Below are 57671 nucleotides of genomic sequence, written 5' to 3'. Positions count from 1 at the left end.
TGGTCATGGCTCGACAATGCGCAGGCGGATTTTGCCGCGTGTGTTCGCGGCACTTATCCGGGGCAGTCCGGGGCCAGTCTGGGGTGTGCAGCATTGAGCGGGCATGTTGCCGGTTATCTGCTGGAGCATCCGCAGGCGAGCAATGCCGAAGTTATCGACTGGCTGAAACAGCACGCTCGTTATCGCGGTCCTGAACGGCGTTTCGGCCCATGACTTCGATCCTGATTCTCGGTGCCGGACCGGCCGGTGCGGCGGTGGCGTTGGGGCTGCGACGATTGGGTTACGCCGTGACGCTGGTCAGCGAATGGCGGCGGTTTGCGGCGCTCGAAGGCGTGTCGCAACGGGTACTGGAGGCGTTGCGCGGTGCCGGGTTGAATCATGCGCTGGCGGACGCCACATTGCCGTCCCAACGACAGGTTTCATGGAACGGCCAGCAGCATGCACAGAATATCGAGTTTCTGCTGGATCGCCCGGCCTTTGATCGCGGTTTACGAGAAGACTTGCGACTGACCGGGGTCGAGGTGATTGAAGGGCGAGTCCTGAATTTTCATTCCTCGGCTGAAGGACATCGGGTTGAACTCGATGGCGGCCAGACGCTAACGGCGGATTTTCTGGTGGAAGCCCGTGGGCGACAGGCGCCAGCGTCCGGTAAAGGTCTGCGTGGGCCAGAGACGGTCAGCCTGCTCAATCGCTGGCAAGGCGCGCCGGGTGTGACTGCCAGTGCCGTGGAAAGCCTCGAGGACGGTTGGGCGTGGATGGCTCGAAGGGACGATGGCCAGTGTTATTGGCAATGGACGGTGGATGTGGCCAGCGCCCAATTACCGGGCAAGGCACAGCTGCTCGATTACTGCCGCGCGCGGCGCCAGGCCTCGAATTTTGCTCAAGCCTTCTTTGCCGGCGGGCAGGAATTGGAGTTGCAACTGCACGCTCGCAGCAGCACGCCGATTCTTGCGCCACAGGTCTGCGGTGATAACTGGATTCGCGTAGGCGATGCGGCGATGGCAGTGGACCCGCTCTCGGGCAACGGGATTTTTCAGTCGTTGTCCTCGGCGTTGCAGGCGCCGGTGGTGATCAACACGCTGTTGCGCAAACCTGAGCGGGCGGCGTTGGCGCAACGTTTTCACCGGCAGCGTGTGGAGCAGTTGTTCCTGCGTTTTGCGCGGATCGGTCGGGACTTTTATGCCGATGAACAGCGCTGGCTCGATCAGCCGTTCTGGCAGGCGCGGCGACAGTGGCCTGACGCTGAAGTGGCCCATGCGGCGACGGATTTTGCCGCGCTGCGCATCGAACGGATGCCGGTGCTGCGTGACGGGGTTGTCGATGAAGCCGAGGTGGTGATCACGGCGGATCAGCCGCTGGGGATCTGGCATGTGCAAGGTGTCGAGCTGGCGCCGCTGGTGCGACGGTTACGCGATGAGTCGGCGGATCAGGTGTTGGCGGGGTTGGGGCTTGAGCAGGGGCGAGCCATTCGTGGGTGGCTGTTGGCTCAGGGTTTCAAACCCTGAGCCATGAGCGCAGTCATTACAACTTGATCAACACCGACTTCAACTCGGTGTAATGCTCGATCGCCGCATACCCCATCTCGCGCCCGACCCCGGACATTTTGTAGCCGCCAAACGGCAGCGCCGGGTCCAGCGCGCTGTGGCAGTTGACCCACACCGATCCCGATTTGATCCGCGGAATCATCCGGTGCACCGCCGCCAGATCGTTCGACCAGATGCTCGCGCCCAATCCGTAAGGGCTGTCATTGGCCATGCGCAGCGCATCGGCCTCGTCATCGAACGGAATCGCCACCAGCACCGGCCCGAAGATCTCTTCCTGCACCAGCGAATGCTGCTGGTCGACATCGACAATCACCGTCGGTTTGACGAAAAACCCGGGCCCGAACCGCTCGCCGCCGCAGGCGATGGTCGCGCCGCTTTCCCGACCCATTTCGATGTAGTTGTAGACTCGCTCCTGCTGGCGCGCGGAAATCAGCGGGCCCATATCGATGCTTGGATCGAGGCCGTTGCCGAGTTTCATCGCGTTGGCGATGTCGCTGATATCGGCCACCACATTGTCGAAATGCTTGCGCTGCACGTACAGCCTGGATCCTGCGCAGCAGACCTGGCCCTGGTTGAAGAAAATCGCACTGGCCGCACCCGCCGCAGCGGTTTTCAGGTCGGCGTCCGCCATGACGATGGTCGGTGATTTGCCGCCCAGTTCCAGGGTGACCCGGGTCATCGAATCCATGGCGATCTTGCCGATCTGCTTGCCGACGGCGGTGGAGCCGGTGAAGGTCAGCTTGTCGACCAACGGGTTGTGAGTGAGGGCAGAACCGGCCGTGATGCCGGTGCCAGTGACCACGTTGAACACGCCTTCCGGATAACCCGCCTCCAGCACCAGTTCCGCCAGTTTCAGCGCGGTCAGCGGGGTTTCGTCAGCGGGTTTGAGCACCACGGTGCAACCGGTGGCCAGCGCCGGGCCGAGTTTCCAGCAGGCCAGCAGCAACGGGAAGTTCCAGGCGACGATGGCGCCGACCACGCCGACTGCTTCGCGGCGAATGAAACTGTGGAACTGATCGCCGGGCATCAGCGGCAACGAAACGTCGACGCTGGAACCTTCGATCTTGGTCGCCCAGCCAGCCATGTAGCGCAGGAAGTCGATGGCCAGTTGCACGTCCATCACCTGCGCCACCGCCGCGCTCTTGCCGTTGTTCAGGCATTCCAGTTGCGCCAGCAGTTCGGCGTCGCGCTGCATCAGGTCGGCAAGTTTCCACAACAGGTTCTGCCGTTCGCGCGGGCGGGTGCGGCTCCAGGCTGAATCATCGAAGGCTTGCCGGGCGGCGAGCACCGCGCGGTCGACATCTTCCGGGGTGGCGCGAGGCACCACGCACAGCACTTCACCGGTGGCCGGGTTGTGCAGCGGCATGGTCTGGCCGTCGGCGGCTTCGACCCAGTCGCCGCCGATCAGCATGCGTGGCGGGCGCTGGATGAAGGCCGAAGTGGCAGGGAGCAGATAGGGCAGGGGCATGGCGAAACCTCTTGTTGTTCGATGGGACCGAGAGGGGCTTTCGCAATGGTTGTGCCAAATGCTTGAAGGTGGCGTACAGCCCCGTTGCATGGGCTGGCGGAGGAAGAATTTAAGTGGTAACCGGCGTGAATTTGTCTCAAAACGCGACACCCATTGAGAAGCAAGATACGCGTCCTACAAAGCCAATGCCGCTGTGACGGGGCCTGGGCGAAATCGGGCCGTTTCAGGTGTAGGAAAAGCCGCGCGTCTGACAGTTTTTACTGACTGGTGGAGGCATGAAGTCCGAGCTAAGTTGCTTCGTGTATAGGGTTTTCCTGCCATGGATTTGGCGGGTCAGTGTCTTCACAGGGATGTCGATGAACAACTTAACCATTCGATGGCTAACCAATTTCATGATAGGCGTGGGGACTGGATTTCTGGTGACGGGGTTTGCGGCGCTGTTGATCGGCGATCTGACCGATGTGGATACGATTCGGGCAGGTGCCTTGATGGCTACCAGCAGTATTTTCTTGATCGCCACCTCTTTCGCAGTTGCCATGCTCGAGGATAAATCATGACGGCTTTAATTCTGTGTCTTTGGTCATTGGCCTTTAGTTTGCTGATCACGTATGCGTGTTACCGGGAGCGTCGAATTCAAGCTGCCCGGCGCGATTCCGGTTCATTGGCAGCGAAGGCCCACGCGCAAGGTGAATGCTCGATGGTTTGCGAGTTTTGTGGGCGTTACAAGGTTCACCCGGACAACTCTGTTCGCTAGGCGCGGGTCAACAACCAACACAAGAGCCCCGTCATTGGCGGGGCTTGTTTTCGTGTGGGTTCGGCAGGCGTCACTCTCCTGGAGGTTTTTCATGGGGGATGCTGTCAGCTCCGGGTCATCTGTCGCGCGATGCAATGTCGCTGACGCCGCAACAACTATGCTTGTCTCAGACTGCAACAGTTGTCGCGAAATTGGACGCCGGCACGCACCGCCGGCACCGCAACTTCGCCTTGATCTTCACGTAACTGCTTGATTGAAAAGCTTATCGGCAAGCTGGCACGCTCCGTGTATTGCTCACAGCAGACGTTTCGCTTGCCTCCGTTCGTGCAGCGCCACGAACGGCAGAAACCATAAAACGATAAGCCACAACAATAAGAAAGCACCGTGCGAGGTTCGACGTTGATGAAGAGAAAACTCCGATCAGGCATGAGCGCCAGCCTGCTGGCCGTGGCCGCTTGCGTGGCCCTGCATTCGCCGTACAGCCTGGCGGCCCGCGATGCCCAGACCATCCTCAAGGAAACCTGTCAGGGCTGTCATACCCCTGAAGCCGGCGAGCAGTTGAGCCGCATCAGCCACCAGCGCAAGACCCCGGAAGGCTGGTTGATGAGCATCGCCCGGATGCAGACCATGCACGGTTTGCAGATCAGCGATGACGACCGTCGCACGCTGGTTAAATACCTCGCCGACACCCAGGGCCTGGCGCCCAGCGAAACCGATGGCGTGCGTTACGCGCTGGAACGGCGACTGAACACGGTCGAGCAGTTCGACGAGAAAACCGCGCAGATGTGCGGCCGCTGCCACTCCGGTGCGCGGGTCGCTCTGCAACGGCGTCCGGCTCAGGAATGGGAACGTCTGGTGAATTTCCACCTCGGCCAATGGCCGTCGCTGGAATATCAGGCGCTGGCCCGGGATCGCGACTGGTTCGATATCGCCCGCAAGGAAATGGTCCCGCTGTTGGCCAAGCGTTATCCGCTCGATAACCCGGCGTGGCAGTCCTGGATCAAAAACGCACCGAAAGCCGAAGCTTTGGTCGGCGACTGGAGCTTCAGTGGTCACCTGCCGGGCAAGGGTGAATTGGCCGGCATCATGAGCGTCACCGCCGATGGCAGTGACACCTTCAAGGTTGCCGTCAAAGGTCAGTACGCCGACGGCAGCCCGTTCAACGGCGATGGCAGCGCAATCCTTTACAGCGGCTACGAATGGCGCGGCAACGTGACCGTTGATGGCGTGACCATGCGCCAGGTGTTCGCCGCACAGGGCAACGCCATGCAGGGCCGGATGTTCGAGGCCGAGCACGATGAGCGCGGCCTGGACTTTGTCGCTGCCAAACAGGGTTCGCAGCGCTTGCTGGCGGTGCAGCCGGGTTATGTGAAGGCCGGCAGCGAAACCGAAGTGACCCTGATCGGCAGCGGTCTGAGCGGCAAGCCGAATTTCGGCAAAGGCGTGGACGTGGTCGAAGTGGTCGAGCAGAGCGCCGACCGGATCAAGGTCAGAGTCAAAGCCGCAGCCAATGCCCAGCCGGGCCTGCGCGCGGTCAGCGTCGGCAGCCTGAAAGGCCCGAGCCTGTCGGTGTACAGCAAGATTGCCTCGGTCAAAGTGGTGCCGGAATTCTCGGTGGCACGGATCGGCGAGGGCGGCGGTTCGACGCCGAAAGTCCAGGGCCGCTTCGACGCCGAAGCCTGGGGCAAGGGTGCCGACGGCAAGCCGTATCGCATCGGCGTGTTCCCGGCGCAATGGAAAGTCGAAGCCTTCGACGAACGCGCCAAAGAGGACGAGGACGTCAAGTTCGCCGGCACCATGCAGGCCGACGCGGGCGTGTTCACCCCGGGTGATGCCGGACCGAATCCGGCGCGCAAGATGTCCACCAACAATGCCGGCAACCTCAAGGTGATTGCCGCCGTCGACGACGCAGGGAAATCCCTGACCGGCGAAGGCCACCTGATCGTCACCGTGCAACGCTGGAACAATCCTCCCATTCCCTGATGTTGAAACGTGAGTTGAGCTGAGCGACAGCGATTCAGACACTTTTCGGAATGACCGCAAGTCCCGCCAGGCGGGGCTTGCACAGGAGGTTTGCAATGGGCGCTATCTTGAATCTGGTCGAACGTAATCTGCACGAAGTGCACGTCGACGCCGACCGCATGCTGTTCCATATCCCCAGCAGTTCGCTGTTTGCCAGCGATGAACTGACCGGCACCATCATCGATGCGTTGCGCGGACCCGGCTGCTCCTCGGAAGACCTGATCCAGCGCCTCGGCGCACGGTTCAACGGCGAGGAAATCAACGAGACCCTGCGCGAGCTGATCTCGCTGGAACTGGTCAGCGACGGCTCGCCGTTGACGCCGGACATCGCCGTAAAACGCGTCGAGCGCACGGCGATCAACACCGTGGTGCTCAACGTCAACACCGGCTGCAATCTGAGCTGCACCTACTGCTACAAGGAAGACCTCGACAAGCCGTCTGCCGGCAAGAAGATGGACGTCGAAACCGCCATCGCCTCGGTGGAAATGCTGCTGCGTGAATCCCCGGACGAAGAGCGATTCACCGTGGTGTTTTTCGGCGGCGAGCCCCTGAGCAATCGCAAGCTGATCGAGTACATGGTCGATTACTGCGAGAAGCGGTTTGCCGAGGCCGGCAAGTTCGTCGAATTCGTGATGACCACCAACGCCACGTTGCTCACCGAAGAAACGGTCGACTACCTGAATGCCCACCGTTTCGGCTTGTCAGTGAGCATCGACGGGCCGAAAACCGTGCACGACCGCAACCGCATCACCGTCGGCGGGCAGGGCACCTACGACGTGGTGCGGCGCAAGGCTGAAATGCTGCTTTCGCGTTACAACAGTCGTCCGGTCGGTGCGCGGGTGACCCTGACCACCGGCGTCACCGACGTTGAAACCATCTGGGATCACCTGTTTAACGAGTTGGGGTTTGCCGAAGTCGGATTTGCTCCGGTGACGTCCGGTGATATCAGCAGCTTCAACCTGACCACTGACGAGTTGATCGAAGTGTTCGCCAGCATGAAACGCCTCGGCCTGCGTTATCTGGAGGCTGCGCTGGAACACCGCAATATCGGTTTCTCCAACCTGCATCAGTTGATCACCGACATCCACGAAGGTCACAAAAAGGCTCTGCCGTGCGGTGCTGGATTGAAGATGCTGGCGGTCGATCACAAGGGCGAACTGAATCTGTGCCATCGCTTCACCGGCTCGTCGCTGCCGACCTTTGGCAACGTCCACAGTGGCGTTAAACAGGTCGAGTTGAACGACTTCCTGTCCCAGCGCCTGGACCGCACCAACACCGGTTGCCATGACTGTCAGATCCGCAACCTGTGCTCCGGCGGTTGCTACCACGAGAGCTACGCCCGCTACGGCGACCCGGCCCACCCGACTTATCACTACTGCGAACTGATGCGTGACTGGGTCGACTTCGGCATCGAGGTCTACACCCGGATCATGGCCAACAACCCTGCGTTCATCAGCAGCTACATCACTCCGCGCAAGGCTCACTGATATGAAACATCTCAAGGCAATCAATAACAAAGCGTTGAAGCTGGATCAGGCCGCGGATGAAAACCGCATCGAAGAAGTGGTGGCGATGAGCTCCGTCGCCGGCTGTGCCTCGACCACCGACCCGGGTTGGGAAATCGATGCGTTCGGCGGGGTGTCGTCCCTGTGCCAGCCGATGGAAGCTGACCTCTACGGCTGCTCCGATCCGTGCTGGTGGCCGGCCCAGGTGCCGGACATGATGAGCACCTACCCGGACTGGAACAAGGATGCCCAGGCGTCCAACGACAACTGGCGCAACCTCGGCACTGTCTTTCCGAAAGACAAGTGATCCCTAAGAAGAAGGATTCCAGCATGCACAACATCAAAGCCTGCGGCCTTGCCGCACTCGCGGTTCTGAGCGCCTGTGCGCTCCCGGTTCTGGCCGATGAAAACACCGCGCTGCAAGACGGTCACGAGTACATGTTGACCACCAACTACCCGAACAACCTGCACGTCATCGATCTGGCGACCGACAGCCTGTACAAGACCTGCAAGATGCCTGATGCCTTTGGCCCCGGCACCGTGCAACTTTCGCCGGATCGCAAGACCGCGTACGTGCTGAACAACCATTACGCCGATGTTTACGGGGTCGAACTGGACAGTTGCAAGCAGGTGTTCCACGCCAGCATCACCCAGCAGCCGGGGGAAAAGGCGCGGTCGATGTTTGCCTTCACCGTCAGTCATGACGGCAAGGAGCTGTACACCGTCGCCAACCCGACCCAGATGCTCAATGACCGCTATGAGGTCAAACAGCCGCGGCTGGACGTCTACGCCACTGACGCCGGAATGAACGCCAAACCGGTGCGCAGCTTCCCGGCGCCACGGCAGTTGACGATCATGCAGAGCGGCGATGACGGCACGCTCTACGTCGCCGGCGCCGATGTGTACAAGGTCGATGTAAAGAGCGGCAAGTTCGACGTTCTGATCCCCAGTCGTCACTGGAAACGCCCGAACTACAGCGCGCCGGACGTGCTTTACGTGTGGAATCAACAGACTTACCGCCACGACTTCTCGCTTCTGTACACGGCAGCGAAGTTCAAGGACAAGAAGCAAGATCCGGCCACCGCTGAATACCTGTACGGCTTATTCAGCGTCGATCTGAAAACCGGCAAGACCGAAACCACCGATTTCGGGCCACTGACCGAAATCTACTTCAGTGGCATGCGCTCGCCGAAGGATCCGAATCTGATGTTCGGCGTGCTCAATCGACTGGCCAAGTACGACATCAAGCAGAAAAAGCTGATTCAGGCGGCGACACTGGATCATTCCTACTACTGCATTTCGTTCAACAAGGACGGGAGCAAGATTTACTTGGCCGGGACCTTCAACGACGTGGCGATCTTTGATGCCGAGACCATGAAACAGACCGGCAGCATCAAATTGCCGGGTGGGGATATGGCGATTACCACGGCGCAGATTTTTGTTCGGTAATTAGCGGCGTCAGGGATGACGCCTTCGCGAGCAAGCCCGCTCCCACATTGGAAATGCGGTTCAAATGTGGGAGCGAGCTTGCTCGCGAAGAGGTTCTGAAAGAATCGAAAAATCAGGCCCCGGGCACCGGGCAGCTCATGTCACCTTCCTCACATTTCAAATACTGTTTGAGCGCTTCGGTTCGCGTCTTCGTCACCGAGGCGATGCAATTGTTGTAGATCAATGGATAAACACTCCCGCCTGCCACGCCGGATGCCGAAAACTTGCACTCGGCATCGCGAAAGCCGATCCACGCCCGTTGCGCGCTCACCAGCAGTTTTTTGCCATCAGGGTTATCCTTCAACCGGGCGGTAATCTGCTGATAAACCGTGTTCAATTCCTTGTCCGCCGCTTTGTTTTCCTGCGCGGCGCACTGATTCATCGTCGCCTGATCGCTGGCATTGGCGCAGTCCACGGCAGCGTGAGCAACAGAAGTGAAAAGAAAGGGTGTCAGGGCCAGAAGCAGGCGTGGGGACATGAGTCATCTCGCTTTGATGAGTGAACGTGCCGGGCAGTTTAGCGACTTCGTGGCGCTAACAAGGTGCACGGTGTCTGGAGGCGTTGAGCAACCGTTCCGCTATCGCGGCAATTTCCTCTCCGTCATGCAGTTTTTCCAGCCATTCGAACGGGATTCCCTGCACGCCGTAATGGGCGCCGGCCAATTGGCCGACGATGGCAGCCGTGGTGTCCGCGTCATCGCCCAGATTCGCCGCTTGCAGGACGGCGGCGGCAAAACTGTCGGTGTGCTGGAAGCACCATAACGCTGCTTCCAGGGATTCGACGCAGTAACCACTGCCGCGAATGTCGCGCTGGGTCTTGTGCAGGTACTCGCCCCGGGCAATCGCCGCCACTTTGGGCTGACTGAAGGCTGTTGGCGGCAGGGTGCGCAGTTGCGCTTTCGATGCGCCTTCCAGGGCCTTGCCGAGCAATTCGGCAAACAGCTGGCAGCATTCGATGGCCTCGGGCGCTGCGTGCGTGGTGCGTGAACTATCGGCGGCGAATCGCCTGATTTTCCGGGCATCGGGGAAATAAAACAGAACCACGGGCGCCAGTCGCATCAACGAGCCATTGCCCGCGCTGTAGGGATCGCTGGAGCCGGCAAACGGCTCCCCGGTGTGTTGATAGCGATCCAGTGCCTGGCTCACGGTCATGCCGATATCGAAACATTCGCCGGTCGAACTCAGATAACCCCATTGCCACCAGTTCAGATAGCGGCCCATCTGGTCCGCGGCATCGAAGCCGTTTTTGTTCAGCAGACTTTCCGCCAGGCACAGCGCCATCGAGGTGTCGTCGGTCCATTGACCGGGCTTCAGGTGAAACGGCCCGCCACCGACCATGTCGGTCAGGGGCTGGAAGCTGCCGCGCGGCTGGAATTCGACGGTGGTTCCCACGGCATCGCCGCAGGCCAGTCCGAGCAGGGCGCCACGGTAACGTTCGGGGAGGGAGGGCTGCATGATGACGTCCTTGTGTCGTTCAATTCGCTGCGAACGTTATCAGTTTCGCAGCGCTGATCCGTGCGCATTCTGACGAACCGGCGCCCTGAAATACTGCCGGATATTTCAATCAGACCCGACCGTTGCACTGGATTGATACAACTTCGGATTGGACATGTGGTCATACAAGCCTACTGTTCAAAACAGGAGGTGACGTATGAAACCAGTACCCAACAGCTTTGAACGTAAAATCATGCTCAGGTCGCCGCGCTCCCATGTCTGGCGCGCCCTGGTCGATGCCGAGGCGTTCGGCCAGTGGTTCGGCGTTGCGCTGGAGGGCCGGCGGTTTATCGCGGGCGAGTGGACGCAGGGGCAGGTGACGTACCCCGGTTATGAACATGTGCTCTGGAACGTGCTGGTGGAGCGGGTCGAGCCGCAGCAGCTGTTCTCTTTCCGCTGGCATCCGTACGCGGTGAACCCGAAAATCGACTACTCCCAGGAACCGACCACCCTGGTCAAATTCGAACTGCAGGACTACGAGAACGGCACGTTGCTGAAGGTCTCCGAGTCAGGTTTCGCGCACATTCCCGACGTGCGCCAGAAAGAGGCCTACTACATGGACAGTCGAGGCTGGGAGGAACAGTTGAGTCGACTTGAACACTTCCTCACGGAGAGCGACCGGGCCCGCGAGCGTGAAGGTGGCTGATCTCGACCTGTTCACACCGTGGCTGGAACGCTGGGCGCTGGCGCCGGACGGCAAGCCGATCATCACCCCGGGCAGCCGCCTGTTGCCGGTGCGTCAGGACGAAATTCCGGCGATGCTGAAAGTCGCGGTGGACGACGAAGAAAAATACGGCAATCTGTTGATGACCTGGTGGGATGGCGACGGTGCCGCTCGGGTGCTCGCCCATCACGACGAAGGCCTGTTGCTGGAGCGGGCGATGGGCCAGCGTTCGTTGATGCACATGGCGCTCAACGGCGAGGATGACGAGGCCACCCGGATCATGTGCCGAGCCTTGGCCCGTCTGCACGCACCGCGACCGACGCCGCCACCGCCGTTGGTGGAACTGGCGCCGTGGTTCGTTTCATTACGAGTGGCCGCAGCCCGATACGGTGGCCCCTACGCCCATTGCCTGCAAACCGCCCAGACCTTGCTCTCCGAACCGGAGGACGTGGTGGTGCTGCACGGCGACATGCACCATGACAACGTCCTCGATTTCGGCCCACGGGGCTGGCTGGCCATCGACCCCAAGCGGGTGCGGGGCGAGCGCGGCTACGACTACGCCAACCTGATCTGCAACCCGGATTTGCCCACGGCCACCGACCCTGAGCGCTTTCGGCGACAAGTTGATGTGATCTGCGAAGCAGCGGGAGTCGAGCGAAAACGCCTGCTGCAATGGGTACTGGCGTTCGCCGGACTGTCTGCCGCATGGTTTCTGGAAGATGACGAGCAAACCGCGGCAAAAGGACAGCTGAAAGTCGCGCAACTGGCGGCTTCTGCGCTCGATGCCTGACAAGTCTAAGGGTTTTCGGAAGACCCGCTATAGCGAATGTCTTACACGCGATGGTAGCTATTTCGACTATTGCCGATTGGATCCACTGCGTAATCTAGCCTCATCAACTGAAGCACAGGGAGTGTTTCAGGATCACGGATGATCGACCATTAGCAAGGATCGCTGCCGACAGGGAGTCGATAATGGTCTTGGGAAAAACCCGCTTCGGCGGGTTTTTTTTCGCCCGCAGAAAAGTGCCGTGCCTAAACAGAAACACCGCCAATTGGCGGTGTTTCTGTATCTGCAGGTTTAAGAGGCGATCAACTGGCGCAACACGTAGTGCAGGATCCCACCGGACTTGAAGTACTCGACTTCGTTCAAGGTATCGATGCGGCACAGCACTTCGATTTTCTCCTGACGCCCGTTTTCACGGGTGATGACCAGGGTCAGGTTCATCCGTGGCGTCAGCTCGACACCGCTCAGGCCCTGAATATCCAGGGTTTCCTTGCCGGTGAGGTTCAGGCTCTTGCGGTTCTGATCCAGCTTGAACTGCAACGGCAGCACGCCCATGCCCACCAGGTTGGAACGGTGAATCCGCTCGAAGCTTTCGGCGATCACCGCTTTCACCCCCAGCAGATTGGTGCCCTTGGCCGCCCAGTCGCGGCTGGAACCGGTGCCGTATTCTTGCCCGGCAATCACCACCAGCGGGGTTCCAGAGGCCTGATAACGCATGGCCGCGTCGTAGATCGCCAGTTTCTCGCCGGTCGGAATGTAGATCGTATTGCCACCTTCTTCCCCGCCGAGCATTTCATTGCGGATACGGATGTTGGCAAACGTGCCGCGCATCATCACTTCGTGGTTGCCCCGGCGTGAACCGTAGGAATTGAAGTCCCGTGGCTCGACGCCTTGCTCGCGCAGGTAACGCCCCGCCGGGCTGTCGGCCTTGATGTTGCCGGCAGGGGAGATGTGGTCGGTGGTCACCGAATCGCCCAATAGCGCCAGCACTCGGGCACCTTTCACATCGGCGATCACCGGCAACGGCCCGGCAATATCATCGAAGAACGGCGGATGCTGGATGTAGGTCGAATCCGCCTGCCAGACATACGTCGCAGCTTGCGGTACTTCGATGGCTTGCCACTGTTCGTCGCCGGCAAACACTTCGGCGTACTCCTTGTGGAACATCGCCGTGTTGACCTGATTCACCGCGTCGGCGATTTCCTTGCTGCTCGGCCAGATGTCACGCAGGTACACCGGATTGCCCTGCTGGTCGATACCCAGCGGCTCGCTGCTGATGTCGGTGCGCACAGTGCCGGCCAGGGCGTAAGCGACCACCAGCGGCGGCGAGGCCAGCCAGTTGGTTTTTACCAGCGGATGCACCCGACCTTCGAAGTTGCGGTTGCCGGACAGCACCGAAGCCACGGTCAGGTCGGCTTTCTGAATGGCTTTTTCGATCGGTTCAGGCAGCGGCCCGGAGTTGCCGATGCAAGTGGTGCAGCCGTATCCGACCAGTGAAAAACCGAGCTGATCGAGGTATTGCGTCAGTCCGGCGGCTTTGAAGTAATCAGTGACCACTTTTGAACCCGGTGCCAGCGAACTTTTCACCCACGGTTTGCGGGTCAGGCCTTTTTCCACGGCTTTTTTCGCCAGCAGGCCGGCGGCCATCATCACGCTTGGGTTGGAAGTGTTGGTGCAGGAGGTGATCGCGGCGATTACCACGGCACCGTTTTTCAGGCGATAGGTGTGGCCGTCGTACTCGTAATCGGTTTCGCCGACCAGATCGGCATTGCCCACAGCGACACCGCCGCCGCCTTCGCTTTCGAGGCGTCCTTCTTCCTTGCTGGTGGGTTTGAATTGCAAGTCGAGGAAGTCGCTGAACGCCTGACCGACATTCGGCAGAGATACCCGGTCCTGCGGGCGTTTCGGCCCGGCGAGGCTGGCTTCGACGCTGCCCATGTCCAGCGCCAGGCTGTCGGTGAACACCGGCTCCTGACCGGGCAGGCGCCACAGACCCTGAGCCTTGGTGTAGGCCTCGACCAGTTTCACCACTTCAGTCGGACGGCCGGACAGGCGCAGGTAGTCGAGGGTTACGTCATCGACCGGGAAGAAACCGCAGGTCGCGCCATATTCCGGGGCCATGTTGGCGATGGTCGCGCGGTCGGCCAGCGGCAGGTCGGCGAGGCCGTCACCGTAGAACTCGACGAATTTGCCGACCACGCCTTTCTTGCGCAGCATTTGGGTTACGGTCAGCACCAGGTCGGTGGCGGTGATGCCTTCCTTGAGCTTGCCGGTGAGTTTGAAGCCGATCACTTCCGGAATCAGCATCGACACCGGTTGCCCGAGCATCGCCGCTTCCGCCTCGATCCCGCCGACGCCCCAGCCGAGTACGCCGAGGCCGTTGATCATGGTGGTGTGGGAGTCGGTGCCGACCAGCGTATCGGGGAAGGCATAGGTGCGGCCGTCTTCGTCCTTGGTCCATACGGTGCGGCCGAGGTATTCGAGGTTGACCTGGTGGCAGATCCCGGTACCCGGTGGCACCACGCTGAAGTTATCGAAGGCGCTCTGGCCCCAGCGCAGGAAAGCGTAGCGTTCGCCGTTGCGCTGCATTTCGATGTCCACGTTCTGTTCGAAGGCGCTGGCGCTGGCGAATTTGTCGACCATCACTGAGTGGTCGATTACCAGATCTACCGGTGACAGCGGGTTGATTCGTTGCGGATCACCGCCAGCCTTGGCCATGGCGGCGCGCATCGCGGCCAGATCGACCACGGCCGGTACGCCGGTAAAGTCCTGCATCAGCACGCGGGCAGGGCGGTACTGGATTTCCCGGTCGGAGCGGCGCTCCTTGAGCCACGCGGCAATCGCCTTGAGGTCGGCGCCGGTGACGGTTTTTTCATCCTCCCAGCGCAGCAGGTTTTCCAGCAGGACTTTCAGCGACATCGGCAGCTTGTCGAGATCGCCCAGAGTCTTGGCGGCATCCGGCAGGCTGAAATAGTGGTAAGTCTTGTCATCGACTTTCAGGGTTTTAAGGGTGTTCAGGCTATCGAGGGACGGCATTACGATCACTCCTTTGAATCCGCACGGCTACGGATAGAGGGGACGAATAGAGCTTTAAACCTAGCCCTGTTTTAGGTAGCTGGCTAATAACTGGACTCTATGGACAGAACCAAGGTTCCGACATGGGCTATCATGCGCCGGTTTTCGTGACAGGCTTTGCTTCAACGCAGGGTCTGGGCATCGCGCAGGGGATGAATGATCGCCCTCTGCCCAGGAGTAAGAATGAACACCCTATTCATGCATTGCCGGCCAGGCTTCGAAGGCGAAGTCTGCTCGGAGATTTCCGACCTCGCCGCTCAACTGAACGTGGCCGGCTACGCCAAGGCCAAACCGGCCACCGCTTGCGCCGAGTTTGTCTGCACCGAAGAAGACGGTGCCGAGCGCCTGATGCGCGGTCAGCGTTTCGCCGAGCTGATCTTCCCGCGCCAGTGGGCGCGCGGGTTTTTCATCGATCTGCCGGAAAACGACCGCATCAGCGTGATCCTCGCGCACATGGCTGAGTTCCCGGTCTGTGGCAGCCTGTGGCTGGAAGTCGTCGACACCAACGACGGCAAGGAACTGTCGAACTTCTGCAAGAAGTTCGAAGGCCCGCTGCGCAAGGCGCTGACCGGCGCCGGCAAACTGGTGGACGATGCCAGCAAGCCGCGCCTGCTGCTGACCTTCAAAAGCGGTCGTGAGGTGTTCCTCGGTCTGGCCGACGCCGGCAACTCGGCGATGTGGCCGATGGGCATTCCGCGCCTGAAGTTCCCGCGCGAGGCGCCGAGCCGTTCGACCCTGAAACTGGAAGAGGCCTGGCACCACTTCATCCCCCGCGATCAGTGGGAAGATCGCCTGCACAGCGACATGACCGGCGTTGACCTCGGCGCGGCGCCGGGCGGCTGGACCTGGCAACTGGTCAATCGCGGCATGCTGGTGACCGCTATCGACAACGGCCCGATGGCCGAAAGCCTGATGGACACCGGCCTGGTGCAGCACTTGATGGCTGACGGTTTCACCTTCAAACCGAAACAGCCGGTGGACTGGATGGTCTGCGACATCGTCGAGAAACCGGCGCGCAACGCCGCGATGCTCGAAGAGTGGATCGGCGAGGGGCATTGCCGGGAAGCGGTGGTCAACCTCAAATTGCCGATGAAGCAGCGTTACGCCGAAGTGAAGCGCTTGCTCGAACGTATCGCCGACGGTTTCAAGGCCCGTGGGATCAAGGTCGACATCGGCTGCAAGCAGCTGTATCACGACCGCGAGGAAGTGACCTGCCATTTGCGCCGCCATGATGTGAAGAAAGCCAAAGCCCGCTGAGCGCGCGACAGGTGACCGAACACCCGGCCTTGGGCGACAATGCCGGCCAGTTTCAGGAGTGAATCATGAGTGAAATGATCAATACGCCGGTCGACGGCACCCTCGACGCTACGGGCCTCAACTGCCCGGAGCCGGTGATGATGCTGCACCAGCACATCCGTGACCTGGTGCCCGGTGGCCTGCTCAAGGTGATCGCCACCGACCCGTCGACCCGCCGCGACATCCCCAAGTTCTGCGTGTTTCTTGACCATGAACTGGTGGGGCAGCACGAAGAGGCCGGGACCTTTCTGTACTGGATCCGCAAGAAGTCCGGTTGATCTGAAAGCAAAAAAAGACCTGCATGTGCAGGTCTTTTTTTTATGCCCGGTCAGCCCATCGAGCGGCTGATGCGAATGCGTTTGCGTGCACTGCGCGTCAGGCGGATCGACAGCATCAGCGCCGCACAGCTCAGGCCGACGATAAGGCCTTCCCACAAGCCGCTCGGGCCGCGAGGCTCGCCGAGCCAGTCGGTCAGGCCGAGGGCGTAACCCACCGGCAAGCCGATGCCCCAGTAGGCGAACAAGGTCAGGATCATCGTCACGCGAGTGTCCTGGTAACCGCGCAGGGCGCCGGCGGCGGTGACCTGGATCGCGTCGGAGAACTGGAACAGCGCCGAGTACACGATCAGCATCGCTGCGATGTGAATCACCATCGGATCCGACGTGTAGATCGCCGCAATGTGTTCGCGCATCAGCAGCATCATGCTCGCCGACAGGCAGGCGTAGGCCAGCGCAGTACCCATGCCGACACCCGCGGCGAAACGTGCTTCGCGGGGTTCTTCACGGCCCAGGGCCTGGCCGACCCGTACGGTCACGGCCATGCCCAGTGAATACGGAATCATGAACACCAGCGAGCTGACGTTCAGCGCGATCTGGTGTCCGGCCACCACGGTGGCGCCGAGGCTGCCGATCAGCAGCGCGATCACCGCGAAAATGCTCGACTCGGCAAACACCGCGACGCCGATCGGCAGACCGATGGCCAGCAAGCGCTTGATTACCGCCCATTGCGGCCAGTCGAAACGGCTGAACAGTTCGCTCGACTTGTAGGCCGGCGCCCAGCGCTCGTAACCGGCCAGACCCAGCGCCATCACCCACATCACGATGGCCGTGGCCCAGCCGCAACCGACACCGCCCATCGCAGGCACGCCAAAGTGGCCATAAATGAACACGTAGTTGAGCGGAATGTTCAGCGCCAGGCCGCACAGGCCCAGCACCATCGCCGGGCGGGTACGACCGAGGCCGTCACTGGTGCAGCGCAGCACATGGTAGAAGGCCACGGCCGGCAGACCGCTGGCGATGCCGTGCAGGTACTGCATGCACGGGCCGATCAATTCAGGATCGACTTTCATCAAATGCAGGATCGGCTCGGCGCTGAAGAGCATGGTGGTCGCCATCAGTCCGACTACCAGTGCCAACCACAAGGCCTGGCGCACGATCGGGCCGATCTCGCTGTGAGTACCCGCGCCGAAGCGCTGAGCGACTTTCGGTGTGGTGGCCAGCAGGGTGCCGGTCATCAGCAGGAACACCGGCACCCAGATCGAGTTGCCCAGCGCCACGGCCGCCAGATCCTTGGGGCCGACGCGCCCGGCCATCACCGCATCGACGAAGCCCATGGCGGTGGTTGCCAGCTGCGCGATCATGATCGGCAGGGCCAGGCCGAGCAGATTCTTCAGCTCCAGGCGAACCCGGGCAGGGCGGTCGAGGGAAACGGCGGCAGGGCGGTCAGTCACGGAATTCACAGGCAAAGCGTCCACAAGGGTTGATGCGCAAGGCCGGGCATTCTACGCCGCTGACGTTATGGTCAGGAAAAATCCTCTGTTGCGTATTTGTAATCGCCGCGCGCCCATCAAGAAGTCAAAGCCTGCTGGCTCATCGCAGTCCCAGCGCCTACACTGCCGATCCGCCCAAGGAGCCCCGCCATGCTGATTGTTGCCGACGAAAATATCCCGCTGCTCGATGCCTTTTTTGCCGGTTTCGGCGAGATCCGCCGGGTACCGGGCCGTTCCATCGACCGGGCCACGGTCGAACAGGCCGATGTGTTGCTGGTGCGCTCGGTGACAAACGTCAACCGCGCACTGCTCGAAGGCAGCAAGGTGCGTTTTGTCGGCACCTGCACCATCGGCACCGATCATCTGGACCTCGATTACTTCAACGAGGCCGGCATCACCTGGTCCAGTGCGCCCGGCTGCAACGCCCGGGGCGTGGTCGATTATGTGCTCGGCAGCCTGATGACCCTGGCCGAAATCGAAGGCGTCGAATTGAGTGAGCGCACTTACGGCGTGATCGGTGCCGGTGAAGTCGGCGGGCGCCTGATCAAGGTGCTCAAAGGCCTGGGCTGGAACGTGAAAGTCTGCGACCCGCCGCGTCAGGCGGCGGAGGGCGGCGATTATGTCAGCCTGGAGCAGATCATCGCGCAGTGCGACGTGATCAGCCTGCACACCCCGCTGACCCGCAGCGGTGATGGCGCGACCTGGCATTTGTTCGACGAGCAGCGTTTGCAGCAGCTCAAGCCCGGCGCCTGGCTGATCAACGCGGCTCGCGGTCCGGTGGTGGATAACACCGCGTTGCGCGAAGTGCTGCTGGAGCGTGAGGACCTGCAAGCAGTGCTTGATGTCTGGGAAGCCGAACCGCAAGTCGATGTGGCGCTGGCAGAACTTTGCGTACTGGCGACGCCGCACATCGCCGGTTACAGCCTCGATGGCAAACAGCGCGGCACGGCGCAGATCTATCAGGCGTACTGCGAATTTATCGGTGAGCCCGCCAGCATTCAGCTCGGTGATCTGCTTCCAGCACCTTGGCTGTCGGAAGTTTCCCTGCATGCCAACAGCGATCCGGCCTGGGCGCTGGCGATGTTGTGCCGTGGCGTGTACGACCCGCGCCGGGACGATGCGGATTTCCGTCGCACGTTGCTGGGCAGCGTCGGTGAGCAACGTGCCGCGTTTGATCTACTGCGCAAACAGTATCCGTCGCGACGCGAGATCGAAGGTTTGAAAGTGCGGATCGAGGGCGATTCGCCGGCCCTGCGCCAGATCGTGACCGCGCTGGGCGCTGTGGCCGTATAAACGGCGGGCAGAAAAAACCCGGCCTGCAGAGGCCGGGTCAGGAAGACGTTGGCGATATCACTTTTGTTCGGCAGGCTTGACCAATCTCTGTTCCAGTTCGCGGCAGGCGTCCTGGATCATGTCTTCAGTGATCTCGATTTCACGCCCGTTTTCATCGATGATCGAGCAACCCAGAGGTTGGCCGGGCTTGGTGCGGATCACTTCAATCTTGTCTTCGCTGCTGTTTTGCAAGGACATGGCCTGTCTCCTCATCAGGTTGTGTGCCTAAGATAAAACCGTCAGGTGACCAGGCTGTGACAACTCCCTGCGGTCGGTCCGGAACGGCAACTCCACTCAAACAGAAATGACCGTCTGTCTCAACCCGGACCTTAGACCAATAGCATCTAGGGGGTAGTCTTGCCGGTCATAATTAACCTGACTCATTGTGATTTGCAGAGTTCCACCCCATTTGAGTGTGTAGGCTGGCCCTATCCATCAGCACACGACGTGAACCTGAATGATCCCGATGCTTTCCTCGCGCCACCGCCGGGCCCTGCGCCTGACCAGTCATTTCCTTGCTCCCTATCGCTGGCCGGCCTTCGGCGCACTGCTTGCGCTGATCGTCACGGCGGGCATCACCCTGTCGATGGGGCAGGGTATCAAGCTGCTGGTCGATCAAGGCTTCATGACCCAGTCGCCGCACCTGCTCAACCAATCCATCGGCCTGTTCATGCTGTTGGTGTTCGGCCTGGCGGTCGGCACCTTTGCGCGGTTTTATCTGGTGTCCTGGATCGGCGAGCGCGTGGTGGCGGACATCCGTCGACAGGTGTTCAACCATCTGGTGTACCTGCATCCCGGGTTCTACGAGGACAATCGCAGCTCGGAAATCCAGTCGCGGCTGACCGCTGACACCACGCTGTTGCAATCGGTGATCGGCTCGTCGCTGTCGCTGTTCCTGCGCAATTTGCTGATGGTCATTGGCGGTGTGGTGCTGCTGTTCATCACCAACCCAAAGCTCACCAGCATCGTGGTAATCGCGCTACCGCTGGTGATTGCGCCGATCCTGATTTTCGGCCGCCGCGTGCGTAACCTCTCCCGGTTGAGTCAGGACCGGATCGCCGACATTGGCAGCTACGTCTCCGAGACTCTTGGCCAGATCAAGACTGTGCAGGCCTACAACCATCAGATGCAGGACGAACAGCGTTTCGCCAGCACCGTCGAGGAGGCGTTCGAGACTGCGCGTAAGCGGATTTTCCAACGAGCCTGGCTGATCACGCTGGTCATTGTGCTGGTGCTCGGCGCCGTCGCGGTGATGTTGTGGGTCGGCGGCATGGACGTGATTGCCGGGCGGATTTCTGCCGGTGAACTGGCGGCGTTCGTGTTCTACAGCCTGATCGTCGGCAGTGCGTTTGGCACGTTGAGTGAGGTCATCGGTGAATTGCAGCGAGCAGCCGGCGCCGCCGAGCGCATTGCCGAACTGCTGCGTTCGGAGAACATCATCCAGCCACCGACCACGGGATTGGTGACGCTGCCGGAGCGAGTCAAGGGCGAGCTGGAATTGCAGGGTGTGCGTTTTTCCTACCCTTCGCGTCCCGATAGCCTCGCCGTCGATGGCTTGAGTCTGACAGTCAGCGCCGGCGAAACCCTCGCGCTCGTCGGCCCGTCCGGCGCGGGCAAGTCCACGGTGTATGACTTGCTGCTGCGTTTCTATGATCCCCGGGAAGGACAAATCCTGATCGATGGCGTGCCGCTGACGAGCCTCGATCCCCTGGATCTGCGTCGCTGCTTCGCGTTGGTCTCGCAGACCCCGGCGCTGTTCTTCGGCAGTGTCGAAGAGAACATTCGCTACGGCTGCCCGACCGCCACGCTGGAGCAAGTGCGGGAAGCCGCGAAAATCGCCCACGCCCATGATTTCATCGAACAGATGCCCGACGGTTACCAGACCCACCTGGGCGACGGCGGCCTCGGCCTGTCTGGTGGACAACGCCAGCGCCTGGCCATTGCCCGGGCGCTACTGGTCGACGCGCCGATCCTGCTGCTCGACGAAGCCACCAGCGCCCTCGACGCCCAAAGCGAACACCTGATCCAGCAAGCGCTGCCGAGCCTGATGCAAAACCGCACCACACTGGTCATCGCCCACCGGTTGGCCACGGTGAAAAACGCCGACCGAATCGCGGTAATGGATCAAGGCAAACTGGTTGCGATCGGCACGCATCAGGAGTTGATCGCGAGCAATCCGCTGTATGCGCGGTTGGCGGCGTTGCAGTTCAGTGATGGTCATCAGGCTTTGACCGACCAAGTAACCGGCTAAGTAACCGACCCTGTAACCGACCTAGCAGAGCGCCATAAAAAATGCCCGCATCTCTGGATGCGGGCATTTTTGTTTACGTCGATCTATCGGCGATACGCATCTCGATCACTGATCATCGAAATACCGCTCATGCCAGTCCACCAGCGGTTGCGGCGAGTTGAGTTTCTGGCCGTAGATCACTGAGTACGACAGCACGTTCTGCACGTACTGGCGGGTTTCGTCGAACGGTATGCTTTCCACCCACACGTCAAAACTCAGGTGATCGGCGCCGCGCAGCCACTGGCGCACGCGGCCGGGGCCGGCGTTGTAAGCGGCGGAGGCGAGCACGCGGTTGCCGTTGAACTGGCTGTGCACCTGGCTCAGGTAAGCGGCGCCGAGCTGGATGTTTTTATCCGGATCCAGCACCTGCTGCGGCGAGGCCAGCGGAATGCTGAACTTGCGCGCGGTTTCCTTGGCAGTACCGGGCATCAGTTGCATCAGGCCGCTGGCGCCGACGCTGGAGCGGGCGTCGTCCATGAACGCACTTTCCTGACGGGTGATGGCGAACACCCAGCTTGAGTGCAGGCCGCGCACCTTGGCTTCGCGCACCAGAGTGTCGCGGTGGGCCATCGGGAAGCGGATGTCCAAGTCGTCCCAATACTGCGCCTGACTGATGGTGCGGATGGCCGGGAAATACCATTTCAGATCGTAGGCGAGTTTCGCCTGGGCGACCATTTCGTCGCGGCTGAAATGCCGGCTGACGTGATACCACTCGCGGCGACCGTCGACGATCTGCCCACGGGCGTGGAACTCCAGCGCACGCCGCACGCCGGGCGTATTGCGTACTTTGTTGATCAGCGCCTGACTGAGCACCAGCGGCTTGTTGTTCAGCGAGTACGGCGATTGTGAGCGGTCGGCGGCGAGGAAACCGTAGAAATCACGCTCCCGCGACAGATTCTTGTACAGCGTCTGCGCTTCCGGGTTCTGCGGCTGCGCCAGTTCCAGGCTGCGGGCCTGCCAGTAGCGCCAGCGGTTGGTGGTGGCCAGATCCTGCGGCAGACGGCGGGTCAGTTGGTAGGCGTCGTCCCAGCGCGCCAGACGCAGCAGCAGGCGCAGGCGCCATTCGGACACGGTGTTGTCGCGCAGTTCCGGGTCGTACTTGGTCATCACATCCAGCGCTCGGCTGTCGAAGCGGCGGGCGAGGGTCAGGCCGATTTCCCGGGCAATCGCGACTTTTTCATCGCGGGAGAAATGCATGCTGCTGGCATAACCGTCGAGCAGGGCCATGGCCTTGTCCGGATCCTGACGCGCAAGGCGGCGCAGGCCGAGGCTGACCACGTCCGACATCGGTTCATCGGCCGGCGTGAAGCGCGAAGGCTGGTTGAGCAGTTCCGGTTTCTGCGCCACGTCCACCAGCAGGCGGCCGCGCGGGGCGAGCGTGGTCAGGCCGTTGACCAGGCTGTTGGCCAGTGGGTAATTGCGGTGCTGGGCGGCGAGTTTGGCGCGTTCCCAGCGTTTCTGTTCGGTCAACTGGCCTTCGGCGGCCCACATGCCGAACAGCGCATCGCAGGCGGCGGGCTGGGATTTACCGGTCAGCCAGAGTTTCTCGGCGTTGGCGTAGCCCTCGGCCTTCTTGTTGTGGCTGATCTGGTACTGCGCGTTCAGGCAGTCGAGTTCGGTGAAATTCAGTTTGGGGTCGTAATACTTGATGAACGTCGCCCAGTCGCCGCGATCGGCCAGCCAGCGCAACCAGCGCAACTTCATCCAGTTGGCCTGGGGCAGGTCACCGTGTTCGGCGAGGAATTTTTCGATCTCTGCGTTGCTGGCGGTTTTCAGCCGGGCGGTCAGCTCGTCATAAGCCAGGTACGGCTCCAGCGGATAGTCGGCCAGAGCCTGGCTGTAACGGAAATACGGACCGGTGTCGCCCTTGGCCAGGGCGCGCTTGGCTTCATCGTAATACTGGCGTTGGGTGGACAAGTCCACCGCCTGGGCGGATTGAACGGCAGCGGCGGAAAGCAGCAAACATGACAAAACACTGAAGAGGCGACTGCGCATGAGACATCCGGGCAGAGAAATCATGACAAGTGCCGGCCCAAAACCCGCACTGAATTGCCTGTAGCTTAGCCTTTTGCCAGCAGGGGGCGAAAGCTTTGCCGGCCATGCAGCACAAGTTCGCAACAATTGTTGTGCAGAGTGCGTCAGCGGCGAAATTGCCGGCCTGCTCGGGTCCCGATTCAGGTAGAATGCGCGCCCGGTTTTTGGAGAAGCTCATGACCCTGCTCAAATTCAGCGATGTGTCCCTTGCATTCGGCGCGATGCCGTTGTTGGACAAGGTGTCCTGGCAGATCGCCCGTGGTGAGCGGGTGTGCATCATCGGCCGCAACGGCACTGGCAAATCCAGCATGATGAAACTGGTCAAGGGCGACCAGAAGCCTGATGACGGCTCGGTGTGGCGTGCCCCCGGTCTGAAAATCGGTGAATTGCCGCAGGAATTGCCGGTGGCCGACGAGCGGACAGTGTTCGACGTGGTGGCCGAAGGCCTCGATGGCGTCGGCGCCTTGCTCGCCGAATACCATCACCTGAGCCAGAACATCGTCACCGACGCTGATCTGGAAAAGCTGATGCACGTCCAGCACGATCTCGAAGCCCGCGACGGCTGGCGCTTGCAGACCCTGGTCGACAGCACCCTCAGCCGTTTGCAACTGCCGGCCGACAAGACCCTCGCCGAACTGTCCGGCGGCTGGCGTCGTCGCGTGCTGCTGGCGCAGGCGCTGGTGTCCGAGCCGGATCTGCTGCTGCTCGACGAACCGACCAACCACCTGGACATCGGTGCGATTGCCTGGCTCGAAGAAGCGCTGAAGGATTTCCAGGGCGCCGTGCTGTTCATCACGCACGACCGTTCTTTCCTGCAAAACCTTGCCACCCGCATCCTCGAACTGGATCGCGGTGGACTGATCGACTGGAACGGCGACTACGCCAGTTTCCTGGTCCACAAAGAAGCCGAGCTGGCCGCTGAAGAAACCGCCAACGCGCTGTTCGACAAGCGTCTGGCTCAGGAAGAAGTATGGATTCGTCAGGGTATCAAGGCCCGTCGTACCCGTAACGAAGGCCGCGTACGTGCGCTGAAAGCTCTGCGTGTCGAGCGCAGCGAGCGTCGCGAGCGTACCGGCAAAGCCAACATCCAGCTGGAAACGGCGGAGAAGTCCGGCAAGCAGGTAATGGTGCTGGATAACGTGAGCTTCGCGCACCCGGGCGGTCCGTTCCTGATCCGCGATTTCTCCATGGTGCTGCAGCGCGGCGATCGCATCGGCCTGCTCGGCGCCAACGGCACCGGCAAGACCACCCTGCTGAAACTGATGCTCAGCGGTCTGCAACCGACCAGCGGCAAAGTGGAGGAGGGCACCAAGATCGACGTGGCCTACTTCGACCAGTTGCGCCATCAGCTGGATCTGGAAAAAACCGTGGTCGACAACGTCGCCGAAGGTCGCGATTTCATCGATATCAATGGCCAGAGCCGCCACGTGCTGAGCTATCTCGGCGACTTCCTCTTCAGCCCGCAGCGTGCCCGCACGCCGGTGAAGGCGTTGTCCGGTGGCGAGCGTGCGCGTCTGTTGCTGGCCAAATTGTTCAGCAAGCCGGCGAACCTGCTGGTGCTCGACGAACCGACCAACGACCTCGACGTGGAAACCCTCGAGTTGCTTGAAGAAGTGCTGCTGACCTTCAACGGCACCGTGCTGATGGTCAGCCACGACCGGGCATTCCTCGACAACGTGGTCACCAGCACGCTGGTCTTCGAAGGTGAAGGCAAGGTTCGCGAATACGTCGGTGGATATCAGGACTGGATCCGTCAGGGTGGCTCGCCGCGTTTGCTGGGCGTGACCGAAAGCAAATCCGGCAAGGCCGACCTGAATTCGGCGGTGGTCACTGCCGAACCGGCTCCGGTTGCCGCGCCGGTCGCTGCGGCCCCGGCTACGAAGAAGAAACTGAGCTACAAGCTTCAGCGCGAACTGGAAGCGCTGCCGGGAGACATCGACGCCAAGGAGCAGCAGATTGCTGCGATCGAGGCTGAAATGGCCGAGGCCGGCTTCTATCAGCGTCCGCCGGCCGAGACGGCCAAGGTGATTGCTTCTCTGGAGCAGTTGCAGGCTGAGCTGGATGCGCTGGTCGAGCGTTGGGCCGAGCTGGACGCCTGATTGTTCCAGGTATGAAAAAGCCCGGCGTCCAGTGATGGGCGCCGGGCTTTTTCAGCTTTTCACAAGTGCCTGGGATCAGCGTTTGACCAAGTGCACCGCCAGCACATCGCAAGGTGCGCCGTGCAGTACGTCATTGGCGGTCGAGCCCAGCAACAGCGCTAGACCATGCCGGCCATGGCTGCCGACCACGATCAGGTCGCATTGCTGTTCCTTGGCGAAATGGTGGATTTCCTGACGTGGCTGGCCGTAGGTCAGGTGGCAGTTGGCGCCTTCGAGTTCGGTGTATTTGTGCTTCAGGCGTTCGAGACGTTCCTTGGCCTGATCGAACTGTTGCTGTTGCAGTTGTGACAGATCCATCGGCACGTCACCGCCAAAGGCCATGGCCATCGGTTCGACGATATGCACCAGTGACAACTTGGCGCCATTGCTCACCGACAGCTCTCGGGCGCGGTGGATCACAGGGTCGCACTCTTCGGTCAGATCTACGGCGACCAGGATATGGTGGTAGGGCATGAGGTGCTCCTCGTGAGGGATCAATATTGTTAAGTATGGCTGGTTTCAAGCGCATTGGTTACAAAGTGACGCAATGGGCTCATGACAAAACGGGAGTAGAGATATGACGGTCTGGCTGGTGGTGTCAATCCTGCTGGTGGTGTTGAGCCCACTGGCATGGTTGCGTCCGTCCCGCGCACAGAGTGGCCGGATAGCCTTGCGCACCGAGGCCCGGCGCATCGGGCTGGCTATGCAGCTGGCGCCCCAAGAGTGGCCGCACTGGCTGAGCCAGGAGCCGCCAAACCCGTGCGCGCAATACCATCGACCACGCCGTGGAAAGCAGCCGGCGTGCTGGAGCTATTGGCAGAAATCCCCGGGTGTTTGGGTGAATCAGTGGCAGGAAGTCTGTGAGGAACCACTGCTGCTGAATCATTTCGAAAAATTGCCGGGCAACGTTTTCAAAGTCGAGGCGGACAAGCAAATGATCGCCCTCTATTGGGGCGAGAAGGGTGATGCGTCGGTTTTGCTGGAGATTGATGCCACGCTGAAAGCGCTGGCATGACTTGCGGACTTTTCGCGCTGCAACGGTGCGAAACGTCCGGCAGACGCGCAATAAAAAGCCCGACATGATTCATCGGGCGGGGTTGGCCAGGCAGGCCGGAAATTCTTTTTGGCGTTGAATCGGAGTCATCCGGTCAGCAAGCGTGTGCCTGTTTTCCTTCGTAGTCCAGCCAGCGTAGCCTGTTAAACAAGGCTTGCGGTGAATTAGGGCGACTTTTCTAACTATTAATCTTATGAATGCCCTCACATGCAAGCGTGTGTGGCCGGGCTGCGTCCTACAGAAATGACCGCAAAGTCGCATTTCAACCCGTATTTAGGGCGATTGACAATTGTCGGAAATTCCGTGAAGGTGGCGTACCCAAATCAAACGGGCGTATGAATTGAGCGTTTGTATTGCAGACTGCTCCTACAGAATCCCGACTATCGCGTTGGCGGGTGTGCCGGGTGGATGGGTGTCAGCATCGACGAAAAAACGTCCTGCCGAGCCATTTGCCTGCGTCCGACGTGTACTGTTCAGCTTCCATATCGTGGAGATCAGTTGATGATTTACGAAGGTAAAGCCATCACGGTTAAAGCTCTTGAAAGTGGCATCGTCGAATTGAAATTCGACCTCAAGGGTGAGTCCGTCAACAAGTTCAACCGTCTTACCCTGAACGAACTGCGTCAGGCCGTAGACACCATCAAGGCAGATGCTTCGATCAAGGGCGTGATCGTCAGCAGTGGCAAGGACGTGTTCATCGTCGGCGCCGACATCACCGAATTTGTCGACAACTTCAAGCTGCCGGATGCCGAGCTGGTTGCTGGCAATCTCGAAGCCAACAAGATCTTCAGCGATTTCGAAGACCTCAACGTTCCGACCGTTGCCGCGATCAACGGCATCGCCCTGGGTGGTGGTCTGGAAATGTGCCTGGCCGCGGACTACCGCGTCATGTCGACCAAGGCCAAGATCGGCCTGCCGGAAGTCAAGCTGGGCATCTACCCGGGCTTCGGCGGTACCGTGCGTCTGCCGCGCCTGATCGGCGCCGACAACGCCATCGAGTGGATTGCCGCCGGCAAGGAAAACCGTCCTGAAGACGCGCTGAAAGTCGGCGCCGTCGATGCCGTGGTTGCTCCCGAGAAACTGCAGGATGCCGCCCTTGAGCTGATCAAGCGCGCCGTCTCCGGCGAGTTCGACTACAAGGCCAAGCGCCAGCCGAAACTGGAAAAGCTCAAGCTGAACGCCATTGAGCAAATGATGGCTTTCGAAACCGCCAAAGGTTTCGTGGCTGGCCAGGCTGGCCCGAACTATCCGGCCCCGGTCGAAGCGATCAAGACCATTCAGAAAGCCGCGAACTTCGGTCGTGACAAGGCGCTGGAAGTTGAAGCCGCAGGTTTCGTGAAGCTGGCCAAGACCTCTGCCGCGCAGAGCTTGATCGGTCTGTTCCTGAACGATCAGGAACTGAAGAAAAAGGCCAAGGCCTACGACGAAATCGCCAAGGACGTGAAGCAGGCTGCCGTACTGGGCGCCGGCATCATGGGTGGCGGTATCGCCTATCAGTCGGCTTCCAAAGGGACGCCGATCCTGATGAAGGACATCAACGAGCACGGCATCGAGCAAGGTCTGGCTGAAGCCGCCAAGCTGCTGGTCGGTCGCGTTGATAAAGGCCGCATGACCGCCGCGAAAATGGCTGAAGTGCTCAACGGCATTCGTCCGACCCTGTCCTACGGTGATTTCGGTCACGTCGACCTGGTCGTTGAGGCCGTGGTCGAGAACCCGAAAGTCAAGCAAGCCGTTCTGGCGGAAGTCGAAGACAAGGTCAAAGAGGACACCATCCTCGCGTCCAACACCTCGACCATTTCCATCAGCCTGCTGGCCAAGGCCCTCAAGCGTCCGGAAAACTTCGTCGGCATGCACTTCTTCAACCCGGTGCACATGATGCCGCTGGTGGAAGTGATCCGCGGCGAGAAGTCCAGCGAGCAGGCGATTGCCACCACCGTTGCCTACGCCAAGAAAATGGGCAAGAACCCGATCGTCGTCAACGACTGCCCGGGCTTCCTGGTCAACCGCGTACTCTTCCCGTACTTCGGCGGTTTCGCCAAGCTGGTCAGCGCCGGTGTGGACTTCGTCCGTATCGACAAGATCATGGAAAAATTCGGCTGGCCGATGGGCCCAGCGTACCTGATGGACGTGGTCGGCATCGACACCGGTCACCATGGTCGTGACGTGATGGCCGAAGGCTTCCCGGATCGCATGAAGGACGACCGTCGTTCGGCCATCGACGTGCTTTACGAAGCCAAGCGTCTGGGCCAAAAGAACGGCAAGGGCTTCTATGCCTACGAGGCCGACAAGAAGGGCAAGCAGAAGAAAGTCGCCGATCCGTCGGTACTGGAAGTGCTCAAGCCGATCGTCTACGAGCAACGTGAAGTCACCGACGAAGACATCATCAACTGGATGATGATCCCGCTGTGCCTGGAAACCGTGCGTAGCCTGGAGGACGGCATCGTCGAAACCGCCGCCGAAGCCGACATGGGTCTGGTCTACGGTATTGGTTTCCCTCCATTCCGTGGCGGTGCGCTGCGCTACATCGACTCGATCGGTGTTGCCGAGTTCGTTGCCCTGGCCGACCAGTACGCTGATTTGGGCGCGCTGTACCACCCGACCGCGAAGCTGCGCGAAATGGCCAAGAACGGCCAGAGCTTCTTCGGTTAAGCGCCCCCAACTAGAGTGAGAGTGAACTTATGAGCTTGAATCCTAGAGACGTCGTGATTGTCGACTTCGGTCGTACTCCGATGGGCCGCTCCAAGGGCGGCATGCACCGCAACACCCGCGCCGAAGACATGTCGGCGCACCTGATCAGCAAACTGCTGGAACGCAACACCAAGGTCGATCCTGCCGAAGTCGAGGACGTGATCTGGGGCTGTGTGAACCAGACCCTGGAACAAGGCTGGAACATCGCGCGCATGGCGTCGCTGATGACCCAGATCCCGCACACCTCGGCCGGCCAGACTGTCAGCCGTCTGTGCGGCTCGTCGATGAGCGCGCTGCACACTGCTGCGCAAGCGATCATGACCGGCAACGGTGACGTGTTCGTGGTTGGCGGCGTCGAGCATATGGGTCACGTAAGCATGATGCACGGTGTCGATCCGAACCCGCACATGTCCCTGTACGCGGCGAAAGCCTCGGGCATGATGGGCCTGACCGCTGAAATGCTGGGCAAAATGCACGGCATCACTCGCGAACAGCAGGACGCCTTTGGCGTGCGTTCCCACCAGTTGGCCCACAAGGCGACTGTGGAAGGCAAGTTCAAGGACGAAATCATCCCGATGCAGGGTTACGACGAGAACGGTTTCCTGAAAACCTTCGACTACGACGAAACCATTCGTCCGGAAACCACCCTGGAAAGTCTGGCGGCTCTGAAGCCGGCGTTCAATCCAAAGGGCGGCACCGTGACTGCCGGTACTTCGTCGCAGATCACCGATGGTGCTTCGTGCATGATCGTGATGTCGGCACAGCGTGCGCAGGACCTGGGCATCCAGCCATTGGCGGTGATTCGCTCGATGGCGGTAGCGGGTGTGGACCCGGCCATCATGGGCTATGGTCCGGTACCGGCTACTCAGAAAGCACTGAAACGTGCGGGCCTGGGTATCAACGATATCGACTTCTTCGAGCTCAACGAAGCGTTCGCCGCACAGGCCTTGCCAGTGCTGAAAGACCTGAAAGTGCTCGACAAGATGAATGAGAAGGTTAACCTGCATGGCGGCGCGATCGCCTTGGGTCACCCGTTCGGTTGCTCCGGTGCCCGTATTTCCGGCACCTTGCTGAACGTGATGAAGCAGAATGGCGGCACCTTCGGGGTGGCCACCATGTGCATTGGCCTCGGCCAAGGCATCTCCACCGTCTTCGAACGCGTTTAAGCGTCTCGTCGATGGAAGCCGGGGCCAAGTGCCCCGGTTTTTGTTTTTGCGGATTTATTTTTGTTTTTATTTTGAAAAAATTTGAGTGAGGGCCGAAGCATGCCGATACAACCTGGGCTCTACCAACATTACAAAGGTCCGCAGTACCGCGTATTCAGCGTCGCGCGGCATTCCGAGACCGAAGAAGAAGTGGTCTTTTACCAAGCCCTGTATGGCGATTACGGCTTCTGGGTACGTCCCTTGAGCATGTTCCTGGAGTCCGTCGAGGTTGACGGGGAGCAGGTCCCACGCTTTGCTTTGGTGCAAGCCGAACCGAGCCTTTTTTCGAAGCCGTAAGGCGAGTGCGCGCAAAACCCTGCGCTTGACCTCACCTTGTAGCCACTATATATAGCGGTGCCGCGTCAGGCGCCAACCGCCTTTCACTTCTAGAATTCAGGAATTTTCTGATCCATGGGCAAATCGCTGGTCATTGTGGAATCCCCGGCTAAGGCCAAGACCATCAACAAGTATCTGGGCAACCAATACGTGGTGAAGTCGAGTATCGGCCATATCCGAGACCTGCCCACCAGCGGTTCGGCTAGCGCCAGCAAGGAGCCTGCCGCCAAGCGCGGCAAGGCTGCTGCGGGCGAAGCGCCAGCGCTGTCGCCGAAAGAGAAGGCGCGCAAGCAGTTGGTCTCGCGCATGGGTGTCGATCCCGAGCATGGCTGGAAAGCCAAGTACGAGATCCTCCCGGGCAAGGAAAAGGTCATCGAAGAGCTGCGCCGGCTCGCCAAGGATGCTGACACCATCTATCTCGCAACCGACTTGGATCGCGAGGGGGAAGCCATTGCCTGGCACCTGCGCGAAGCCATCGGTGGTGACGACAGCCGCTACAAGCGCGTGGTGTTCAACGAAATCACCAAGAAGGCGATTCAGGAAGCCTTCTCGGAGCCGGGCGAACTCGACATCGATCGAGTGAACGCCCAGCAGGCCCGTCGTTTCCTCGATCGCGTCGTTGGCTACATGGTCTCGCCGCTGCTGTGGGCCAAGATCGCCCGTGGCCTGTCCGCTGGTCGCGTGCAATCGGTTGCCGTAAAACTGGTGGTCGAGCGTGAGCGTGAAATCCGCGCGTTCAACCCGGAAGAGTACTGGGAAGTGCATGCCGACCTCGGCACCGCCAAAGGCTCGACCGTGCGTTTCGAAGTGGCTCGCGAGAAAGGCGAAGCCTTCAAGCCGCTGAATGAAGCGCAGGCGACGGCCGCGCTGGAGAAGCTCAAATCCTCCAGCTACAGCATCGTCAAGCGTGAAGACAAACCGACCAGCAGCAAGCCGTCGGCACCGTTCATCACCTCCACACTGCAACAGGCCGCGAGTAACCGCCTGGGCTTCGGTGTGAAGAAAACCATGATGATGGCCCAGCGTCTCTACGAAGCCGGCTACATCACTTATATGCGTACCGACTCGACCAATCTCTCGGCTGATGCCGTGGCGATGGCGCGCGATTACATCGAAACCGAATTCGGCAAGAAGTACCTGCCGGAGTCGCCGAACGTCTACAGCAGCAAGGAAGGCGCACAAGAGGCTCACGAAGCGATTCGTCCTTCCGACGCCAACACCACGCCAGCCAAGCTGGCCGGCATGGAACGCGACGCTGAGCGCCTCTACGAGCTGATCTGGCGCCAGTTCCTGGCTTGCCAGATGCTGCCGGCGCAATACCTGTCGACCACGGTCAGCGTCGCTGCCGGCGACTTCGAGCTGCGCGCCAAGGGGCGCATCCTGAAGTTCGACGGTTACACCCGCGTGCTGCCGCAAATCACCAAGCCTGGCGACGATGACGTTCTGCCGGACATGGCGCAGGGCGACGTGATGAAGCTGATCAAGCTCGATCCGTCCCAGCACTTCACCAAGCCGCCGGCCCGTTATTCGGAAGCCAGCCTGGTGAAGGAAATGGAAAAGCGCGGCATCGGTCGTCCTTCGACTTACGCAGCGATCATCTCGACCATTCAGGATCGCGGATACGTGACCCTGCACAACCGTCGTTTCTATTCGGAAAAGATGGGCGACATCGTTACTGAGCGTCTGTCGGAAAGCTTCTCGAATCTCATGGACTACGGCTTCACCGCCGGCATGGAAGAGAATCTCGATGACGTGGCCCAGGGTGAACGCGACTGGAAAAACGTGCTGGACGAGTTCTACGGCGACTTCAAGAAAAAACTTGAAGTGGCGGAGAATCCGGAAGCCGGCATGCGTGCCAACCAGCCGGTAATGACCGACATTCCTTGCACCACCTGCGGCCGTCCGATGCAGATTCGTACTGCATCGACCGGTGTATTCCTCGGCTGCTCGGGTTACAGCCTGCCGCCGAAAGAACGCTGCAAGGCCACCGTCAACCTGGTGCCGGGCGATGAAATCGCGGCGGACGACGAGGGCGAGTCGGAATCCCTGGTACTGCGCGGCAAGCATCGCTGCCCGATCTGCAGCACAGCGATGGACGCCTACCTGCTCGACGAGAAGCGCAAGCTGCACATTTGCGGTAACAACCCTGATTGCGCCGGCTACGAGATCGAAGAAGGCAGCTATCGCATCAAGGGCTACGAAGGTCCGAGCCTGGAATGCGACAAGTGCGGCAGCGAGATGCAGCTCAAGACCGGCCGTTTCGGCAAGTTCTTCGGTTGCACCAACCCGACGTGCAAAAACACCCGCAAACTGCTGAAAAGCGGTGACGCGGCGCCGCCGAAGATGGATCCGGTGAAGATGCCTGAGCTGAAATGCGAAAAGGTCAACGACACCTACATCCTGCGAGACGGTGCGTCCGGTCTGTTCCTGGCGGCCAGCCAGTTCCCGAAAAACCGCGAGACCCGTGCTCCGCTGGTGATCGAGATTCTGCCGCACAAGGACGAGATCGATCCGAAGTACCACTTCCTGTGTGAAGCGCCGCAGAAGGATCCGGATGGCCTGCCAGCCGTGATTCGCTACAGCCGCAAGACGAAGGAGCAATACGTTCAGACCGAAGTCGACGGCAAGCCGACTGGCTGGAAAGCGTTCTATGACGGTGGCAAGTGGGCGGTCGAAGACAAGCGTCCGGCGAAAGCCAAGGCTTGAGCAATCGCTGATCTGAAGGTGCCCTGACTGAGCATCTTCAATACAAAAGGCCGCATGACAACCTTAGGGTTTTCATGCGGCCTTTTTGTTTAATGCTTGCGGTCGGATCGGCTGATCCATGACACTGTCCGGCCTGTGTGAAGCAATTATTTCGTTGTGGAGAGTGCCGACATGGCCCACGAGCTCTATACCCGTACCAATCAGAAGATCTATTTCGCGGGTTTGTCGCTGGAAGCGCTGGCCAGGGCTGAAGAGGGGAGGGCGATGAACTCTCTGGCGCTGATTCAGGCCGGGCGCGAATCCGCACTGTTTCATCTCTACGGTGCGTTATTGGGGCTGTGTCATGAAATCGCCGGGTTCTATCGTCTGCCGCAAGCCAATGCGTCGCGAGCGGAAGCCCTGCTGACCCGCGAAGTGCTGGAGTCGATTGCCATTCCGGAGCTGGCGGAGATGATTGAGCTGGCGGGTAATCCGGAGACCTGGCTGTCTAAGTTGCTGGCTGCGCACTCGGCGTTGTTTCAGCCGCCGCGGGTGCCACACAAGCCGAAGGGCGATGTAACGCAACCGTTGATTCAAGCCGTGAATCTGGATGAAGAAGAGGTGGTTGAAGAGCTGAGCCGCGAAGAGCTCGAGAGCTGGCGGAAGAACCTCAAGGGCCTGGCGATCCGTTTCCGTGAAGGCTTGAACGAGTGCTGAGGAGCTGTGGACTGGCGGCGACGAGAGGCGTGCTGCTGGTCAAGATCCCGAGCGAAGCCTGAATGATGTCTATATAATCCCTGCCTTTCGTGGAGAACAGACCTATATGCCAACGTCCTTTCTAGAAATTGTCGAGCTACCAGACGGCCGAATCGAACTGCGCAGGGCCGAGGACGAGGGTTCTCTGGTGACTCTGGATTTCTCCGAGGATGCCAAGGCGTTTCTGCAGGGTCAGCACGTTGAAATTGCCAAGGCGATGTTGAGCGTCGGCGTGCAAATGGCGGGGCGTATGGTTGAAGGCGAATTCGATAAGGATGAGGGGCCGCGGGTTCTTCATTGATCCGCTGTCTGTCAGTTACTGCTCCAGATCGGCTTCTCTATCCCTGGAGAAGCCCTGCGCTTTACATGGCGCGCATTGTTGCTGAATCACCCCAAACGAATGTTCAGGCTTTGAGCGTCCCCGGTACGGGCGGCGCTGATCAGCTGTTGTCGCGACCCTGTGCTCAGTGGATTCAGCCACGTGACGACTGTGTGGCTGCGACCCAGGCGTAATGCTTCACAGGCCAGTTGCTGAGCGCTTTGAGCGCCGCGCGGTTGTAACAGCAGGATGCGTTCGCGATTCAATCCGGCATCCCGCAGCCAGGTCTGGGTCAAGCTGGCAGGCGGTGCAATCAGGGTCAGCCAGCGTGCGTCCTGATCGTCGCTCAGTTCGCGAAGAATCGGGGCCAGCAGGTTCAGGCAGTTCCCGGCCGCGCCGCGCAGTGAAAGCTCGCTGAACGCTTCGGGTTCGGTATTCCACGGGCGTTCGACGACATCCTTGAGGATGGGGGCGAGCGGTTGCGCCAGAAACGCTTCGAACAACGGCAGTTGTGTTTGCTGAGGTGCGTGTGGGAACTGCATAAAGCCTCCTTTAGCGGCGGATGACGCCGACACTCAAGCCTTCGATAACCAGTTCTTGGTCTTTCAGGTTGACTTCGATAGGGGCGAACTCGGGGTTTTCGGCAATCAGCCAGACTTTGCTGCCGTCACGCTTGAAGCGTTTGACGGTGACTTCGTCGCCGATCCGCGCAACCACGATCTGACCGTTGCGTGCCTCACGGGTGGTGTGAACCGCCAGCAGGTCGCCGTCGAAAATACCGATGTCCTTCATGCTCATGCCGTGGACGCGCAACAGATAGTCGGCGCGCGGATGAAAGAAGGCTGGGTTGATGTTGCAGGACTCTTCGATGTGTTGCTGAGCGAGAATCGGCGCGCCAGCAGCCACTCGACCGATGATCGGCAGGGTGGATTCATCGACCTTGGCTTCGAAGCCAGGGATGCGAATGCCGCGAGAAGCGCCGGGAGTCATCTCGATCGCGCCTTTGCGGGCGAGCGCCTTGAGGTGCTCTTCGGCCGCGTTGGGCGATTTGAAACCCAGTTCCTGAGCGATTTCCGCACGGGTCGGCGGGTAACCGTTGTCTTCGAGGCAGCGTTTGATAAAGGCCAGAATCTCGGCTTGGCGTGGCGTCAGCTTAAGCATATTGATCGCTCTGTCTTTTTATACAGTGACTGGGATTATATACAGTGAAGCGGTCTTGGCAATGATCGTTTTTTGCCATGCCGCCGGACGGTCAGTGACGACGTTGATTAATGTGGCGTCCTTGTTGTGGTTAAATAACTGACCGACCATTCCCAAAACGAACTGGCAGGCTTGACAAGGCATAGGCTGAAACGTATGTTTCAAACAAGTGTTTGTCAGGCGGAGTAGCCATGGCCCAGTCGGAAACCGTTGAACGCATTCTTGATGCTGCAGAACAGCTGTTCGCGGAAAAAGGTTTCGCTGAAACCTCATTGCGTCTGATCACCAGCAAGGCAGGGGTCAACCTCGCTGCGGTGAACTATCACTTCGGCTCGAAGAAGGCGCTGATCCAGGCGGTTTTCTCGCGCTTCCTCGGTCCGTTCTGCATCAGCCTCGACAAAGAGCTGGAGCGCCGCCAGGCCAAACCAGAGAACAAGCCTTCGCTCGAAGAGCTGCTGGAAATCCTCGTCGAACAAGCGCTGGTGGTTCAGCCACGCAGCGGCAATGATCTGTCGATCTTCATGCGTCTGCTCGGTCTGGCATTCAGTCAGAGTCAAGGCCACTTGCGTCGGTATCTGGAAGACATGTACGGCAAGGTTTTCCGTCGCTACATGTTGCTGGTAAACGAAGCTGCCCCGCGTATTCCTCCGATCGAACTGTTCTGGCGTGTGCACTTCATGCTCGGTGCAGCAGCATTCAGCATGTCCGGGATAAAGGCCTTGCGCGCGATTGCCGAGACCGATTTCGGCGTCAACACTTCCATCGAGCAGGTGATGCGTCTGATGGTGCCGTTCCTGGCCGCCGGCATGCGGGCCGAAACCGGTGTCACTGACACTGCAATGGCTACCGCGCAGTTACGACCACGCAGCAAGTCCGCGCCGACACCTGCCAAGGTTTAACCGTCCATGGGTGGGCGCGACAGCTGACATCCGCTAAGCTAGCCGCCCATGTCGACTCTCGTCCTGAACCCGTTTCTCATTGAAATCACCTATCCGCCGGGCCTTGCCTCTGGCGGTGATTTCGTGGAAGACGGGTTTTTCGTTTTCAAGGAATCTCTATGACTGCTGGCCTGCAAGGCTCGTTGATGGTGGACGTCGCCGGTACTTGGCTGACGGCCGAAGATCGCCAATTGTTGCGCCAGCCCGAAGTGGGCGGCTTGATCATTTTTGCCCGCAATATCGAGCATCCGCGCCAGGTGCGCGAGCTGAGCGCGGCGATCCGTGCCATTCGTCCGGACTTGCTATTGGCGGTGGATCAGGAAGGCGGTCGCGTCCAGCGTCTGCGTCAGGGCTTCATACGCCTGCCGGCCATGCGCGCCATCGCTGACAATCCAAATGCCGAATACCTGGCCGAGCAATGCGGCTGGATCATGGCTACTGAGGTTCTGGCGGTTGGCCTCGACTTGAGCTTCGCGCCGGTGCTGGATCTGGATTACCAGCGCAGCGCCGTCGTCGGCACCCGTTCGTTCGAAGGCGATCCGGAGCGCGCCGCACTGCTCGCCGGTGCGTTTATAAAAGGCATGAACAACGCCGGCATGGCCGCCACCGGCAAGCATTTTCCCGGCCATGGCTGGGCGGAAGCCGATTCCCACGTCGCAATCCCCAACGACGAGCGCAGTCTTGAAGAGATCCGCGCCAACGACCTCGTGCCGTTCGCCAGGCTCAGCAAGCATTTGGCCGCCGTCATGCCGGCCCACGTTATTTATCCGCAAGTCGACGCACAGCCCGCAGGTTTCTCCCGGCGCTGGCTGCAGGACATCCTGCGCGGTGAGTTGCAGTTCGACGGCGTGATCTTCAGCGATGACCTGTCGATGGCCGGCGCGCATGTAGTGGGCGACGCCGCCAGTCGTATCGAAGCGGCACTCAGTGCCGGTTGCGACATGGGCTTGGTGTGCAACGACCGCGCGGCCGCTGAGCTGGCCCTGAGCGCCGCGCAGCGCATGAAGGTCAAGCCGTCGCCGCGTATCGCGCGCATGCGCGGTCAGGCGTTCGCCAACACCGAATACCGTCAGGATCCGCGCTGGCTGACCGCTGTCGGTGCGCTCAAAGACGCTCAACTGATCGATTAAGGATTTTTTCGCTATGACGGTTTACGCAATCATCGGCGGCACTGGCCTGACCCAGCTGGAAGGCCTGAGCATTCGTCAGTCGCTGGCGGTGGATACGCCTTATGGCGCGCCATCGGCCGAGGTCCAGATTGGCGAATACGCCGGCAAGGAAGTGCTGTTTCTCGCTCGCCACGGTCACCCGCATCGCTTCCCGCCGCACAAGGTCAACTACCGCGCCAACCTGTGGGCGTTGAAGCAGGCCGGGGCCGAAGCGATCATCGCGGTCAACGCCGTGGGCGGGATTCATCCTGCAATGGGCACCGGACATTTCTGCGTGCCGCATCAGATCGTGGACTACACCAGCGGCCGCGAGCACACCTATTTCGCCGATGACCTGGAGCATGTCACACACATCGACTTCAGCTTTCCCTACAGCGAACCGCTGCGTCAGCAACTGATTGCTGCATTGGCCGCCGAAGGTTGCGAGTACAGCGATCAGGGCGTTTACGCCTGCACCCAGGGCCCGCGCCTGGAAACCGTGGCCGAGATCGTGCGTCTGGAGCGTGACGGCTGCGACATCGTCGGCATGACCGGCATGCCGGAAGCGGCGCTGGCCCGCGAGCTGGATCTGGATTACGCCTGCCTGTCGCTGGTGGTGAATCCGGCGGCGGGCAAGACCACTGAGGTGATCACCATGGCCGAGATCGAGCAGGCGTTGCACGATGGCATGGGCAAGGTGAAGTCGACGTTGGCGCGGGTGCTCAAGGGCTGAGTCTGGCGTCAGATCCGGCCGACTCATTCGCGAGCAAGCTCGCTCCCACAGGATTTACGCAAGTCCTGTGGGAGCGAGCTTGCTCGCGATGGCTTTCCTGCTGACGCTGAGAATCTCAGCGCTTTTCAAACTTGTCCGGCAACGGCGCAAACAGCGCCTCGATATCATCACTCTGCAATTTCCAGTCCCCGGCCTTGCGCCCATCCAGCACACCGGCCGCCAGGTCGGACTTTTCCTTCTGCAGATGCTGAATCTTCTCCTCGACCGTGCCCCGGGCAATCATCTTGTAGACGAACACTGGCTTTTCCTGACCAATGCGATACGCGCGGTCGGTTGCCTGATTCTCGGTCGCCGGGTTCCACCACGGATCGTAGTGAATCACCGTATCCGCTTCCGTCAGGTTCAAGCCCACACCACCAGCCTTCAGGCTGATGAGAAAGATCTGACGCTTGCCGCTCTGGAATTCCTTCACAGGCGTTCGCCGATCCCGGGTCTGTCCCGTCAGTAGCGCATAGGCGACATTGCGTTTTTTCAGCTCGTCCTCGATCAGTGACAGCATTGAAGTGAATTGCGAAAACAGCAGAATCCGCCGGCCTTCCTCAAACAACTCCTCGAGCATTTCCATCAGGCTGTCGAGCTTGCCCGAGGTGCTGCCGCGAGCGGGCAGGGTGGCGTCGTTGACCAGGCGCAAATCGCAGCAGACCTGCCGCAGCTTGAGCAGTGCTTCCAGAATGATGATCTGACTGCGCGCCACACCTTTGCGGGTGATCTCGTCGCGAACCTTCTTGTCCATGGCCAGACGCATGGTTTCGTACACGTCGCGCTGGGCCTCGTTGAGGTCGACCCAGTGGATGATCTCGGTTTTCGGCGGCAGCTCGGTCGCAACCTGCTCCTTGGTGCGGCGCAGCAGGAACGGTTTGATCCGACCGTTGAGGTGCTGAAGTCTGACTTCGCTCGCGCGTTTTTCAATCGGCACGCGGTAATCGGCGTTGAAGCTTTTGACGTCGCCGAGCCAGCCGGGCAGCAGGAAGTGAAACAGCGACCACAGCTCGCCCAGGTGATTTTCCAGCGGCGTCCCGCTCAGGCACAGGCGCTGACGAGCATTGAGTTCACGGGCAGCCTGGGCGGCTTTGCTGTTCGGGTTCTTGATGTACTGCGCCTCATCCAGCACCAGCACGTGCAGTGGCTGCCGGGCCAGACGTTCGACATCCTTGGGCAGCAGCGCATAAGTGGTGAGGATCAAGTCATATTCGGCCAGATGCTCGAAATGCTTTTTACGGCTGGCACCGTACAGGGCGACAACCTTGAGCTGTGGCGTGAAGTGCGCCGCTTCATCGAGCCAGTTGGGAATCAGGCTGGTAGGCATCACCACCATGCACGGCCGATCCAGACGCCCGGCGTTCTTCTCGCTGAGAATGTGCGCCAAAGTCTGTAGGGTTTTGCCCAGTCCCATGTCGTCCGCGAGAATCCCGCCGACTTCAAGTTGCCTCAGCGACTGCATCCAGCTCAAGCCTTCGAGCTGATAAGGACGCAGCGTCGCATTCAGTCCCTTCGGTGCTTTGGCGCCGTAATCGCGGATGTCACGCAAGCGTTGGGCGAAGCTGCGAATCTGCTCGCCACCTTCCCAGAGCAGGGGAATCCCTTCCAGCGAATTCAAGCGCGTGGCGTCAGCCTTGCTCAGGCGCAGGGTGGTTTCGCCTGGCTCCTGCAAATAGAACTCGCCGAGGGTCGCCAGCACCGGTTTCAGCCGGCCGAGGGGCAGGGCGACTTGCAGCGGCCCATGCTCGCTGTTGCGTTGCGGGATGTTCACCAGAATCAGTTCATCGTCGCGGCGGCGGGCGAGACGTTCCGGGTTGAGGATTTCCGTGTGCGAGCGCATCAGATTGAGCAGGATCGGCAGCAGGCTCAGGCGCTCGCCGTTGACGATGATCCCCAGCTCCAGATCGAACCAGTCGCGTTCAGGCGTCTGCTCGACGGTGGCGTACCAATCGTCGACGGCGGTCAGGTCGAAACCGAACTCATCGTCGACCAGCAGCTCCCAGCCTTGGGTGCGCAGCTTCGGCAGATCGTTGAGGGTGAAGGTCAGCCAGGCGCTGTCGTTGACCATCTCGTAGAGCTCGCCGGCGCTTTCCGGCAGGGCCTTGCTCTGCCGGGTGGCGATGCGGAAGCCGAGAATTCGCAGTTGCTCGCGATAGCTTTGTTCGACGTCCGGGTGGCGTTTGACCCGCAGGGTCTGGGCTTCCTGGCGAATCAGGATGTCGCTGTTCTTCTGACCGCTGACGTATTCGTCGAGGTAACTGAAGGACAGCGCCGCACGATGCTGGATGTAGCGCTGCATCTTGCCGTTGCGCGGTTCGAAGGCGCTGAACTCGACACTCGCCAGCCACAGGCGCGGCACTGGTTGCACGTTGTCCACCAGCACTTGCGGTGGCGCCTTCGGGCTGCGGTTTTCCAGCACGGCCTGGAGTTTTTCCAGCAGTTCGGCGTCTTTGGCAGCGGCGGGGTATTCGAGGGTTTCCTGCACTTGCAGCAACACCGCTGCGCAATGTTTGCAGTTGCTGTGAACCGGGCAGGTGCAGGTGGCGTCGACCATCAGCAGCGTGCCTTTGGCTGACTCGCGCAGGTGAATCGTCTGACGGTAGACGTTACCACCAGAGCCTTCGCAGCTGGCAGTAATGGTCGCATCGCCGACCTGCACGATCCGCACCCGGTTTTCCAGGGCGTAGCGGCGGCCACGCTCCAGGCTTTGTTCCTTGAACCGGCTGACCCAGGAGGAGGCCAGCGGTTTACTCAGTGGCGGGGGCATAAGGACTTCGATCAGTCCGGAACGACTTCAGGCGCTTCCCGAGGCGCGGGCGCCGTCAGTGAAGTGATCTTGATCAGCAGGGCCAGGTGGCCGTTGTCGAGGTAGTTGAGTTGGCCGTTCTTGGTGTGGCTGTCCTGTTTCAGGCGCTCGCTGGCGGTGACCATGCCGTTGGCGTCGATCTGGTTGACCCAGAAGTCGGCGTTCACGTCGGTGAAGCGCCCTAGCTTCATTTCAATCGTGCCTTCAATCGGGAACTGGCCGAACTGCTCCTGACCTTCGCTGACCGCAACTTTGGCTGGTGTCTCACCCAGTGTCTGCTGCCAGGCTTTGTGCATCAGCACGCTGTACTCGCCGCTGGCGGTGAGTTTGGTCACGACATCGTTCAGCGCCGGGGTGCGTTTGCTGTCATCGCCCAGGCGTTGGGCGCCGGCCGCCCAGTCTTCCGGTGCGGCACGGCTGACAATCGCCGGCACGGCGTTCTGGCGTACCAGAATCATTTCGACCTGATACAGGTCATCGGCAAACGCCGTAGGTGCCACCAGAGTCAGTAGCAAAGTCAGAGAGCGAAACAGGCGCATGCGGCGTCCTTCAAGCAGTTTTCGGGATGAGGCGCTCGAACAGCGCCTCCACAGTATTAAAGCGTTCTTCCGGGCGCTCCATCGGCACCTGGAACTTGAACATCGTGGCGCCTTCGAATTTGTAGCGTTTTGGCTGACTCTGGATCAGTTTGATCAGGGTCATCGGGTCGACCGGCGTCTGCGCCGCGAACTCGATGCGCCCACCTTGCGGGCCGCCATCGACTTTCTTGATGCCCAGTTGCTCGGCCTGCAATTTCAGCGCCGTGATGCGCACCAGATTCTTGGTCGGCTCCGGCAGCAGACCGAAGCGGTCGATCATCTCGACTTGCAGGTCCTTCAGGCCTTCCTCGTCGGTGGCCGAAGCGATTCGTTTGTAGAGGATCAGGCGTGCATGCACGTCCGGCAGATAATCTTCCGGAATCAGCGCCGGCACCCGCAGGTTGACCTCCGGACCGCCGCCGAGCGGCTGGTCGAGGTTCGGTTGTTCGCCCTTGCGGATCGATTTCACCGCGCGCTCGAGCATTTCCATATAAAGCGTGAAGCCCACGGCCTGAATCTGTCCGCTCTGGCCGTCGCCCAGCAGCTCGCCGGCACCACGGATTTCCAGGTCGTTGGTGGCCAGCACGAAGCCCGCACCCAGATCCTGAGTATTGGCAATCGCCTCCAGACGCTTTTCCGCATCGCCGGTGATCTGTTGACGTGGCGGGGTCAGAAGGTAGGCGTAAGCCTGGTGGTGACTGCGGCCAACACGGCCGCGCAACTGGTGCAGCTGCGCCAGGCCAAATTTGTCGGCGCGCTCGATGATGATGGTGTTGGCGCTCGGCACGTCGATGCCGGTCTCGATGATGGTCGAGGCGATCAGCACGTTGAAGCGCTTGTGGTAGAAGTCGCTCATCACCTGTTCGAGTTCGCGTTCGCGCATCTGCCCGTGGCCGATGCCGATCCGCGCTTCCGGCACCAGTTCGGCCAGTTCGGCGGCGCACTTCTCGATGGTCTTCACGTCGTTGTGCAGGTAATAGACCTGACCGCCGCGCAGCAGCTCACGCAGCAAGGCTTCTTTGACCGTGCTCTTGTTCTGCTCCATGACGAAGGTGCGCACCGAGAGGCGTCGCGCCGGCGGCGTGGCGATGATCGACAGGTCACGCATGCCCGACACCGCCATGTTCAGCGTGCGCGGAATCGGCGTGGCGGTCAGCGTAAGGATGTCGACTTCGCTGCGCAGGGCCTTGAGCTGTTCCTTCTGACGGACACCAAAGCGGTGCTCTTCGTCGATGATCACCAGCCCGAGGTTTTTGATCTTGACGTCGTCCTGCAGCAACTTGTGGGTGCCGATGACGATGTCGATATTGCCTTCGGCCAGTTCGGCCACCGCAGCGTTCACTTCCTTGGCCGACTTGAAGCGGCTCATCACTTCCACGGTCACCGGCCAGTCGGCGAAGCGGTCGCGGAAGCTGTTGTAATGCTGCTGGGCGAGCAGGGTGGTCGGCACCAGAATCGCCACCTGCTTGCCACCGTGCACGGCGATGAACGCGGCGCGCATGGCCACTTCGGTCTTGCCGAAGCCGACGTCGCCGCAGACCAGTCGGTCCATCGGTTTCGGCGCGAGCATGTCTTCGCGCACGGCTTCGATGGTGGATTGCTGGTCCGGGGTTTCTTCGAACGGGAAACCGGCGCTGAAGGTCGCGTAATCTGCCTTCGGATCGGCAAACGCATAACCTTCGCGGGCGGCGCGGCGGGCGTAGATGTCGAGCAATTCGGCAGCCACGTCGCGCACTTGCTCGGCGGCCTTGCGCTTGGCTTTCTGCCAGGTCTCGGAGCCGAGGCGGTGCAGCGGGGCCAGCGCATCGTCGCTACCGGTGTAGCGGGCGATCAAATGCAGGTTGGCCACCGGCACGTAGAGCTTGGCGTTCTCGGCGTATTCGAGAGTCAGGAATTCGGCGGCCTGATTGTCGATTTCCAGAATCGTCAGGCCGAGATAGCGACCGACGCCGTGGTCGATGTGTACCACCGGCGCGCCTTCGCGCAATTCGGTGAGGTTCTTGATCACTGCATCGTTGTTGGCGTCGGCGCGTTTTTCGCGGCGGCGACGCTGCATCACCCGCTGGCCGAACAGCGGACTCTCCGCAACCAGTGCCAGCGCCGGGTCGTCCAGCATCAGGCCTTCGTCGAGCGGGGCGATGGTGATCGCCAGGCGATCCTTGCTAGCGACAAAGTCCGGCCAGCTGTCGACGGTTTTCGGTCGCAGCTTCAGGCGATCCAGCAACTCCAGCAGCACTTCGCGACGGCCCGCGGATTCGGCGGTGAACAGCACGCGACCCGGGAACTCGTCGAGAAAGGCCGAAAGCGCGGCCAGCGGCTGGGTAGCCTTGGCTTCGATCGCCAGATTCGGCAAGGCCTGCGCCGGAAAGCGCTCGCGGCCGGCGCCGGATTCAACGTCCTGCTGGCTGGCGACCACGCGCGGCCAGTTCTTCAGGCGGGCGAAGCAATCTTCCACCGGCAGGAACAGTTCGGCGGGCGGCAACAAAGGACGCGATGGGTCGACGCGGCGCTCTTCATAACGATTGCGTACGTCGTTCCAGAAATTTTCCGCCGCTTGCTCGATGCCTGGCAGCGAGAACACTTGAGTGTCCTGCGGCAAGTAATCGAACAGGGTCGAGGTTTCTTCGAAGAACAGCGGCAGGTAGTACTCGATGCCGGCCGGCGTGATGCCGCTGCTCAGGTCCTGGAAGATCGGGCTGCGACGGAAGTCGACGTCGAAACGCTCGCGAAAGCGTGCCTTGAAGCGAGTGACCGCTTCTTTCTGCAGCGGGAATTCCTTGGCTGGCAGCAGCTTGACCGAATCGACCTTGTCGATGGAACGCTGGGTTTCCGGATCGAAGGTGCGCAGGGTTTCGATTTCATCGTCGAACAGGTCGATGCGATACGGCAGTTTGCTGCCCATCGGGAACAAATCGATCAGTGCACCACGTACGGTGAACTCGCCGTGCTCGTAGACCGTGTCGACGTAGCGATAGCCGCTGGCTTCAAGCCGCGAGCGCATTTGCTCGACATCGAGCTTCTGCCCGACATCCAGCACCAGACTGCTGCCGAGAAGGAATTTGGTCGGCGCCAGACGATGCAGGGCGGTGGTGATCGGCACCACCAGAACGCCATGTTCCAGTTCAGGCAGTCTATAAAGGCTGGCAATGCGCTGGGAGATGATGTCCTGGTGCGGCGAGAACAGGTCGTAGGGCAGGGTTTCCCAGTCGGGGAAATGCAGTACCGGCAAATCCGGGGCGAAGAAGCTCAGCTCCTGCTCCAGCCGTTCGGCACTCTGGCTGTCGGCGGTCAAAAGCAGCGTGAAGCGCTTGGCAGCGCTGGCAGCCTCGGCAATCGCCAGGCTCAGGGCGGCACCGGGGAGGTTGCCCCAGTGCTGTTTACCTGCCGCGGCAGGGAGAAGCGGTAGACGCAGAACAGGCACGGAAGGTTGAGCTCCAGGCGTTGCGACAAAGTCGGTAATTGTAGCGGCGTCCGGTGCCGCCTGTCAGTTGCAGGATGCGTCTATCTGCGCTGTTTGGGAAAAATGTAGTGGTAACCATAAAAACCAGCGCTTTTTTTACGGTTATGTAGTGCCAAAAGTCGGAGGTGTTACGGAGGGTTACAGACATCGTCTAACAGTCGTCGAAAAACTGACTGCGCTGGAAGCCCCGGTTTTGCTGGGCTGGCGCAGAGCGTTATTTTTTTGGACGGGATTTTGTTACCGATTGCGCGACAGGCGCGCATTGCTACGAGAGGTTCTCGGCGGCATAATGTAGCCCCTTTTTTCTGCCCCTACATGTGGAAGGTTACCGTGACTCAGAAGCCCGACCAGTGTCTTGGTGAATGGATCGACCGTGAAGCACTCGCAGAAGCGATGATTCCGCTTATCGGTCAGCTCTACCGCAACAACAACGTGGTGAGCTCGATCTATGGCCGCAGCCTGATCAACCAGTCTGTCATCGCGATTCTCAAAGCCCACCGCTTTGCTCGCCACCGCTCTTCCGACGACAGCGAACTCTCCGTCCACGAAACATTCCCTCTTCTCAAGGCCATGAGCGAGCTGAAGCTCGGCGCGGCTTCGGTGGATATGGGCAAGTTGGCGTTCAAGTTCCGCGCTGAAGGCAATGGCCGCACCGCTGAACAATTCGTTCGCGAAGAACTGGCCGATGTCGTTGGTCAGCAGAACGCTTCGGCGCGTAAAGGCACTGACGTCGTGCTGTACGGCTTCGGTCGTATCGGCCGTCTGCTGGCGCGCATCCTGATCGAAAAAACCGGTGGTGGCGACGGCTTGCGTCTGCGCGCCATCGTGGTACGCAAGGGCTCTGAAAACGACCTGGTCAAGCGTGCCAGCCTGCTGCGTCGTGATTCGGTTCACGGCCCGTTCGATGGCACTATCACCATCGACGAAGAAAACAACACCATCACCGCCAACGGCAACCTGATCCAGGTGATCTACGCCAAGAGCCCGAGCGAAGTCGACTATACCCAGTACGGCATCGAGAACGCTCTGATCGTGGACAACACCGGTGTGTGGCGTGACGCCGACGGTCTGGGTCAGCACCTGGCCTGCCCAGGCGCTGCCCGCGTGATTCTCACCGCACCGGGCAAGGGCGCGCTGAAGAACATCGTTCACGGCATCAACCACGGCGACATCACTGCTGACGACAAGATCATCTCGGCGGCGTCCTGCACCACCAACGCCATCGTGCCGGTGCTCAAGGCTGTCAACGACCAGTACGGCATCGTCAACGGCCACGTTGAAACCGTTCACTCGTTCACCAACGACCAGAACCTGATCGACAACTTCCACAAGGGCAGCCGTCGTGGCCGCGCCGCGCCGCTGAACATGGTAATCACCGAGACCGGTGCCGCCACTGCCGCTGCCAAGGCGCTGCCAGTGCTCAAGGGCAAGCTGACCGGCAACGCGATTCGCGTACCTACGCCGAACGTGTCGATGGCCATTTTGAACCTGAACCTGGAAAAGGCCACCACTCGCGAAGAAATCAACGAGTACCTGCGCCAGATGGCCATGCACTCGGATTTGCACAAGCAGATCGACTACGTCAGCTCGCAGGAAGTGGTTTCCACTGACTTCGTGGGCTCGCGTCACGCCGGTGTCGTGGATGCCGAAGCAACCATTACCCAGGATAACCGCGTTGTTCTGTACGTCTGGTACGACAACGAGTTCGGTTACAGCTGCCAGGTGGTTCGCGTGATGGAAGACATGGCCGGTGTAAACCCGCCAGCGTTCCCACGCTAAACCTCAGCTGCAAATGAAAACGCCCCGACTCTGGTCGGGGCGTTTTTGTTTGTGCGCGATTTGGCTCAGCGGGGGATGGCGGCTTGTGCCGTGCGCAGTTCGTGCCGGTTGCCACGGAACAGCACCAGCGTGGCGATCAGACCCAACACGGCTGCGCCGCTGAGCCAGATCCCCGGCGCCGCCTTGTTGTCCAGTACATGGATCAGATAAGTGCAGGCCGCCGGCGTAAAACCACCGAAGGTCGCGGTCGCGAGGCTGTAGGCCAGCGAGAAACCGGTCGTGCGAACTTCCACCGGCATGATCTCGGTAAGCGCCACCACCATCGCCCCGTTGTACGAGCCGTACAGGAACGACAACCACAACTCGACGATCAGCAAATGGCTGAAGCTCGGGTTCGCCACCAGCCACGACAACGCCGGATAAGCAGTCAGGATCGCCAGAATCGTCGCCGCCAGCAGTAGGGGTTTACGCCCGACCTTGTCCGACACCGCGCCCATCACCGGCAGCCAGAAGAAATTAGACAGGCCGATGCAAACGGTCACCAGCAATGCATCGAAGTCCGACAGGTGCAGTTCCGCCTTGCCGAACGTTGGCGTGTAGGCAGTGATCAAGTAGAACGACACCGTCGTCATGACCACCAACGCCATGCCAGCGATGACGATGCCAAAGTTCTGACCGATCGAGCGGACGATTTCCTGCAGGGTAGGGCGATGTTTGCGTGCCTGGAACTCCGGGGTTTCCTCCAGCGAGCGACGGATGACGAAAATCACCGGGACGATCATGCAGCCGATCAGGAACGGCACGCGCCAGCCCCATTCGCCCATCTGTTCCGGGCTCAGCCAGTGGTTGAGGCCGACACCGAGCAGGCCGGCGAATACCACCGCTGCTTGCTGGCTGGCGGACTGCCAACTGACGAAAAAGCCCTTGCGGCCCGGCGTGGCGATTTCCGCCAGGTACACCGACACACCGCCAAGTTCCACGCCGGCCGAGAAGCCTTGCAGCAGTCGACCGAACAGCACGATCAGCGGCGCGGCGACCCCAAGGGTGGCGTAGCCCGGCACGCAGGCAATCAGCACGGTGCCGGCCGCCATCAGGGCCAACGTGATGATCAGGCCCTGGCGCCGGCCATGCCGGTCGATGTAGGCACCGAGAAAAATCGCCCCCAGCGGGCGCATCAGAAAGCCCGCGCCGAACGTGGCCAGAGAAAGCATCAAGGAGGCGAAAGCGCTGTCGGTGGGAAAGAAGGTCTTGGCAATGGCCGTGGCGTAGAAGCCGTAGACCATGAAGTCGAACATCTCGAGAAAGTTGCCGCTGACAACGCGAAAAATCGCCTTGCCTTTGCCGGTCGTGGAGGACATGGGTAGGTACTCACTCTAAATCTTGTAAGAAAGCGTTGCGCTCGTAGCCCATAATGGCCGGCGCGGTTTTGCGGGGAGATGAAGAATTGTTAACTGGACGGTGGCGGATTCTCGTGATGCTGGTCGCGGTTTTGTCTGGCTGTGGCAACGGCGATTCTCTCGAGACTTTCGGTGGCCCGACGATGGGCAGCACTTATTCGATCAAGTATGTGCGCCACGCCAATCTGCCTGCGCCGCAGGAGGTGCGTGTCGAAGTGGAAAAAATCCTCGCGGACGTCGACCGGCAGATGTCGACTTACCGCGCGGATTCTGACATCTCGCGCTTCAATGCATTGCCGGCTGATCGCTGTCAGGTCATGCCCGCTCCGATCCTTGAATTGATCCGCGTGGGTGAGCAGCTGTCGCAACAAAGCGAAGGTTCCTACGACCTCACGGTAGAACCGCTGATGAATCTATGGGGCTTCGGCCCGCAAGGGCGTGAAGAAAAGATCCCGGATGCGGCGGCGCTGGCCGAAGTGCGGCAGCGGGTCGGCCATCAACACCTGCGCATCGACGGCGACCAATTGTGTAAGGACGCGGCGGTCGAGGTGGATTTCAACAGCATCGCCGCCGGTTACGCGGTTGACACCATTGCCGCACGGCTCGGGGCCCTGGGCATTGATGATTACCTTGCCGAAGCCACCGGCGAGCTCAAAGCATCCGGCAAGAAGCCCGACGGTTCGCCATGGCGTATCGCACTGGAAGAGCCTCGCGACGATCAACAGATGGCAGAGCTCGTCATCAATGTCGATGGCTACGGTCTGTCAACGTCCGGCGACTACCGCAACTATTTTCAGCAGGATGGCCGGCGCTATTCCCACACCTTCGATGCTAGGACCGGTGCGCCGGTCCTACACGATCTGGCGTCAGTCACGGTAATTCATCCTTCAGCGCTGATGGCCGATGGACTATCGACGCTGTTGCTGATTCTCGGACCTGAAAGGGCCTGGGACTATGCCGAAAAACACGACATTGGTGCATTCTTTGTGATTCGTGCCGATACAGGTTTCGTCACACGCACCAGTCACGCTTTCGAACGGCTCAATGGCGCAAAAGTTGACTGAGAACAGTACGAAAGCTGGCGTTGTAGTGCAGGCAAAAGTAGCCTACGACGCGACCAAGGGTTAATGTGCGCGGCGTTGACGCTTCTATAGACTGTGTCCGGGTTTTCTACTGGCCCCCAATTGTTCCTTCGCGCCGTCGTTCGGCGTGATTTAGCCGCCGGTGCTGCTGGCACCGCGGCCTGTTCTGAGGAGTACGCATGGCTGTCTACAACTACGACGTGGTGGTGCTGGGTTCCGGCCCGGCGGGAGAAGGCGCGGCAATGAACGCCGCCAAAGCAGGGCGCAAGGTGGCGATGGTCGACAGCCGTCGTCAGGTCGGCGGCAACTGCACCCACCTGGGCACCATCCCGTCCAAGGCCCTGCGTCACTCGGTGCGGCAGATCATGCAGTTCAACACCAACCCGATGTTCCGTGCGATCGGCGAGCCACGCTGGTTCTCCTTCCCGGACGTGTTGAAAAGCGCCGAAAAAGTCATCTCCAAACAAGTCGCTTCGCGTACCGGCTACTACGCCCGTAACCGCGTCGACGTGTTCTTCGGCACCGGCAGCTTCGCCGACGAGCAAACCATCGAAGTGGTCTGCGCCAACGGCGTGGTCGAGAAACTGGTGGCCAAGCACATCATCATCGCCACCGGTTCGCGTCCTTATCGCCCGGCGGACATCGATTTCCACCACCCGCGTATCTACGATAGCGACACCATCCTCAGCCTCGGCCACACCCCGCGCAAACTGATCGTTTACGGCGCCGGCGTGATCGGCTGTGAATACGCTTCGATCTTCAGCGGTCTGGGCGTGCTGGTCGAACTGGTGGACAACCGCGGTCAGTTGCTGAGCTTCCTCGACTCGGAAATCTCCCAGGCGTTGAGCTACCACTTCAGCAACAACAACATCACCGTGCGTCACAACGAAGAATATGACCGCGTCGAAGGCGTGGACAACGGCGTGATCCTGCACCTGAAGTCCGGCAAGAAGATCAAGGCCGACGCCTTGCTCTGGTGCAACGGCCGTACCGGCAACACCGATCAGTTGGGTCTGGAAAACATCGGGGTCAAGGTCAACAGCCGTGGCCAGATCGAAGTCGACGAGAACTACCGCACCTGCGTGCAGAACATCTACGGCGCTGGTGACGTGATCGGCTGGCCGAGCCTGGCCAGTGCTGCCCACGACCAGGGTCGTTCGGCTGCGGGCAGCATCGTCGACAATGGCAGCTGGCGTTTCGTGAATGACGTGCCGACCGGCATCTACACCATTCCGGAAATCAGCTCGATCGGCAAGAACGAGCAGGAACTGACCCAGGCCAAAGTGCCGTACGAAGTGGGCAAGGCATTCTTCAAGAGCATGGCGCGTGCACAGATCGCCGGCGAGCCACAAGGCATGCTGAAGATCCTGTTCCACCGTGAAACCCTGCAAGTTCTGGGCGTTCACTGCTTCGGTTATCAGGCGTCGGAGATCGTGCACATCGGTCAGGCGATCATGAACCAGCCGGGCGAGCTGAATACCCTGAAGTACTTCGTCAACACGACGTTCAACTACCCGACCATGGCCGAAGCCTATCGGGTAGCGGCGTACGACGGCCTCAACCGGCTTTTTTGACGGGCTCCGGCCGGTGGCCTGAGCCGGCCGGGGAGACCGATTTCAGCAATTCCCGAGGGTGGCAGTGGCCAAACCGGGAAAGTCTGTAATCAGGCTGTCAACGCCGAAGTCGGCGAGTCTGCGCATCAGCGCAGGCTCGTTGACGGTCCACACCGACACATGCAGCCCCTGACGCTGCGCCTTTTGCAGGCGTTCCGGCGTGCACAGGGTCCAGTTCAACGCCAGAATCTCGCAGCCGTAACTTTGCGCGACCTTCAACGGGTCGAGCCAGGCGTATTCGGCCACCAGGCCGCGTGACACGTCGGGCACCAGATCCAGCGCAGCCTTCAATACTTCCCGGGAGCTCGAGGTGATCGTCACCTTGTCGAGCAGTCCGTGCCTGACCGCCATTTCACGGATCGCCAGCACGGTGGTCGCGGCGCGGGTGCGCGAAGCGCTTTTGACTTCCAGCTGCCAGTGCTCGAAATCGCATTTTTCGAACAGTTCTTCCAGCGTCGGAATCGGGCACGGCTTGATCCAGCCCGGACCGCCCTTGCGCGCGTCGTAGGTCACCAGATCGGCGGCGGTATGCTCGACCACCTTGCCGCGCCGGTCGGTGGTGCGCTTGAGGGTCGGATCGTGGATGACCATCAACTCGCCGTCTTTGGACAGGTGCAGGTCCAGCTCGCAGCGGCGTACGCCGTGCTTGAGACATTCCTGAAAACTGGTCAGGGTGTTTTCCGGTGCTTCGCCCTTGGCGCCGCGGTGGCCGTAGATAAGGGTCACGGTTCTTCCTTAATGATTTAGAGGCCTGATTCGTTCTGTTCGCGGGCCAGACGTCGTTCCTGTGCCTGCTTCTGCAAGATATAGCGGGCGAGCAACTGGCGCTGGGCGTCGGTCAAGTGTTCAAACTCGGTGCCGACGTCATAGCCGTCGCCCTTGCGGTCGCAATGGGTGACGCGGGCGCGCAGCAGCAAGCCGTGGGCCTGAGGCATCAGGACCATTTTCACCGACAGGCGTGCACCCGTGGCAATCGGGGTTGGATGCTGGAAGTCGACCCCGCCTTCGGAAATGATCACCGGTTGCGGCTCGCCGATCTGCCCAAGCGCGGTCAGGGCGATGACTTGACTAAGCAGGTCGATACGCTTGTTCTGGGATTTCAGGAACGCAGCGATGGCGCGGTCGCGCTCATTGATCTGGCGCAGCAAGTGCTGCGACTCGAATTCGCTCAGATGCAGTTCGCTGAGCACGTTGAATAGTGGGGAAGCATCCTGCAACACTTCCTGGCCTGCGGCTTCAGCAGCCGACAGGGGCCGAATTTCCAGTGCGATCGAATCCTCGATACGGTAGTATTCGCGGCGATCTTCTTCATCTAATGTCGACATGGCGAACCCATGGTAGCGGCGGTGGTCTGAGTGTAAAGCTGGTTATCGACCCCCGCCACAAGGACGTTCCTTTTCCCTCCGAACAAGCCCCGACATGTTCAGACCACTCTTCGTATTTATCGGCACGCGTTACACCCGTGCAAAGCGTCGCAATCATTTTGTGTCATTCATTTCCCTGACTTCGATGATCGGGCTCGCCCTTGGCGTGGTCGTGATGATCGTGGTGCTGTCGGTGATGAACGGCTTCGATCATGAGATGCGCACCCGCGTGCTGGGCATGGTGCCCCACGCGACCATCGAGTCCGGTGAAGCCATCAACGACTGGCCGAGCCTGGCCGCCAAGGTCAAGCAGAATCCGCAGGTGGCGGCCGTCGCGCCGTTCACCCAGATGCAGGGGTTGCTGACCAACAACGGCCAGGTGTCCAAGGTTTTGCTCAATGCCATCGATCCGGCGCTGGAACGCAACGTCTCGATCATCGACAACTTCATGAAGCAGGGCAAACTCGACGATCTGACGCCGGGCAGCTTCGGCATCGTGATCGGCGACAAGGCCGCGACCAAGCTCGGCGTGGGCCTCGGTGACAAGATCACCTTCGTCGCACCGGAGGTCAGCGTGACCCCGGCCGGGATGTTCCCGCGCATGAAACGCTTCACCGTGGTCGGCATCTTCCATGTCGGCGCCGGTGAGCTGGACGGCTACCTGGGCGTGACCAACCTGCAGGATCTGGCGAAGATGCACCGCTGGAAGCCTGATCAGGTGCAAGGCCTGCGCCTCAAGTTCGACGATCTGTTCCAGGCGCCGCGTGAGGCGTGGAACATTGCCCAGCGCCTCGGCGAAGACCGTTACTACGCCCGCGACTGGACCCGTACCCACGGCAATCTGTATCAGGCCATCCGCATGGAAAAAGCCATGATCGGCCTGCTGTTGCTGCTGATCGTCGCGGTGGCTGCATTCAATATCATTTCCACGCTGGTGATGGTGGTGAACGACAAGAAGGGCGACATCGCCATTCTGCGCACACTGGGCGCCACGCCGGGCACGATCATGCGCACATTCATGGTGCAGGGCACGGTGATCGGTGTGGTCGGCACGGCCATCGGCGCCGTGGTCGGGATCTTCGCCGCGCTCAACGTCAGCGCCGCAATTTCGGCCCTCGAAGGCGTGATCGGACACAAATTCCTCAACGCCGACGTGTATTTCATCGATTACCTGCCGTCGCAGGTGCAGAGCCAGGACGTGGTCATGGTCTGCGCCGCTGCGTTGGTCCTGAGTTTCCTCGCCACCCTGTATCCAGCCTGGCGTGCCGCACGCACCCAGCCGGCGGAGGCGCTACGTTATGAGTGAGTCGGGCATGAGTGAAAAAGCAATCTTGAGCTGCCGCAACCTGGGCAAATCCTACGAGGAAGGCCCGGAGTCGGTGGAAGTGCTGGCCAACCTGCAACTGGAACTGCATCCGGGTGAGCGGGTGGCGATCGTCGGCAAATCCGGTTCGGGCAAAAGTACCTTGCTCAACCTGCTGGGTGGTCTCGACACGCCAACCAAGGGCGGTGTCTGGCTCGACGGTGAAGAACTGTCGGCGCTGAGCGAGAAGAAGCGGGGCCTGCTGCGTAACCGCGCCCTCGGGTTCGTGTACCAGTTCCACCACCTGTTGCCGGAATTCACCGCGCTGGAAAACGTCTGCATGCCGCTGCTGATCGGCAAGACCGCGATCCCGGAAGCGCGTCAGCGTGCCACGGCGTTGCTGGAGCGAGTGGGGCTGGGCCATCGCCTGGAACACAAACCGGCAGAACTGTCCGGTGGTGAGCGTCAGCGCGTGGCCATCGCCCGTGCTCTGGTCAACAATCCAGGCCTGGTGATGCTCGATGAGCCGACCGGCAACCTCGACTCCCATACCGCTGAAGGCATTCAGGATCTGATGCTGGAACTCAGCACTTCGATGCGCACGGCGTTTCTGGTGGTGACTCACGACATGAACCTCGCTCGCCAGATGGACCGCGTCCTGCACCTCAATGAAGGCTGCCTGACGCCAATCTGACGCGTTGAAACCCGATGCCTGAAAAGGCATCGGGTCTTTTATTTTTATACGGTGCCCCAGCGAATGTTCAGACCGTTATCGATCTTTATCGGCACGCGCTATACCCGCGCCAAGCGCCGCAATCGCTTTGTTTCGTTCATTTCGATGACCTCGATGATCGGGCTCGCCCTCGGCGTGCTGGCGATGATCGTGGTGCTGTCGGTGATGAACGGCTTCCAGCGCGAAATGAGTTCGCGCATCCTCGGCATGGTGCCTCACGCGACCATTGTCGGCGTCAAGCCGATCGATGACTGGCAGCCAGTCGCCGCCGCTGCGATGAAAAACCCGGAAGTGACGGCTGCGGTGCCGTTCACCGAGATGGAAGGCATGCTGTCCTACAAGGGCATGATGCAGCCGATCCAGATCAGCGGCGTCGACCCGGCCCAGGAAGGCAAGGTGTCGATCGTTGCCCAGCACATCGTTCAGGGCCGTCTCGATGCCTTGAAACCGGGTGAGTTCGGCGTAGTGCTCGGCGAAATCACCGCCCGGCGTTTCCGCCTCAATGTTGGCGACAAGATCACCCTGATCGTCCCGGAAGTCAGCACCGCACCGGGCGGCATCACCCCGCGCATGCAGCGGCTGAACGTGGTCGGCGTGTTCAAGGTCGGTGCCGAACTCGACGGTTCCATGGGCCTGATCCACGTCTCCGACGCCGCGACCATGCAGCACTGGGAGCCGAATCAGGTGCAGAGCGTGCGTCTGGCGGTGAAGGATCTGTACGCCGCGCCGAAGGTTTCGTCGGACATTGCCAGCGGCCTCGGCACCGACTTCAAGGCCGATGACTGGACCCATACCCAAGGCAGTCTGTTCAGCGCGATGAAGATGGAAAAAACCATGATTGGCCTGTTGCTGCTGATGATCGTCGCGGTGGCGGCGTTCAACATCATCGCGACCCTGATCATGGTGGTGAACGACAAGGGCGCGGACATTGCGATCCTGCGTACCATCGGCGCAACGCCACGACAGATCATGGCGATCTTCATGGTGCAGGGCACGGTGATCGGCATCGTCGGCACCATCATCGGCGGTGTGTTGGGCGTGATTGCCGCGCTGAATGTCAGTGAGATGGTGGGCTGGGTCGAGCGCGTGACCGGGCAGCACATCTTCAGTTCGGATGTGTATTTCGTCAGCAACCTGCCATCGGAATTGCAGGGCGGCGACGTGCTGCTGATCTGCTCGGCGGGCTTCATCCTCAGCTTCCTCGCCACGGTTTACCCGGCCTGGCGGGCGGCGAAGATCGAACCGGCACATGCCTTGAGATATTCGTAAGCTTCAAGACCGCCTTCGCGAGCAAGCTCGCTCCCACAGTGTTTTGAAGTGCTCACAAATTTGTGGTGCGACTCGGTACTTGTGGGAGCGAGCTTGCTCGCGAAAGGGCCGGCACTGCTTGCCTCAAACTTTGGGCAACTCAATCACAAACCGCGTCCAGCCCTGAGCCGATTCGCAATGAATCTGCCCGCCATGGGCCCGGATGATCGACTGAGTAATCGCCAGTCCCAATCCCGCGTGCTCGCTGCTGCCTTCCTGGCGCGCCGGATCCGCCCGGTAGAAGCGATCGAACAAGCGCGGCAACAACTCAGCAGAAATCCCCTCGCCACTGTTCTCCACGGTCAACCTCAAGGATTTCGCCTGCTCAACCACCTTCACACGCACTTCGCCAGCGGCAGGGGTAAAACGCAACGCGTTATCCAGCAGATTCGACAGCGCCCGGCGCAACATCGCGCGATCCCCCTCGAATCGCCCCGCACCGTCACGGCTCAGGCTGACCTGAGCGTCTTCGGCCAGCGGTGCAAAAAACTCCAGCAGCGCATCGGCTTCTTCCGCCAGATCCAGCGGTTCACGCTTGGGCACCAGCAAACCGTGGTCAGCCTTGGCCAGATAAAGCATGTCGTTCACCAACTGCGCCATCCATTGCAGCTCTTCAAGGTTGCTGTGCAGCGCTTCGCGATAGTCTTCGAGTGGGCGAGGGCGGGTCAGGGTGACCTGAGTGTGAGTCAGCAAGTTTGACAGCGGGGTGCGCAACTCATGGGCGATGTCGGCGGAGAACGCTGACAGTCGCTGAAAAGAGTCATCGAGACGTCCGAGCATGGCGTTGAAGCTGTGGGCCAATTCCGCGAGCTCTGCGGGCATCCGCGCTTCCGGCAGTCGGGCATTCAGCGATTGCGCCGAAATCCCACGGGCCACCGCACTCATACGGCGTAACGGGCGAAGACCGCTGCGGGCAGCCCAGGCGCCGAGCAACGCGGTGGCCAGCGCCGAAAGGCCAACGGTCAGCCAGATCAGATGCTGCATGCGTTGCAGGAAGTGCTGGTGGTGAGTGATGTCCAGCAGCAAAGTTAATTGCGGGGAGTCCGGTTTTTCCGGTTCAAGCGCGGCGTTGAGCAGGCGATAGTCCGTGCCGTTGTCGTTGATAGTGGCCAGGCCAGGCTGCTGCGGGAGATTCGCCGGGGCATGCAGTGAGCGACCGAACCAGCGTTGCCCCTCAGGGCTGCTGATGCGCAGCGAAACATCGCCCTGTTGGCTCAACTCATCAGTGATGTGCGCGGCGTCGCTACCACTCAACAGCGTCTGACGCACGCTGAGCAGTTTTCCTTCGAGCAGTTGCTGGTCGAGTTCGATGAAGTGGCCTTCGCTGGCCCGATTGAATACCACCCCCGCAACCAGCGAAACCACTGCGGTACAGCCGGCGAACAGCAGCGCCAGCCGACCGCTCAAGGACAATCGGCGCATCAGTCGGCACGCTCTTCAAGGACGTAACCCATGCCGCGCACGGTGTGAATCAGCTTGTTCGGGAAGTCGT

48 protein-coding genes (2 of these 48 only partly in view) are annotated in these 57671 nt (G+C 60.5%); 30 read left to right on the top strand and 18 right to left on the bottom strand.

The genetic code is table 11. The features are described 5' to 3' along the window. Both CAF63_RS17800 and CAF63_RS17795 read left to right on the top strand, forming a co-directional pair. Positions 1-213: the final stretch of a S8 family serine peptidase gene (locus CAF63_RS17800; RefSeq protein WP_085686863.1), read on the top strand. It extends 465 nt beyond the left edge of the window; 213 of the gene's 678 nt are visible here — the last part of the coding sequence; its start codon lies beyond the left edge, outside the window; it ends in the stop codon at positions 211-213. Beyond that, complete coding sequence (locus CAF63_RS17795) at positions 210-1505, top strand: FAD-dependent monooxygenase (protein WP_085686861.1); 1296 nt, start codon at positions 210-212, stop codon at positions 1503-1505. Before CAF63_RS17800 ends, CAF63_RS17795 begins: the two co-directional genes overlap by 4 nt. A 16-nt stretch (positions 1506-1521) precedes the next feature. Here the strand turns inward: CAF63_RS17795 and CAF63_RS17790 are convergent, their stop codons facing one another. Next, entirely contained in the window at positions 1522-3012 is a 1491-nt protein-coding gene (locus CAF63_RS17790; RefSeq protein WP_085686859.1) for an aldehyde dehydrogenase, read from the bottom strand. Positions 3013-3368: 356 nt separating this feature from the next. Between CAF63_RS17790 and CAF63_RS17785 the strand changes: the two genes are divergently transcribed. From CAF63_RS17785 to peaD, 5 genes are all read left to right on the top strand, one after another. Next, positions 3369-3569, top strand: a complete 201-nt coding sequence (locus tag CAF63_RS17785; protein ID WP_085686895.1) for a hypothetical protein — start codon at positions 3369-3371, stop codon at positions 3567-3569. Positions 3570-4168: 599 nt separating this feature from the next. Further along, positions 4169-5749: a quinohemoprotein amine dehydrogenase subunit alpha gene (gene peaA / locus CAF63_RS17780; protein WP_085686857.1), complete on the top strand. Its 1581-nt coding sequence runs from the start codon at positions 4169-4171 to the stop codon at positions 5747-5749. Between the two features lie 95 nt (positions 5750-5844). Next, a complete protein-coding gene (gene peaB, locus CAF63_RS17775; RefSeq protein ID WP_085686854.1) occupies positions 5845-7275 on the top strand; it encodes a quinohemoprotein amine dehydrogenase maturation protein in 1431 nt (476 codons plus the stop codon). Between the two features lies 1 nt (position 7276). Then, positions 7277-7600 carry a quinohemoprotein amine dehydrogenase subunit gamma gene (gene qhpC, locus CAF63_RS17770; RefSeq protein ID WP_008016081.1) on the top strand — a complete coding sequence of 108 codons (324 nt, stop codon included), beginning with the start codon at positions 7277-7279 and terminating at the stop codon, positions 7598-7600. A gap of 23 nt (positions 7601-7623) precedes the next feature. Beyond that, a complete protein-coding gene (gene peaD, locus CAF63_RS17765) occupies positions 7624-8742 on the top strand; it encodes a quinohemoprotein amine dehydrogenase subunit beta (RefSeq protein ID WP_085686852.1) in 1119 nt (372 codons plus the stop codon). 112 nt (positions 8743-8854) lie between these two features. On the opposite strand, the gene CAF63_RS17760 is transcribed toward peaD, so the two are convergent. Beyond that, entirely contained in the window at positions 8855-9259 is a 405-nt protein-coding gene (locus tag CAF63_RS17760) for a lysozyme inhibitor LprI family protein (protein ID WP_007953090.1), read from the bottom strand. 55 nt (positions 9260-9314) lie between these two features. Next, entirely contained in the window at positions 9315-10235 is a 921-nt protein-coding gene (locus CAF63_RS17755; RefSeq protein ID WP_085686850.1) for an ADP-ribosylglycohydrolase family protein, read from the bottom strand. Positions 10236-10431: 196 nt separating this feature from the next. Between CAF63_RS17755 and CAF63_RS17750 the strand changes: the two genes are divergently transcribed. Both CAF63_RS17750 and CAF63_RS17745 read left to right on the top strand, forming a co-directional pair. Next, positions 10432-10920: an SRPBCC family protein gene (locus CAF63_RS17750; protein WP_007953087.1), complete on the top strand. Its 489-nt coding sequence runs from the start codon at positions 10432-10434 to the stop codon at positions 10918-10920. Continuing rightward, positions 10913-11728: an aminoglycoside phosphotransferase family protein gene (locus tag CAF63_RS17745; RefSeq protein ID WP_085686893.1), complete on the top strand. Its 816-nt coding sequence runs from the start codon at positions 10913-10915 to the stop codon at positions 11726-11728. Before CAF63_RS17750 ends, CAF63_RS17745 begins: the two co-directional genes overlap by 8 nt. 288 nt (positions 11729-12016) lie before the next feature. Here CAF63_RS17745 and acnA read toward each other — a convergent pair whose 3' ends face one another. Continuing rightward, entirely contained in the window at positions 12017-14758 is a 2742-nt protein-coding gene (gene acnA / locus CAF63_RS17740; protein ID WP_085686848.1) for an aconitate hydratase AcnA, read from the bottom strand. Between the two features lie 222 nt (positions 14759-14980). On the opposite strand from acnA, the gene rlmM reads away from it, so the two are divergent. Both rlmM and tusA read left to right on the top strand, forming a co-directional pair. Further along, complete coding sequence (gene rlmM / locus CAF63_RS17735; RefSeq protein WP_085686846.1) at positions 14981-16054, top strand: 23S rRNA (cytidine(2498)-2'-O)-methyltransferase RlmM; 1074 nt, start codon at positions 14981-14983, stop codon at positions 16052-16054. A gap of 65 nt (positions 16055-16119) precedes the next feature. After that, on the top strand, positions 16120-16371 hold the full coding sequence (gene tusA / locus CAF63_RS17730; protein ID WP_085686844.1) for a sulfurtransferase TusA: 252 nt from the start codon (positions 16120-16122) through the stop codon (positions 16369-16371). 50 nt (positions 16372-16421) lie between these two features. Here tusA and CAF63_RS17725 read toward each other — a convergent pair whose 3' ends face one another. After that, the gene (locus CAF63_RS17725) at positions 16422-17831 is read right to left on the bottom strand and encodes an MATE family efflux transporter (protein WP_085686842.1); all 1410 of its coding nucleotides are present in this window, start codon (positions 17829-17831) and stop codon (positions 16422-16424) included. 180 nt (positions 17832-18011) lie between these two features. Here CAF63_RS17725 and pdxB point away from each other — a divergent pair, with 180 nt between their 5' ends. Continuing rightward, on the top strand, positions 18012-19154 hold the full coding sequence (gene pdxB / locus CAF63_RS17720; protein WP_085686840.1) for a 4-phosphoerythronate dehydrogenase PdxB: 1143 nt from the start codon (positions 18012-18014) through the stop codon (positions 19152-19154). Positions 19155-19211: 57 nt separating this feature from the next. On the opposite strand, the gene CAF63_RS17715 is transcribed toward pdxB, so the two are convergent. Beyond that, a complete protein-coding gene (locus tag CAF63_RS17715) occupies positions 19212-19391 on the bottom strand; it encodes a PA1571 family protein (protein WP_085686838.1) in 180 nt (59 codons plus the stop codon). Positions 19392-19650: 259 nt separating this feature from the next. Here CAF63_RS17715 and CAF63_RS17710 point away from each other — a divergent pair, with 259 nt between their 5' ends. Continuing rightward, complete coding sequence (locus tag CAF63_RS17710) at positions 19651-21444, top strand: ABC transporter transmembrane domain-containing protein (protein WP_178081302.1); 1794 nt, start codon at positions 19651-19653, stop codon at positions 21442-21444. Between the two features lie 105 nt (positions 21445-21549). Here the strand turns inward: CAF63_RS17710 and CAF63_RS17705 are convergent, their stop codons facing one another. Then, positions 21550-23478 carry a transglycosylase SLT domain-containing protein gene (locus tag CAF63_RS17705; protein WP_085686836.1) on the bottom strand — a complete coding sequence of 643 codons (1929 nt, stop codon included), beginning with the start codon at positions 23476-23478 and terminating at the stop codon, positions 21550-21552. Positions 23479-23693: 215 nt separating this feature from the next. Between CAF63_RS17705 and CAF63_RS17700 the strand changes: the two genes are divergently transcribed. Continuing rightward, positions 23694-25616 (top strand): ATP-binding cassette domain-containing protein, encoded by a 1923-nt coding sequence (locus CAF63_RS17700; RefSeq protein ID WP_085686834.1) that lies wholly within the window; start codon positions 23694-23696, stop codon positions 25614-25616. A 75-nt stretch (positions 25617-25691) separates the two neighbouring features. Here the strand turns inward: CAF63_RS17700 and CAF63_RS17695 are convergent, their stop codons facing one another. Then, positions 25692-26129, bottom strand: a complete 438-nt coding sequence (locus CAF63_RS17695) for a universal stress protein (RefSeq protein WP_011335197.1) — start codon at positions 26127-26129, stop codon at positions 25692-25694. A gap of 103 nt (positions 26130-26232) precedes the next feature. Between CAF63_RS17695 and CAF63_RS17690 the strand changes: the two genes are divergently transcribed. The 7 genes from CAF63_RS17690 (at position 26233) to CAF63_RS17655 (ending at position 34680) form a co-directional block, all read left to right on the top strand. Then, positions 26233-26670: a hypothetical protein gene (locus CAF63_RS17690; RefSeq protein ID WP_085686832.1), complete on the top strand. Its 438-nt coding sequence runs from the start codon at positions 26233-26235 to the stop codon at positions 26668-26670. A 540-nt stretch (positions 26671-27210) separates the two neighbouring features. Continuing rightward, positions 27211-29358: a fatty acid oxidation complex subunit alpha FadB gene (gene fadB / locus CAF63_RS17680; RefSeq protein ID WP_085686830.1), complete on the top strand. Its 2148-nt coding sequence runs from the start codon at positions 27211-27213 to the stop codon at positions 29356-29358. Positions 29359-29387: 29 nt separating this feature from the next. Further along, the gene (gene fadA, locus CAF63_RS17675) at positions 29388-30563 is read left to right on the top strand and encodes an acetyl-CoA C-acyltransferase FadA (protein WP_007953060.1); all 1176 of its coding nucleotides are present in this window, start codon (positions 29388-29390) and stop codon (positions 30561-30563) included. Positions 30564-30662: 99 nt separating this feature from the next. Then, positions 30663-30899 (top strand): DUF1653 domain-containing protein, encoded by a 237-nt coding sequence (locus CAF63_RS17670; protein ID WP_007953059.1) that lies wholly within the window; start codon positions 30663-30665, stop codon positions 30897-30899. Between the two features lie 114 nt (positions 30900-31013). Continuing rightward, positions 31014-33644, top strand: coding sequence for a type I DNA topoisomerase (topA, locus tag CAF63_RS17665; RefSeq protein WP_085686828.1), 2631 nt, complete (start codon positions 31014-31016; stop codon positions 33642-33644). 171 nt (positions 33645-33815) lie between these two features. Continuing rightward, positions 33816-34340, top strand: coding sequence for a DUF6586 family protein (locus CAF63_RS17660; protein WP_085686826.1), 525 nt, complete (start codon positions 33816-33818; stop codon positions 34338-34340). 106 nt (positions 34341-34446) lie between these two features. Beyond that, positions 34447-34680 carry a hypothetical protein gene (locus CAF63_RS17655; RefSeq protein ID WP_007953047.1) on the top strand — a complete coding sequence of 78 codons (234 nt, stop codon included), beginning with the start codon at positions 34447-34449 and terminating at the stop codon, positions 34678-34680. Between the two features lie 86 nt (positions 34681-34766). Here CAF63_RS17655 and sulA read toward each other — a convergent pair whose 3' ends face one another. Then, the gene (gene sulA, locus CAF63_RS17650; protein WP_085686824.1) at positions 34767-35240 is read right to left on the bottom strand and encodes an SOS-induced cell division inhibitor SulA; all 474 of its coding nucleotides are present in this window, start codon (positions 35238-35240) and stop codon (positions 34767-34769) included. Positions 35241-35250: 10 nt separating this feature from the next. Continuing rightward, entirely contained in the window at positions 35251-35859 is a 609-nt protein-coding gene (lexA, locus tag CAF63_RS17645) for a transcriptional repressor LexA (RefSeq protein WP_007953044.1), read from the bottom strand. Positions 35860-36089: 230 nt separating this feature from the next. Here lexA and CAF63_RS17640 point away from each other — a divergent pair, with 230 nt between their 5' ends. The 3 genes from CAF63_RS17640 (at position 36090) to CAF63_RS17630 (ending at position 38717) form a co-directional block, all read left to right on the top strand. After that, positions 36090-36797: a TetR/AcrR family transcriptional regulator gene (locus tag CAF63_RS17640; protein WP_085686822.1), complete on the top strand. Its 708-nt coding sequence runs from the start codon at positions 36090-36092 to the stop codon at positions 36795-36797. A 158-nt stretch (positions 36798-36955) separates the two neighbouring features. Further along, the gene (nagZ, locus tag CAF63_RS17635; protein WP_085686820.1) at positions 36956-37966 is read left to right on the top strand and encodes a beta-N-acetylhexosaminidase; all 1011 of its coding nucleotides are present in this window, start codon (positions 36956-36958) and stop codon (positions 37964-37966) included. A gap of 13 nt (positions 37967-37979) precedes the next feature. Next, positions 37980-38717: an S-methyl-5'-thioinosine phosphorylase gene (locus CAF63_RS17630; protein ID WP_007953033.1), complete on the top strand. Its 738-nt coding sequence runs from the start codon at positions 37980-37982 to the stop codon at positions 38715-38717. Between the two features lie 115 nt (positions 38718-38832). Here CAF63_RS17630 and CAF63_RS17625 read toward each other — a convergent pair whose 3' ends face one another. From CAF63_RS17625 to mfd, 3 genes are read right to left on the bottom strand one after another with little or no spacing between them, the layout of a single operon-like run. Beyond that, positions 38833-41523, bottom strand: a complete 2691-nt coding sequence (locus CAF63_RS17625; RefSeq protein ID WP_085686818.1) for a DEAD/DEAH box helicase — start codon at positions 41521-41523, stop codon at positions 38833-38835. Between the two features lie 11 nt (positions 41524-41534). Continuing rightward, complete coding sequence (locus tag CAF63_RS17620; protein ID WP_007953029.1) at positions 41535-42101, bottom strand: CsiV family protein; 567 nt, start codon at positions 42099-42101, stop codon at positions 41535-41537. 10 nt (positions 42102-42111) lie between these two features. Then, positions 42112-45561, bottom strand: coding sequence for a transcription-repair coupling factor (gene mfd, locus CAF63_RS17615; RefSeq protein ID WP_085686816.1), 3450 nt, complete (start codon positions 45559-45561; stop codon positions 42112-42114). 354 nt (positions 45562-45915) lie between these two features. Here mfd and CAF63_RS17610 point away from each other — a divergent pair, with 354 nt between their 5' ends. Continuing rightward, positions 45916-47379 carry a glyceraldehyde-3-phosphate dehydrogenase gene (locus CAF63_RS17610; RefSeq protein WP_085686814.1) on the top strand — a complete coding sequence of 488 codons (1464 nt, stop codon included), beginning with the start codon at positions 45916-45918 and terminating at the stop codon, positions 47377-47379. Positions 47380-47444: 65 nt separating this feature from the next. Here CAF63_RS17610 and CAF63_RS17605 read toward each other — a convergent pair whose 3' ends face one another. Beyond that, on the bottom strand, positions 47445-48737 hold the full coding sequence (locus CAF63_RS17605; protein ID WP_085654378.1) for an MFS transporter: 1293 nt from the start codon (positions 48735-48737) through the stop codon (positions 47445-47447). A 53-nt stretch (positions 48738-48790) separates the two neighbouring features. Between CAF63_RS17605 and CAF63_RS17600 the strand changes: the two genes are divergently transcribed. Both CAF63_RS17600 and sthA read left to right on the top strand, forming a co-directional pair. Beyond that, the gene (locus CAF63_RS17600) at positions 48791-49840 is read left to right on the top strand and encodes an FAD:protein FMN transferase (protein ID WP_085686812.1); all 1050 of its coding nucleotides are present in this window, start codon (positions 48791-48793) and stop codon (positions 49838-49840) included. A gap of 197 nt (positions 49841-50037) precedes the next feature. Further along, positions 50038-51432, top strand: coding sequence for a Si-specific NAD(P)(+) transhydrogenase (gene sthA, locus CAF63_RS17595; protein WP_065260713.1), 1395 nt, complete (start codon positions 50038-50040; stop codon positions 51430-51432). A 42-nt stretch (positions 51433-51474) separates the two neighbouring features. Here the strand turns inward: sthA and CAF63_RS17590 are convergent, their stop codons facing one another. Further along, positions 51475-52197 (bottom strand): glycerophosphodiester phosphodiesterase family protein, encoded by a 723-nt coding sequence (locus tag CAF63_RS17590; protein ID WP_085686810.1) that lies wholly within the window; start codon positions 52195-52197, stop codon positions 51475-51477. Between the two features lie 17 nt (positions 52198-52214). After that, positions 52215-52796, bottom strand: coding sequence for a PilZ domain-containing protein (locus tag CAF63_RS17585; RefSeq protein WP_085686807.1), 582 nt, complete (start codon positions 52794-52796; stop codon positions 52215-52217). Between the two features lie 94 nt (positions 52797-52890). Between CAF63_RS17585 and CAF63_RS17580 the strand changes: the two genes are divergently transcribed. The 3 genes from CAF63_RS17580 (at position 52891) to CAF63_RS17570 (ending at position 56140) form a co-directional block, all read left to right on the top strand. Continuing rightward, positions 52891-54141 (top strand): lipoprotein-releasing ABC transporter permease subunit, encoded by a 1251-nt coding sequence (locus tag CAF63_RS17580; RefSeq protein ID WP_039772786.1) that lies wholly within the window; start codon positions 52891-52893, stop codon positions 54139-54141. 7 nt (positions 54142-54148) lie between these two features. Continuing rightward, a complete protein-coding gene (lolD, locus tag CAF63_RS17575) occupies positions 54149-54832 on the top strand; it encodes a lipoprotein-releasing ABC transporter ATP-binding protein LolD (protein ID WP_178081301.1) in 684 nt (227 codons plus the stop codon). A gap of 63 nt (positions 54833-54895) precedes the next feature. Next, positions 54896-56140: a lipoprotein-releasing ABC transporter permease subunit gene (locus CAF63_RS17570; protein WP_085686803.1), complete on the top strand. Its 1245-nt coding sequence runs from the start codon at positions 54896-54898 to the stop codon at positions 56138-56140. Between the two features lie 123 nt (positions 56141-56263). Here CAF63_RS17570 and CAF63_RS17565 read toward each other — a convergent pair whose 3' ends face one another. Together CAF63_RS17565 and CAF63_RS17560 are read right to left on the bottom strand one after the other, a co-directional pair. Then, entirely contained in the window at positions 56264-57601 is a 1338-nt protein-coding gene (locus tag CAF63_RS17565; RefSeq protein ID WP_085686801.1) for a heavy metal sensor histidine kinase, read from the bottom strand. Continuing rightward, a protein-coding gene (locus tag CAF63_RS17560) for a heavy metal response regulator transcription factor (RefSeq protein ID WP_011335179.1) crosses the window boundary here: on the bottom strand, positions 57601-57671 show its end. 610 nt of this gene lie beyond the right edge of the window; the window shows 71 of its 681 coding nt (coding positions 611-681); its start codon lies off the right edge, out of view; the stop codon is at positions 57601-57603. The genes CAF63_RS17565 and CAF63_RS17560 overlap by 1 nt, the downstream gene beginning before the upstream one ends.

This window comes from Pseudomonas sp. B20(2017) (genome assembly GCF_002113125.1).
GTDB lineage: Bacteria > Pseudomonadota > Gammaproteobacteria > Pseudomonadales > Pseudomonadaceae > Aquipseudomonas.
This window is presented reverse-complemented; position numbering and strand designations above follow the sequence as displayed.

Bases quoted from the DNA above. Each gene is read 5' to 3' on its own strand.
- rlmM (WP_085686846.1), top strand. From the start codon at position 14,981: ATGAACACCCTATTCATGCATTGCCGGCCAGGCTTCGAAGGCGAAGTC.
- fadB (WP_085686830.1), top strand. From the start codon at position 27,211: ATGATTTACGAAGGTAAAGCCATCACGGTTAAAGCTCTTGAAAGTGGC.
- peaD (WP_085686852.1), top strand. From the start codon at position 7,624: ATGCACAACATCAAAGCCTGCGGCCTTGCCGCACTCGCGGTTCTGAGC.
- lexA (WP_007953044.1), bottom strand. From the start codon at position 35,859: ATGCTTAAGCTGACGCCACGCCAAGCCGAGATTCTGGCCTTTATCAAA.
- nagZ (WP_085686820.1), top strand. From the start codon at position 36,956: ATGACTGCTGGCCTGCAAGGCTCGTTGATGGTGGACGTCGCCGGTACT.
- CAF63_RS17750 (WP_007953087.1), top strand. From the start codon at position 10,432: ATGAAACCAGTACCCAACAGCTTTGAACGTAAAATCATGCTCAGGTCG.
- CAF63_RS17565 (WP_085686801.1), bottom strand. From the start codon at position 57,601: ATGCGCCGATTGTCCTTGAGCGGTCGGCTGGCGCTGCTGTTCGCCGGC.
- fadA (WP_007953060.1), top strand. From the start codon at position 29,388: ATGAGCTTGAATCCTAGAGACGTCGTGATTGTCGACTTCGGTCGTACT.
- CAF63_RS17785 (WP_085686895.1), top strand. From the start codon at position 3,369: ATGAACAACTTAACCATTCGATGGCTAACCAATTTCATGATAGGCGTG.
- CAF63_RS17710 (WP_178081302.1), top strand. From the start codon at position 19,651: ATGATCCCGATGCTTTCCTCGCGCCACCGCCGGGCCCTGCGCCTGACC.
- CAF63_RS17760 (WP_007953090.1), bottom strand. From the start codon at position 9,259: ATGTCCCCACGCCTGCTTCTGGCCCTGACACCCTTTCTTTTCACTTCT.
- sulA (WP_085686824.1), bottom strand. From the start codon at position 35,240: ATGCAGTTCCCACACGCACCTCAGCAAACACAACTGCCGTTGTTCGAA.
- CAF63_RS17580 (WP_039772786.1), top strand. From the start codon at position 52,891: ATGTTCAGACCACTCTTCGTATTTATCGGCACGCGTTACACCCGTGCA.
- CAF63_RS17755 (WP_085686850.1), bottom strand. From the start codon at position 10,235: ATGCAGCCCTCCCTCCCCGAACGTTACCGTGGCGCCCTGCTCGGACTG.
- CAF63_RS17570 (WP_085686803.1), top strand. From the start codon at position 54,896: ATGTTCAGACCGTTATCGATCTTTATCGGCACGCGCTATACCCGCGCC.
- topA (WP_085686828.1), top strand. From the start codon at position 31,014: ATGGGCAAATCGCTGGTCATTGTGGAATCCCCGGCTAAGGCCAAGACC.
- acnA (WP_085686848.1), bottom strand. From the start codon at position 14,758: ATGCCGTCCCTCGATAGCCTGAACACCCTTAAAACCCTGAAAGTCGAT.
- CAF63_RS17705 (WP_085686836.1), bottom strand. From the start codon at position 23,478: ATGCGCAGTCGCCTCTTCAGTGTTTTGTCATGTTTGCTGCTTTCCGCC.
- CAF63_RS17585 (WP_085686807.1), bottom strand. From the start codon at position 52,796: ATGTCGACATTAGATGAAGAAGATCGCCGCGAATACTACCGTATCGAG.
- CAF63_RS17715 (WP_085686838.1), bottom strand. From the start codon at position 19,391: ATGTCCTTGCAAAACAGCAGCGAAGACAAGATTGAAGTGATCCGCACC.
- CAF63_RS17605 (WP_085654378.1), bottom strand. From the start codon at position 48,737: ATGTCCTCCACGACCGGCAAAGGCAAGGCGATTTTTCGCGTTGTCAGC.
- CAF63_RS17655 (WP_007953047.1), top strand. From the start codon at position 34,447: ATGCCAACGTCCTTTCTAGAAATTGTCGAGCTACCAGACGGCCGAATC.
- qhpC (WP_008016081.1), top strand. From the start codon at position 7,277: ATGAAACATCTCAAGGCAATCAATAACAAAGCGTTGAAGCTGGATCAG.
- CAF63_RS17790 (WP_085686859.1), bottom strand. From the start codon at position 3,012: ATGCCCCTGCCCTATCTGCTCCCTGCCACTTCGGCCTTCATCCAGCGC.
- CAF63_RS17690 (WP_085686832.1), top strand. From the start codon at position 26,233: ATGACGGTCTGGCTGGTGGTGTCAATCCTGCTGGTGGTGTTGAGCCCA.
- CAF63_RS17610 (WP_085686814.1), top strand. From the start codon at position 45,916: ATGTGGAAGGTTACCGTGACTCAGAAGCCCGACCAGTGTCTTGGTGAA.
- CAF63_RS17660 (WP_085686826.1), top strand. From the start codon at position 33,816: ATGGCCCACGAGCTCTATACCCGTACCAATCAGAAGATCTATTTCGCG.
- CAF63_RS17670 (WP_007953059.1), top strand. From the start codon at position 30,663: ATGCCGATACAACCTGGGCTCTACCAACATTACAAAGGTCCGCAGTAC.
- CAF63_RS17600 (WP_085686812.1), top strand. From the start codon at position 48,791: ATGGCCGGCGCGGTTTTGCGGGGAGATGAAGAATTGTTAACTGGACGG.
- peaB (WP_085686854.1), top strand. From the start codon at position 5,845: ATGGGCGCTATCTTGAATCTGGTCGAACGTAATCTGCACGAAGTGCAC.
- tusA (WP_085686844.1), top strand. From the start codon at position 16,120: ATGAGTGAAATGATCAATACGCCGGTCGACGGCACCCTCGACGCTACG.
- CAF63_RS17795 (WP_085686861.1), top strand. From the start codon at position 210: ATGACTTCGATCCTGATTCTCGGTGCCGGACCGGCCGGTGCGGCGGTG.
- CAF63_RS17630 (WP_007953033.1), top strand. From the start codon at position 37,980: ATGACGGTTTACGCAATCATCGGCGGCACTGGCCTGACCCAGCTGGAA.
- CAF63_RS17640 (WP_085686822.1), top strand. From the start codon at position 36,090: ATGGCCCAGTCGGAAACCGTTGAACGCATTCTTGATGCTGCAGAACAG.
- CAF63_RS17695 (WP_011335197.1), bottom strand. From the start codon at position 26,129: ATGCCCTACCACCATATCCTGGTCGCCGTAGATCTGACCGAAGAGTGC.
- CAF63_RS17700 (WP_085686834.1), top strand. From the start codon at position 23,694: ATGACCCTGCTCAAATTCAGCGATGTGTCCCTTGCATTCGGCGCGATG.
- CAF63_RS17620 (WP_007953029.1), bottom strand. From the start codon at position 42,101: ATGCGCCTGTTTCGCTCTCTGACTTTGCTACTGACTCTGGTGGCACCT.
- CAF63_RS17625 (WP_085686818.1), bottom strand. From the start codon at position 41,523: ATGCCCCCGCCACTGAGTAAACCGCTGGCCTCCTCCTGGGTCAGCCGG.
- lolD (WP_178081301.1), top strand. From the start codon at position 54,149: ATGAGTGAAAAAGCAATCTTGAGCTGCCGCAACCTGGGCAAATCCTAC.
- peaA (WP_085686857.1), top strand. From the start codon at position 4,169: ATGAAGAGAAAACTCCGATCAGGCATGAGCGCCAGCCTGCTGGCCGTG.
- pdxB (WP_085686840.1), top strand. From the start codon at position 18,012: ATGCTGATTGTTGCCGACGAAAATATCCCGCTGCTCGATGCCTTTTTT.
- sthA (WP_065260713.1), top strand. From the start codon at position 50,038: ATGGCTGTCTACAACTACGACGTGGTGGTGCTGGGTTCCGGCCCGGCG.